Annotated in this window: 43 protein-coding genes, 1 other RNA gene and 2 pseudogenes; 22 read left to right on the top strand and 24 right to left on the bottom strand. The window is 73.2% G+C overall.

Translation table 11 applies throughout. The annotated features are described in order from the left end of the window. Positions 1-350: pseudogene (locus ABD317_RS05455) on the bottom strand (acyl-CoA synthetase); the annotation flags it as partial. A gap of 162 nt (positions 351-512) precedes the next feature. Between ABD317_RS05455 and murA the strand changes: the two are divergent. Continuing rightward, positions 513-1,874: a UDP-N-acetylglucosamine 1-carboxyvinyltransferase gene (gene murA, locus ABD317_RS05450; RefSeq protein WP_027754357.1), complete on the top strand. Its 1,362-nt coding sequence runs from the start codon at positions 513-515 to the stop codon at positions 1,872-1,874. Between the two features lie 145 nt (positions 1,875-2,019). Here the strand turns inward: murA and ABD317_RS05445 are convergent, their stop codons facing one another. The 8 genes from ABD317_RS05445 to ABD317_RS05410 form a co-directional block, all read right to left on the bottom strand. Next, the gene (locus ABD317_RS05445) at positions 2,020-2,301 is read right to left on the bottom strand and encodes an HU family DNA-binding protein (protein WP_027741684.1); all 282 of its coding nucleotides are present in this window, start codon (positions 2,299-2,301) and stop codon (positions 2,020-2,022) included. Between the two features lie 269 nt (positions 2,302-2,570). Beyond that, on the bottom strand, positions 2,571-4,004 hold the full coding sequence (locus tag ABD317_RS05440; protein WP_344288356.1) for an NAD-dependent malic enzyme: 1,434 nt from the start codon (positions 4,002-4,004) through the stop codon (positions 2,571-2,573). Positions 4,005-4,466: 462 nt separating this feature from the next. After that, complete coding sequence (locus ABD317_RS05435) at positions 4,467-6,791, bottom strand: HelD family protein (RefSeq protein ID WP_344288354.1); 2,325 nt, start codon at positions 6,789-6,791, stop codon at positions 4,467-4,469. A 127-nt stretch (positions 6,792-6,918) separates the two neighbouring features. Then, a complete protein-coding gene (locus tag ABD317_RS05430) occupies positions 6,919-7,644 on the bottom strand; it encodes a zf-HC2 domain-containing protein (protein WP_344288352.1) in 726 nt (241 codons plus the stop codon). Further along, positions 7,641-8,189 carry a sigma-70 family RNA polymerase sigma factor gene (locus ABD317_RS05425; RefSeq protein ID WP_027754361.1) on the bottom strand — a complete coding sequence of 183 codons (549 nt, stop codon included), beginning with the start codon at positions 8,187-8,189 and terminating at the stop codon, positions 7,641-7,643. The genes ABD317_RS05430 and ABD317_RS05425 overlap by 4 nt, the downstream gene beginning before the upstream one ends. A 45-nt stretch (positions 8,190-8,234) precedes the next feature. Continuing rightward, positions 8,235-9,377: a uroporphyrinogen-III synthase gene (locus ABD317_RS05420; protein ID WP_344288350.1), complete on the bottom strand. Its 1,143-nt coding sequence runs from the start codon at positions 9,375-9,377 to the stop codon at positions 8,235-8,237. 78 nt (positions 9,378-9,455) lie between these two features. Next, positions 9,456-10,844: a nitrate/nitrite transporter gene (locus tag ABD317_RS05415; RefSeq protein ID WP_344288348.1), complete on the bottom strand. Its 1,389-nt coding sequence runs from the start codon at positions 10,842-10,844 to the stop codon at positions 9,456-9,458. Positions 10,845-11,155: 311 nt separating this feature from the next. After that, positions 11,156-11,608, bottom strand: coding sequence for a winged helix-turn-helix transcriptional regulator (locus ABD317_RS05410; protein WP_344288346.1), 453 nt, complete (start codon positions 11,606-11,608; stop codon positions 11,156-11,158). A gap of 83 nt (positions 11,609-11,691) precedes the next feature. Between ABD317_RS05410 and ABD317_RS05405 the strand changes: the two genes are divergently transcribed. The 3 genes from ABD317_RS05405 to ABD317_RS05395 all read left to right on the top strand — a co-directional run bounded on the left by ABD317_RS05405 (position 11,692) and on the right by ABD317_RS05395 (position 14,415). Further along, a complete protein-coding gene (locus tag ABD317_RS05405; protein WP_344288344.1) occupies positions 11,692-12,972 on the top strand; it encodes an MFS transporter in 1,281 nt (426 codons plus the stop codon). After that, positions 12,969-13,337, top strand: coding sequence for a MerR family transcriptional regulator (locus tag ABD317_RS05400; protein ID WP_344288342.1), 369 nt, complete (start codon positions 12,969-12,971; stop codon positions 13,335-13,337). The genes ABD317_RS05405 and ABD317_RS05400 overlap by 4 nt, the downstream gene beginning before the upstream one ends. Before the next feature lie 79 nt (positions 13,338-13,416). Next, positions 13,417-14,415 carry a zinc-binding dehydrogenase gene (locus ABD317_RS05395; protein ID WP_344288339.1) on the top strand — a complete coding sequence of 333 codons (999 nt, stop codon included), beginning with the start codon at positions 13,417-13,419 and terminating at the stop codon, positions 14,413-14,415. 46 nt (positions 14,416-14,461) lie between these two features. Here the strand turns inward: ABD317_RS05395 and ABD317_RS05390 are convergent, their stop codons facing one another. Continuing rightward, entirely contained in the window at positions 14,462-15,238 is a 777-nt protein-coding gene (locus tag ABD317_RS05390) for an SDR family oxidoreductase (RefSeq protein ID WP_344288337.1), read from the bottom strand. Positions 15,239-15,427: 189 nt separating this feature from the next. On the opposite strand from ABD317_RS05390, the gene ABD317_RS05385 reads away from it, so the two are divergent. Then, a complete protein-coding gene (locus tag ABD317_RS05385) occupies positions 15,428-16,291 on the top strand; it encodes a helix-turn-helix domain-containing protein (RefSeq protein WP_344288335.1) in 864 nt (287 codons plus the stop codon). Here ABD317_RS05385 and ABD317_RS05380 read toward each other — a convergent pair. Next, the gene (locus tag ABD317_RS05380) at positions 16,198-17,331 is read right to left on the bottom strand and encodes a LysR family transcriptional regulator (RefSeq protein WP_344288333.1); all 1,134 of its coding nucleotides are present in this window, start codon (positions 17,329-17,331) and stop codon (positions 16,198-16,200) included. The two genes, ABD317_RS05385 and ABD317_RS05380, sit on opposite strands and share 94 nt — an antisense overlap. 84 nt (positions 17,332-17,415) lie before the next feature. Between ABD317_RS05380 and ABD317_RS05375 the strand changes: the two genes are divergently transcribed. Further along, the gene (locus tag ABD317_RS05375; protein WP_344288331.1) at positions 17,416-18,726 is read left to right on the top strand and encodes an MFS transporter; all 1,311 of its coding nucleotides are present in this window, start codon (positions 17,416-17,418) and stop codon (positions 18,724-18,726) included. Positions 18,727-18,773: 47 nt separating this feature from the next. Here the strand turns inward: ABD317_RS05375 and ABD317_RS05370 are convergent, their stop codons facing one another. Both ABD317_RS05370 and ABD317_RS05365 read right to left on the bottom strand, forming a co-directional pair. Next, on the bottom strand, positions 18,774-19,235 hold the full coding sequence (locus tag ABD317_RS05370; RefSeq protein ID WP_344288329.1) for an ATP-binding protein: 462 nt from the start codon (positions 19,233-19,235) through the stop codon (positions 18,774-18,776). A gap of 149 nt (positions 19,236-19,384) precedes the next feature. After that, positions 19,385-19,615, bottom strand: a complete 231-nt coding sequence (locus tag ABD317_RS05365; RefSeq protein WP_344288327.1) for a hypothetical protein — start codon at positions 19,613-19,615, stop codon at positions 19,385-19,387. Between ABD317_RS05365 and ABD317_RS05360 the strand changes: the two genes are divergently transcribed. After that, positions 19,529-20,731, top strand: coding sequence for an NsdA family TPR-like regulatory protein (locus ABD317_RS05360; RefSeq protein ID WP_486389000.1), 1,203 nt, complete (start codon positions 19,529-19,531; stop codon positions 20,729-20,731). The genes ABD317_RS05365 and ABD317_RS05360 overlap by 87 nt on opposite strands. A gap of 1 nt (position 20,732) precedes the next feature. Here ABD317_RS05360 and cutA read toward each other — a convergent pair whose 3' ends face one another. Beyond that, the gene (cutA, locus tag ABD317_RS05355; RefSeq protein ID WP_344288323.1) at positions 20,733-21,074 is read right to left on the bottom strand and encodes a divalent-cation tolerance protein CutA; all 342 of its coding nucleotides are present in this window, start codon (positions 21,072-21,074) and stop codon (positions 20,733-20,735) included. Between the two features lie 151 nt (positions 21,075-21,225). After that, the gene (locus tag ABD317_RS05350; protein WP_344288321.1) at positions 21,226-21,426 is read right to left on the bottom strand and encodes a hypothetical protein; all 201 of its coding nucleotides are present in this window, start codon (positions 21,424-21,426) and stop codon (positions 21,226-21,228) included. Positions 21,427-21,528: 102 nt separating this feature from the next. Here ABD317_RS05350 and ABD317_RS05345 point away from each other — a divergent pair, with 102 nt between their 5' ends. From ABD317_RS05345 to ABD317_RS05300, 10 genes and pseudogenes are all read left to right on the top strand, one after another. Further along, entirely contained in the window at positions 21,529-22,842 is a 1,314-nt protein-coding gene (locus ABD317_RS05345; RefSeq protein ID WP_344288319.1) for an RNA-guided endonuclease InsQ/TnpB family protein, read from the top strand. Continuing rightward, a pseudogene (locus ABD317_RS05340) lies at positions 22,815-22,979 on the top strand (BBE domain-containing protein); the annotation flags it as partial. The gene ABD317_RS05345 and the pseudogene ABD317_RS05340, both read left to right, overlap by 28 nt. 137 nt (positions 22,980-23,116) lie before the next feature. Beyond that, positions 23,117-24,388, top strand: a complete 1,272-nt coding sequence (locus tag ABD317_RS05335) for a lactonase family protein (RefSeq protein WP_344288318.1) — start codon at positions 23,117-23,119, stop codon at positions 24,386-24,388. Between the two features lie 246 nt (positions 24,389-24,634). Beyond that, positions 24,635-25,939: an ABC transporter substrate-binding protein gene (locus ABD317_RS05330; RefSeq protein ID WP_344288317.1), complete on the top strand. Its 1,305-nt coding sequence runs from the start codon at positions 24,635-24,637 to the stop codon at positions 25,937-25,939. Next, entirely contained in the window at positions 25,936-26,937 is a 1,002-nt protein-coding gene (locus ABD317_RS05325) for an ABC transporter permease subunit (RefSeq protein WP_027754371.1), read from the top strand. Before ABD317_RS05330 ends, ABD317_RS05325 begins: the two co-directional genes overlap by 4 nt. Next, entirely contained in the window at positions 26,934-27,755 is an 822-nt protein-coding gene (locus ABD317_RS05320) for an ABC transporter permease subunit (protein WP_027754372.1), read from the top strand. The genes ABD317_RS05325 and ABD317_RS05320 overlap by 4 nt, the downstream gene beginning before the upstream one ends. A 28-nt stretch (positions 27,756-27,783) precedes the next feature. Further along, positions 27,784-30,075, top strand: a complete 2,292-nt coding sequence (yicI, locus tag ABD317_RS05315) for an alpha-xylosidase (protein WP_344288316.1) — start codon at positions 27,784-27,786, stop codon at positions 30,073-30,075. A gap of 52 nt (positions 30,076-30,127) precedes the next feature. Then, positions 30,128-31,135: a LacI family DNA-binding transcriptional regulator gene (locus ABD317_RS05310; protein WP_344288315.1), complete on the top strand. Its 1,008-nt coding sequence runs from the start codon at positions 30,128-30,130 to the stop codon at positions 31,133-31,135. A gap of 100 nt (positions 31,136-31,235) precedes the next feature. Further along, complete coding sequence (locus tag ABD317_RS05305; protein ID WP_344288313.1) at positions 31,236-34,139, top strand: glycoside hydrolase family 3 protein; 2,904 nt, start codon at positions 31,236-31,238, stop codon at positions 34,137-34,139. A gap of 79 nt (positions 34,140-34,218) precedes the next feature. Then, positions 34,219-37,110: a beta-galactosidase gene (locus tag ABD317_RS05300; protein WP_344288311.1), complete on the top strand. Its 2,892-nt coding sequence runs from the start codon at positions 34,219-34,221 to the stop codon at positions 37,108-37,110. Between the two features lie 95 nt (positions 37,111-37,205). Here ABD317_RS05300 and ABD317_RS05295 read toward each other — a convergent pair whose 3' ends face one another. Beyond that, positions 37,206-37,976, bottom strand: a complete 771-nt coding sequence (locus ABD317_RS05295; protein WP_344288309.1) for an extracellular solute-binding protein — start codon at positions 37,974-37,976, stop codon at positions 37,206-37,208. Here ABD317_RS05295 and ABD317_RS05290 point away from each other — a divergent pair. Together ABD317_RS05290 and ABD317_RS05285 are read left to right on the top strand one after the other, a co-directional pair. Next, positions 37,882-38,220 carry a family 20 glycosylhydrolase gene (locus ABD317_RS05290; RefSeq protein WP_425582275.1) on the top strand — a complete coding sequence of 113 codons (339 nt, stop codon included), beginning with the start codon at positions 37,882-37,884 and terminating at the stop codon, positions 38,218-38,220. The genes ABD317_RS05295 and ABD317_RS05290 overlap by 95 nt on opposite strands. A gap of 232 nt (positions 38,221-38,452) precedes the next feature. Further along, positions 38,453-39,589 (top strand): MFS transporter, encoded by a 1,137-nt coding sequence (locus ABD317_RS05285; protein ID WP_344288376.1) that lies wholly within the window; start codon positions 38,453-38,455, stop codon positions 39,587-39,589. Positions 39,590-39,623: 34 nt separating this feature from the next. Here the strand turns inward: ABD317_RS05285 and ABD317_RS05280 are convergent, their stop codons facing one another. After that, positions 39,624-39,884: a YciI family protein gene (locus ABD317_RS05280; protein WP_027754382.1), complete on the bottom strand. Its 261-nt coding sequence runs from the start codon at positions 39,882-39,884 to the stop codon at positions 39,624-39,626. A gap of 24 nt (positions 39,885-39,908) precedes the next feature. Here ABD317_RS05280 and ABD317_RS05275 point away from each other — a divergent pair, with 24 nt between their 5' ends. Both ABD317_RS05275 and ABD317_RS05270 read left to right on the top strand, forming a co-directional pair. After that, positions 39,909-40,670 (top strand): Crp/Fnr family transcriptional regulator, encoded by a 762-nt coding sequence (locus ABD317_RS05275; protein WP_344288307.1) that lies wholly within the window; start codon positions 39,909-39,911, stop codon positions 40,668-40,670. A 130-nt stretch (positions 40,671-40,800) separates the two neighbouring features. After that, entirely contained in the window at positions 40,801-41,949 is a 1,149-nt protein-coding gene (locus ABD317_RS05270; protein ID WP_344288305.1) for a PP2C family protein-serine/threonine phosphatase, read from the top strand. A 139-nt stretch (positions 41,950-42,088) separates the two neighbouring features. Here the strand turns inward: ABD317_RS05270 and ssrA are convergent. The 5 genes from ssrA to ftsE form a co-directional block, all read right to left on the bottom strand. Further along, positions 42,089-42,459, bottom strand: a transfer-messenger RNA (tmRNA) gene (gene ssrA, locus ABD317_RS05265). Between the two features lie 114 nt (positions 42,460-42,573). Next, positions 42,574-43,053 (bottom strand): SsrA-binding protein SmpB, encoded by a 480-nt coding sequence (smpB, locus tag ABD317_RS05260; protein ID WP_027754384.1) that lies wholly within the window; start codon positions 43,051-43,053, stop codon positions 42,574-42,576. 17 nt (positions 43,054-43,070) lie between these two features. Next, the gene (locus tag ABD317_RS05255; RefSeq protein WP_344288374.1) at positions 43,071-44,189 is read right to left on the bottom strand and encodes a S41 family peptidase; all 1,119 of its coding nucleotides are present in this window, start codon (positions 44,187-44,189) and stop codon (positions 43,071-43,073) included. Between the two features lie 153 nt (positions 44,190-44,342). Next, positions 44,343-45,254: a permease-like cell division protein FtsX gene (gene ftsX / locus ABD317_RS05250; RefSeq protein ID WP_344288302.1), complete on the bottom strand. Its 912-nt coding sequence runs from the start codon at positions 45,252-45,254 to the stop codon at positions 44,343-44,345. Positions 45,255-45,287: 33 nt separating this feature from the next. Further along, a complete protein-coding gene (ftsE, locus tag ABD317_RS05245) occupies positions 45,288-45,977 on the bottom strand; it encodes a cell division ATP-binding protein FtsE (RefSeq protein WP_027754387.1) in 690 nt (229 codons plus the stop codon). A 235-nt stretch (positions 45,978-46,212) separates the two neighbouring features. Between ftsE and ABD317_RS05240 the strand changes: the two genes are divergently transcribed. After that, a complete protein-coding gene (locus ABD317_RS05240; protein ID WP_344288298.1) occupies positions 46,213-46,410 on the top strand; it encodes a hypothetical protein in 198 nt (65 codons plus the stop codon). Between the two features lie 164 nt (positions 46,411-46,574). Here the strand turns inward: ABD317_RS05240 and ABD317_RS05235 are convergent, their stop codons facing one another. Together ABD317_RS05235 and prfB are read right to left on the bottom strand one after the other, a co-directional pair. Then, positions 46,575-47,378 carry a hypothetical protein gene (locus ABD317_RS05235; protein ID WP_344288296.1) on the bottom strand — a complete coding sequence of 268 codons (804 nt, stop codon included), beginning with the start codon at positions 47,376-47,378 and terminating at the stop codon, positions 46,575-46,577. 292 nt (positions 47,379-47,670) lie between these two features. Then, positions 47,671-48,792 carry a peptide chain release factor 2 gene (gene prfB / locus ABD317_RS05230; protein WP_344288294.1) on the bottom strand — a complete coding sequence of 374 codons (1,122 nt, stop codon included), beginning with the start codon at positions 48,790-48,792 and terminating at the stop codon, positions 47,671-47,673. Positions 48,793-49,169: the final 377 nt, after the last annotated feature.

Genomic DNA, 49,169 nt, shown 5'->3' with positions numbered 1-49,169 from the left:
CCGCCGCCCGCGGCGGCACCACCCGCTCCGGCGCCGGCACCGGCGCCCGCCGCCGCGCCCAGCAGCTCCGCGTGGGCGGCCGCCGCGCCCGCCGGGTCCAGGTCGTCGTACTCCGGCACCCGCCCCGGGTCCGCCGCGCGCCGGCGCCACTGGGCGTGCCGTACCGCCTGCGCCAGGGCCCGCGCCGCCCGCTCCCCCGCCGGGTACGCGGGGATGCCGTCCGGCGGGGCCGCCAGGGCCTCCGGCAGGCCCTCGATCTCCAGGTGGACGACGGCCACCGGCTTCGTCGGGCCGGCCCCGCCCTCCTCACCCGCGCCGCCGCAGCCCCGCCCCTCCGGCGCGCCCGTCACCCTGCGCACCCTCGCGTCGCACGCAGAGTCCCCCGGTGGCGGTTCCGTCCGTTCTGTAGCGAACTCATGACGTTCCCGGGCCCACCCGGACCCGGGGGAACGGTGTCCGCGGGGCATTAGCATTTCTGTCTGTCCCAGCCCGTCTCCAGGATCGCGAGACTCATGACAGCTCCTGACAGCGCCGATGTCCTTCTCGTCCACGGCGGTACGCCCCTGCGGGGCGAGATCCACGTCCGCGGGGCCAAGAATCTCGTGCCCAAGGCGATGGTCGCCGCGCTGCTCGGCAGCTCCCCCAGCCGGCTGCGCAACGTGCCGGACATCCGCGACGTGCGGGTGGTCCGCGGCCTGCTGCAGCTGCACGGCGTGACCGTGGGGCCGGGCGACGAGCCCGGTGAGCTGGTGCTCGACCCGACGCACGTGGAGAGCGCGCACGTCGCGGACATCGACGCGCACGCCGGCTCGTCCCGTATCCCGATCCTCTTCTGCGGGCCGCTGCTGCACCGCCTCGGCCACGCCTTCATCCCCGGGCTCGGCGGCTGCGACATCGGCGGGCGGCCCATCGACTTCCACTTCGACGTGCTGCGGCAGTTCGGCGCCCGGATCGACAAGCGCGCGGACGGGCAGTATCTGGAGGCGCCGCAGCGGCTGCGGGGGACGAAGATCCGGCTGCCGTACCCGTCGGTCGGGGCCACCGAGCAGGTGCTGCTGACGGCCGTGCTGGCGGAGGGCGTCACCGAGCTGTCCAACGCGGCCGTGGAGCCGGAGATCGAGGACCTCATCTGCGTGCTGCAGAAGATGGGCGCGATCATCGCGATGGACACCGACCGGGCCATCCGCATCACCGGCGTGGACCAGCTCGGCGGCTACACCCACCGCGCCCTGCCGGACCGGCTGGAGGCCGCCTCCTGGGCGTCCGCGGCGCTGGCCACCGAGGGCGACGTGTTCGTCCGCGGCGCGCTGCAGCGCTCGATGATGACGTTCCTGAACACCTTCCGGAAGGTCGGCGGCGCCTTCGAGATCGGCGACGACGGTATCCGGTTCTGGCATCCCGGCGGGCCGCTCAACGCGATCGCGCTGGAGACCGACGTCCACCCCGGCTTCCAGACCGACTGGCAGCAGCCGCTGGTCGTCGCGCTCACCCAGGCGTCGGGGCTGTCGATCGTGCACGAGACGGTGTACGAGTCCCGTCTCGGCTTCACCTCCGCGCTCAACCAGATGGGCGCGCACATCCAGCTCTACCGCGAGTGCCTGGGCGGCACGCCCTGCCGCTTCGGGCAGCGTAACTTCCTGCACTCCGCGGTCGTGTCCGGGCCGACGAAGCTGGAGGGCGCCGACCTGGTCATCCCGGACCTGCGCGGCGGCTTCTCGTACCTCATCGCGGCGCTGGCGGCGCAGGGCACCTCGCGGGTGCACGGCATCGACCTGATCAACCGCGGCTACGAGAACTTCCTGCAGAAGCTCGCGGACCTCGGCGCCCGCGCCGAGCTGCCGGACGTCCCGGTGGCCGCCGCCGCGGCCGGCTGAGGCGCACGGACGCGGCGGAGGCGGCGATCGCGGCGGAGGCAGCGTAGGCGCGCGGGCGGCGGGGACGGACGGCTGCCCCCGCGGAGACGGGCGGAGGGCGGCCGCCCCCGCCGGGTCCGGCCGCCCTCCTTCTCGGCTGCGGGCCTTACTTGCCCTTCGCCGCCTCCTTCAGCTTCGAACCGGCCGTGACCTTCACGCTGTAACCAGCGGGGATCTGGATCGGCTCGCCGGTCTGCGGGTTGCGGGCGGAGCGCGCCTTGCGGTGCGTGCGCTCGAAGGTCAGGAAGCCGGGGATCGTGATCCTCTCGTCGCCCTTGCTGACGACCTCCCCGGCGACCTCGGCGAGGGCGGCCACCACGGCGTCGGCGTCCTTACGGGTCACCTCGGCGCGTTCTGCGATCGCGGCCACCAGCTCACTGCGGTTCATATCTGTCTCCCGTGTGTTCTTGCCATTGAGGCGTGAGATCAAAGCCGATGCTGCCAGGACCCGCTGACAGTCCCCGTAACCGGGTCCCGTGACAGCGCCTCGCGCCCGACTACGCATCCTGCCCTCACCTGCGGCGGAAACGCCAATCCGGCGCCCTGGCGCGTCGTACACCGCAGCCCGTCCATCCGCACACTTATGACGTACGCGCGCCCCGAAAGCCAGGCGACTCGCCGGGGCCCGGCCCGTTCCCACGCGGGGTGAACGGGCGGTTACACGCCCCCGGTGGGCGGCTGCGTCACGCCCGCGGCCTGTGCGGCGTCGCGGACGGCGTCGGCGACGGCGGGGGCCACCCGGTCGTTGAAGACGCTGGGGATGATGTAGTTCGGGTTCAGCTCGTCGCCGTGGACGACGTCGGCGATGGCGCGGGCCGCGGCGATCATCATCTCGGAGTTGACGGTGTGCGAGTGCGCGTCGAGCAGCCCGCGGAAGACGCCGGGGAAGACGAGCACGTTGTTGATCTGGTTCGGGAAGTCGCTGCGCCCGGTGGCGACGACGGCGGCGTGCTCGCGGGCGGCGGCGGGGTCGACCTCGGGGTCGGGGTTGGCCAGCGCGAAGACGATCGCGTCGGGCGCCATGGTGGCGACGTCGGCGCCGTCGATGACGTCGGGGGCGGAGACCCCGATGAAGACGTCCGCGCCGTGCACGGCGTCCTTCAGCGTGCCGGTGAGACCGTCGCGATTGGTGTTCTCGGCGATCCAGCGCAGCGCCGTGCCGGGCGGGACGTCGGCCAGGTCGGCGCGGCCGGAGTGGACCACGCCGTTGATGTCGGCGACGACGGTGTGCTTGACGCCGGCGTCGATCAGCAGCTTGAGGATCGCGGTGCCCGCGGCGCCCGCGCCGGACATCACCACGCGCACGTCCCCCAGTTCCTTGCCGACGACCCGCAGCGCGTTGGTCAGCGCGGCGAGCACGACGATGGCGGTGCCGTGCTGGTCGTCGTGGAAGACCGGGATGTCCAGCGCCTCGCGCAGCCGCGCCTCGATCTCGAAGCAGCGGGGCGCGGAGATGTCCTCCAGGTTGATGCCGGCGAAGCCGGGGGCGATGGCCTTGACGATCTCCACGATCGTGTCGGTGTCCTGGGTGTCCAGGCACAGCGGCCAGGCGTCGATGGCGGCGAAGCGCTTGAACAGGGCCGCCTTGCCCTCCATCACCGGCAGCGCGGCCTTGGGCCCGATGTTGCCCAGGCCCAGGACGGCGGAGCCGTCGGTGACCACGGCGACGCTGTTGCGCTTGATGGTCAGCCGGCGGGCGTCCTCGGGGTTCTCGGCGATCTGCATGCAGACGCGGGCGACGCCGGGGGTGTAGATCATCGACAGGTCGTCGCGGTTGCGGATCGGGTGCTTGGACTGCATCTCGATCTTGCCGCCGAGGTGCATGAGGAACGTACGGTCGGACACCTTGCCGACGATGACGCCCTCGATGCCGCGGAGCTTCTCGACGATGGAGCGCGCGTGGTCCGTGGAGGCGGCGGCGATGGTGACGTCGATCCGCAGCCGCTCGTGGCCGGAGGCGGTGACGTCGAGGCCGGTGACGCTGCCGCCGGAGGCCTCCACGGCGGAGGTGAGCTGGCTGACGGCGTTGCCGCCGGCGGGCACCTCCAGCCGGACCGTGTTCGAGTAGGAGACGCTTGGCGCCGTTGCCATGGCCGTGTGTTCCCTCGTGTGTGCTGGTGTGGTGAAGCCACGGGGCGCGCGATACGCCCCGTTGCGGATCGGGTCGATAGTCGCACCTACTGTGCGGTATCCGGTAACCCCGGAGCGCGGAATCACTTTTCCACAGGAGGTGACCGGCGGCAACGCATCCGGGCGGCGGGGGAGACGACGGGAGGGACGGGTGGGAAAGACGGGTGGGAAAGACGTCGGGCCGGGTGCGCGGCGTCTCCGCCGCACGCCCGGCCCGTTGCAGCCTGGCGGCACCGACCCGCCAGCTCGCCTCGCGGCAAGTGGGCGCTCGAAGCGCCTATGGTTGGGCCCGGGGGCATGGATCGGGCCGGTGCCACTTGCCAGGCTAACAAACCGTCCCCGTAAGGCCATTCCCGTCCCGGCGGCCTCCGCCGCCCCCGCGGCCCGGCCGGTCCGCCCGGCCCGCTCGACCCGCGAAGGGGGTTACGGCCGCAGCAGGTCCGGGACGCCGGCGGCGTCCGGAAGGTCCGCGGGCGTGGCGACGACCGTCAGCCGCTGCGTCGCGCGGGTCAGCGCCACGTACAGCACCCGCAGGCCCGCCGGCGACTCGTCCGCCATCTCCGCCGGCGAGAGCACCACCGTCGCGTCGTACTCCAGCCCCTTGGCCTCCAGGCTGCCCAGCACCACCACCCGCTCCCCCAGCCCCGCCAGCCGGCCGCGGGCCTCGTCGCGCCGGCCCATCGGCACCACCACGCCCACCGTGCCGTCGACGTCCGCCAGCAGCCGCCCGACCTCCGCGCGCACCGTGTCGTACGGATCCGCCCCCGCCGTCCGGAACGCCGGCTCCGCCCCCGTGGACCGCACCGCCTCCGGCGGCCGGGTGCCGGGCATGGCCAGCGCCAGGACCCGGGACGCCACGTCGGCGATCTCCGCCGGGTTGCGGTAGTTGACGGTGAGGGTGAAGCGGCGCCGTGGGCGGGTGCCCAGCGCCTCCGTACGGGCCGCGGCGGCCTCCTCCGGGTCCGGCCACGAACTCTGCGCGGGGTCGCCGACGACCGTCCAGGTGGCGTGCCGCCCGCGGCGGCCCACCATCCGCCACTGCATCGGCGTGAGGTCCTGCGCCTCGTCGACGATGACGTGCGCGTACTCCTGCCGTTCGGTGTCCCGCCGGCGCGGCGCGGGCGCGGTGCGCTCCGCGTACGTCGTCAGCTCCTCCAGGCCCGTCAGCGTCTCCAGCGGGTCCAGCTCCCGCGGCCTGGCCGGCTTCGCGGGCGCGCCGAGGAGCACCTGCAACTCGTCCAGCAGCGCCACGTCGTGCACGGTCAGCCCGTCCCGGGCCAGCGAGCGGGCGACGCCGCGGACCTCGGCGGGGGTCAGCACGCGCCGCGCGAAGCCCGCGAGCCGCCGCTCGTCGGCGAGCGCCGCGAGCACCCCGCGCGGCGTCAGCTCCGGCCACCAGGCGTCGAGGAAGCCGGTGAAGTCGTCCTCGGTGGAGATGTCCTCGTCGAACGCCGCCCGCGCCTCCGCGGCCAGCTCCGGGTCGTCGTAGCGCGGCCGGGCGCCGGACTTCTGCCACAGCGCGTCCAGCAGGAACCGGCGGGCCCGGGCCCGCAGCAGGTTCACCGGCGCCGTGCCGCCGAGCACCGCCTGCCGGACGCGGCGCAGCTCCCGCGCGTCCAGCTCCACCCGGGCGCCGAACGCGACGACCCGCAGCCGCTGCGGCACGTCGCCCAGCGAAAGCGCGCCGCGCGCCGCCCGGCGCAGCACCCCCGTCATGCGCGCGGAGCCCTTGACCCGGGCCACCGCCGGCTCGTCGTACAGCGTCACCGCCCCGTCGTCGACACCGTCGACCAGCGACCCCACCGCCCGGATCGCGACCTGCCCCTCCTCCCCCAGCGACGGCAGCACGCCCTCGGTGTACGCCACGAGCAGCGGCGTCGGGCTGACGACCAGGATCCCGCCGGCGTACCTGCGCCGGTCCTGGTACAGCAGGTACGCGGCGCGGTGCAGCGCCACCGCCGTCTTGCCGGTGCCGGGGCCGCCCTCGACCTCGGTGACGGAGGCGGCCGGGGCCCGGATGACGGTGTCCTGCTCGGCCTGGATGGAGGAGACGATGTCGCGCATCGCGTGCGTACGCGCCCGGCCCAGCGCCGCCATCAGCGCGCCGTCGCCGACCACCGGCAGCGCGGCGCCGTCGAGCGTCACGGACAGCTCGGGCCGCAGCAGGTCGTCCTCGACGCCGAGCACCCGGCGGCCCCGGGAGCGGATCACGCGCCGCCGCACGACCCGGCCGGGGGCGACGGGGGTGGCGCGGTAGAAGGGCGCGGCGGCGGGGGCGCGCCAGTCGATGACCAGCGGGGCGTAGTCGGCGTCGAGGACGCCGAGGCGGCCGATGTGCAGGGTCTCGGCGATCCGCGCGCGCTGCTCGCCGCCGGCGGCGTCACCGTCGCCCCCGCCGTCGCCCCCGCCGGTCTCCACGGCGTCGTCGGCGGGTTCGACGGAGGTGTACGCGCCGTCGGGGCCGCGGACGCCGTCCTTGCCGGGGAGCAGGTCGATGCGGCCGAAGAGGAAGTCCTCGAACTCGCTGTTCAGCCGGTTGAGGTGGACGCCGGCGCGGAAGACCTGCGCGTCGCGCTCGGCGAGCGCGCCGGGGGTGCCGACCTGGCCGCGCTTGGCGGCGTCGCTCATGAGGAACTCCGCCTCGTGGATCTTCTCCTCCAGGCGGTCGTACACGCGGTCCAGATGGTCCTGCTCGGCCTGGATCTCGCGATCCCGGACGGAGTCCGGGGCGGTGATGTGCGCGGTCACCCGCGGGCCCCCTTCGTACGGACAAGGCAGCCGTTCATCCTACCTCTCGCGGGCGGGTGCGCGGAGGTCGGCCCAGGTCGGCGCGGGGGTGGGGGCGGGGCGGGACGGAGCAGCGGAGGGGGTGCCGTCAGCCGGCGTCCGCGGGAACCGACACCAGCCGGTCGCCCTCCGAGGTGACCACCTCGAAGTGGTCGATGTCGTCCGGCGACATGCTCGTCCCCCCGGAGGTCCGCAGGCTGTTCCCGCCGCCGTAGCCGCTGGCGCCCGCGTTCCCGCCGGTCCCGGCGCCGTAGCCGTCCGCGGGCACCCCCCAGCTGGTCACCGTCTCGTGCGCGCCGTCCTTGCCCACGGCCTGCAGGTCGCAGCGGCGCGGGCCCTTCACCCCGCGCAGGTCCAGGTACACGCTCGTGCCCCAGGTCACCGGGCGCATGCTGATCCTGGCCTCCACGCCCGTCTCCGGGTCCACGGCCCTGATCCGCTGGCCCTGCCCGGCGACGTCCTCGCGCCGCTGCTCCGGCGGCGCCTCGTCCCCGGCCAGCATCACCGCCGTCACCACCGGCGCCGCGACGGCCACCACGGCCGCCGCCGCCACCGCGACGAGCAGCCGCCGGCGCACCAGCCGCTGCCGGGCCCGTACCGCCGACAACTCCGCCAGCAGCCGGTCGAGTGCGCCCGGCGGCGGCTCCTCCGGCGGCGGCACGTCCGCCAGCATGTCGGCGACCGGCATCAGCTCCGCCAGCGCGTCGGCGCACCGCGCGCACCCGGCGAGATGTTCCTCGAACCGCTCGGCCTCGTCCTGTTCCAGCGCGCCGATCGCGTACGCGCCGACGTCCGGATGCCGTTGCTCTGTCACGGCACCACTCCCCGTTCCTCCAGCGACAGCCGCAGCGAGCGCAGCGCGTAGAACACCCGCGAGCGCACGGTCCCCGCCGGCACGCCCAGCACCTCGGCCGCCTCGTTGGCCGTCCGACCCTTGAAGTACGTCTCCACCAGCGCGGCGCGGTGGGCGGGCGTCAGGTCGCCGAGCGCGTCGGAGAGGGTCATCAGCCGCAGCACCCGGTCGGTGTCGTCGGCGGCCGGGACGCTCTCCAGCGGCGCGGGGTCGGTCTCGTGCGGGCGCGCCTGCCGGCTGCGGTGTCCGTCGATCACAATGCGGCGGGCCACGGTGACCAGCCAGGGCCGCACGGAGCCGTCGGCCGCCGCCAGCTCGTCGGCGTGCCGCCAGGCACGCAGCAGCGTCTCCTGTACGACGTCCTCCGCCCGGTGCCGGTCGCCGGCGACCAGGCGCAGCACGAAGCCGAACAGCGGTCCCGCGTGTTCGCGGTAGAGGATCCGCATCAACTCCTCGTCGGGAGTCGGTTTCGAGCGCTGCGCGGCCACCACGGCATCGTCCCGCATCCCTCACCTCCGGGTCGAGTGATACGGGAACGGACGCCGGGGCGTTCAGGGGGTGGCGTACTTCGTGTCCGCGGAGGGGTCCAGGGACAGCCGGTAGCCGCGCTTGACGACGGTCTGGATGAGCTTCGGCACGCCCAGCGCCGTACGCACCCGGGTCATCGCCGTCTCCACCGCGTGCTCGTCGCTGCCCGCGCCCGGCAGCGCGCGCAGCAGGTCGGCGCGGGAGACGACCCAGCCGGGGCGGTGGGCCAGGGCGCGCAGCAGCGCCATGCCGGCCGGCGGTACGGGGCGCAGCTCGCCGTCGATGACGACGGCGTGGCCGCGGATCTCCACGCGGTGGCCGGCGACCGGCAGCGGCCGTACGCGGCCGGGGAGTTCGAGGGCGACGAGCTGCACGAGCGGCCCGAGGCGGTAGCGCTCCGGCTGGAACGTCGGCACGTCGTGCCGGTCCAGCGGCAGCGCCGTGAGCGGCCCCACGCAGGCGGGCAGCACGGTGTGGCGCAGGGCGTCCAGGACCTCGTCGAGGCGGTGCCGGGCCGCCGCCCGGTCCAGGAAGCTGGCGGCGGCCGGGGCGCTGGTGAACGTCACCGCGTCCACGCCGTGGCTGAGGACCGCGTCGAGCAGCCGGTCCAGCGGCGCCGGGTCCTCCGGGGCCATCCACCGGTACACCGGCACCACGACGACGACCGCCCCCGCGGCCCGCAGCGCCTCCACGAACCCCGGCAGCGGCTCGCCGTGCTGCTGCAGCGCCACCCGCCGCCCCTCGGCGCCCTCGGCGAGCAGCCGGTCCAGCACCTCTGCCATCGACTCCGAGGCCGGCGACCACGCTTCGGTCAGCCCCGCCGCCCGGATCGCGCCGCGCACCTTCGGCCCGCGCGCCAGCAGCTCCACCCCGGCCAGCCGGTCGAGCAGCGCGTCGCCGAGGCCCCAGCCGTCGGCGGCCTCGACCCAGCCGCGGAAGCCGATGGCGGTGGTGGCGACGACGACGTCCGGGGGGTCGCCGATGAGCTGCTTGGTGGTGTTCAGCAGCTCGTCGTCGTCGTGCAGGGGGACGATCCGCAGCGCGGGCGCGCGGTGCACGACCGCGCCGCGCCGCTCCAGCAGGGTGCTCAGCTCGTCCGCGCGACGGGCGGCCGTCACCCCGACGGAGAAGCCCTCCAGGGGTTTGACCTCGGCGGGTACGGTCATGTCTCGCTGCTCCCCGGTCGGTGCCGTCTGTGCTGGTCGTGCTGGTCGTGCCGTGCTGCGCCGTCCGTGGTGCTCCGCTCACACCCCCGCGTACGCGTGCTGCCGCGGCCCCGGGCCGTCCGCGCCGTCGTCGGCGCCCGGCGCGGGCGTGCGCGGGCCGCGCAGGTACACGACCCAGGTCACCACGAAACACACAGCGTAGAAGACGAGGAAGGCCACGCAGGCGGCCGTGCCGCTGCCGTTGGAAAGGAAGGACTGCCGGAACGCGAGGTTGATGCCGAGGCCGCCGAGCGTACCGACCGCGCCGATGAGCCCGATCGCGGCGCCGGACAGCCGCCGCGCGTAGGCGCCGGCCTCCTCGCCCCGCAGCCCCAGGGCGGACGCCTTGGCCTGGTAGATGCCGGGGATCATCTTGTACGTGGAGCCGTTGCCGAGCCCGGAGAAGAGGAACAGCGCGATGAAGCCGAACAGGTAGACGGGCAGCGACTCGCGTACGGAGGCGAAGACGACGACGGCCGTCGCGCCGCCCATCGCGGCGAAGTTCCACAGCGTGATCCGCGCCCCGCCGTGCCGGTCGGCCAGCCACCCGCCGAGCGGCCGGATCACCGAGCCGAGCAGCGGCCCGATGAACGTCACGGCCGCGGCCTGCAGCGGCGTGCGGTCGAACTGGGTCTGCAGCACGAGCCCGAAGGCGAAGCTGTAGCCGATGAACGAGCCGAAGGTGCCGATGTACAGGAACGACATGATCCACGTGTGCGCGTCCCGGACGGACTCCTTCGCCGCCCCGGTGTCGTTCCGTACCGGCGCCAGGTTGTCCATCCGCAGCCACGAGAGGGTGGCGGCGACGACGATCAGCGGTATGTAGATGGCGAGCAGCACCCGCGGCCGGCCGTCCCCGGCGACGGCGATGACCAGCAGCGTGACGAGCTGGATGACGGCCACCCCGACGTTGCCGCCGCCGGCGTTGAGGCCGAGGGCCCAGCCCTTGCGGTGCAGCGGGAAGAAGGCGTTGATGTTCGTCATCGACGAGGCGAAGTTGCCGCCGCCCACCCCGGCGAGCGCGGCGACCAGCAAGAAAGTGCCATACGACGTCCCCGGCTCCATCACGATGAACGCGGCGGACGTCGGCAGCAGGAGCATCAGCGCGCTGAACACCGTCCAGTTGCGCCCGCCGAAGCGGGCGACGGCGAAGGTGTACGGCACGCGCACGCAGGCGCCGACGAGGGTCGCGACGGAGACGAGAAAGAACTTCCCGGCGGCGTCGATGCCGTACTCGTCGCCCATGAAGAGGACGAGGACGGAGAAGAGAGTCCAGATGGAGAAGCCGATGTGCTCGGAGAAGACGGAGTAGAGGAGGTTGCGGTTGGCGGTCTTCTCGCCCCGCTCCGCCCAGAACACCTCGTCCTCGGGATCCCACTCCTCGATCCAGCGCTTCCCCCTGCGCGCGGTCTGCCCGGAGCCGGTCATCGCAGCCGTCCTGCCCTTCGTCGGCGGGCCGCCGCCCACGGGCGGGCGGCGGAATCTGGTTCAGGGTGACCGTAGGGACGGCGGGTTTCCACCCTGTGCCGACAGGTGACGCATGCGCAACCTTGCCCTCACGCGAGGGGGTCTTGACATGTGAGGGCGGAGCGGTCCGCCCCGCGGATAGGGCGGTCCGCGGCGCCTTCCCGGGCGCGGGAACAGGCGTTTCGCCGCACTTCACACGGCCGTAACAGGGGCGTGGCGGCTGCCGTCAGGACCCGGGGCGGCGAGGCGGCCGGGGGCCGGCGCGGCTGCGCTCAGGCGGTCTTCCGGACGTGCGACGCCTCGACGGAGAGCGGGGCGCCGCCCTGGCCGAGGGGGCGGAGTTCGGGAAGCTCCCGCCCGTGGTCGTCCACGAGAACGGAGTGCGGTTCGTCCGGGGCGAAGGCGTGGCGCTCGCCCCACTGGCGGAGGGCGACGACGGCGGCGAAGAGGTCCTTCCCCGCGGGGGTGAGGCGGTACGTGTGCCTTCTTCCGTCGGTGTCCGCGCCCTTGTCGAGGATGCCGTGTTCGACAAGCCTGCGGAGCCGGTCGGTGAGGATGTTGCGCGCGATCCCCAGCCGCTGGCGGAACTCGGTGAAGCTCGTCGCCCCGTCCATGGCGTCGCGGATGATCAGCAGGCTCCACCTGTCCCCGATGAGATCGACGGTCCGTGCGACCGGGCAGGCCGGGTCGGTCCAGGTGCCGCCCGCGGCGAGTGAGACGTCCACTGCCCCTCCAAGGTGAGTTGCAATCTGAAACCAGTATGCCCTAACGTCAGATCGGTTTCATTTTGAAACTCATAGGAGGTGGCATGCCGCAGGAACTGACCGGGAGGCAGCGGGGCCTGCTCGCGCTGATATGCGCGGTGGCGGTGTCGACCGTCTACGGCATCCAGCCGATCCTCGAAGCCGCCGGCGAGGACCTCGGGCTGCCCGAGGAAAGGCTGGGCTGGCTGGTCGCCGCCGGCCAGATCGGCTACCTCGCGGGGCTGGTGCTGCTCGTACCGCTGGGTGACCTGTTCAACCGCCGCGGGCTCATCACGGTGCACCTGCTGCTCACCGCCGCGGGCGCGGCGGTGACCGCCGCCGCGCCCGGCGGCGGCCTCGCGATCGCGGGCCTGGCCCTGGCCGGGCTGTTCGCCGTGGTCGTCCAGATCACCGTGGCGTACGTCGCCGCCGTCTCCCCGGCCCACGACCGCGGCCGCAACATCGGCGCCGTCACCGCGGGCGTGGTCACCGGGATCCTCGGAGTGCGGGTGATCGCCGGCGCCCTCGGCGAGCTGGCCGACTGGCGCGCGGTCTACCTCGTCATCGCCGGGCTGTGCGCGACGCTCGCCGTCGCCGCCCGTCTCACCCTCGCCCCCGACGTGCGCCGCCGCCCCCGCGTCCGGTACGGGCAGCTGCTGTCCTCGCTGGGACGGCTGGCCGTCGGCGACCGGCTCCTCCTCAGCAGGGGACTGATCGCGTTCTTCCTCTTCGCCTCCTTCGGCACGCTCTGGAGCGGACTGGCGCTCCCGCTCGGCGACGCGCCGTGGCACCTCGGCACCACCGAGACCGGGCTGTTCGGACTCGTCGGCCTCGTCGGGACGCTGGGCGCCGGCCGGGCCGGCCGCTGGGCCGACCGCGGTCTGGCGCCCCCGGTCACCCGCTGGTCGCTGGCACTGCTCACCGCCTCGTGGCTGCTCATCGCGCAGGCCGGGTCGTCGCTGTGGCTGTTGGTCCTCGGCGTCGCCGTCCTGGACTTCGCCGTGCAGGCCGTCCACGTCAGCAGCCAGCACCTGCTCGTCACCGCCCGCCCCGACCGGAGCAGCAGCGTCATCGGCGCCTACATGGGCTTCTACTCCCTCGGCTCCGCGCTCGGCGCGGTCACCACCACCTGGGCCTACCACGCCGAGGGATGGCCGGCCGCAAGCCTGCTCGGCGCCGCCTACGCCGCCCTCGGCCTCCTCATCGCCGCCTCGACCCGGCGCCTCACCGACCCGCCCCGAGCGGACGAGGCGCGTGCACCCGGCGACGTCGTCCACCGCCCCCGGCGGCGCGGGCGGGCCGGGCGGGAAGACCGCGGTGCCCCCGGGCGTTGCCTCGGGGCATGAGGATCGGTGAGGCCGCCAGCGTCAGCGGGGTGAGCGCCCGGTCGCTGCGGCACTACGAGGACGAGGGCCTGATCGTCCCCGGCCGGTTCGGCAACGGGTTCCGCGACTACTGCCCGGCCACGATCGACCGGGTGCTCGTCATCCGCTCGCTGCTGGAGTCCGGGCTGCCCGTGCGGCTGATCAGGGAACTCCTGCCCGGCGTCACCGGCGAAGCCGGCGCCGGGGCGGACGCGGGGTGCGCGGAGTTCCTGCGCGAGGTGGAGGACTACCGCGACCGGCTCGCGGCCCGCATCGCCGTTCTCAGCGACCGGCAGGCGGCGCTCGACGCGTACCTCCGCGAGGCCCGCCGCGGCGGAGGCCGCTGACCGCCGCCTGATAGCCGCTTGATCGCCAGCTGATCGCCGCTTGACCCTGACACAAGTGTCAGGCTCCTACGTTCGCCGCATGGAGAACGACGAGCAGACGGTACGGGCACTCATCCAGCGGTCCCACCGGGGACCCGAGGACCTGACCCTCACCACCGGCCACCCCCGCCCCGCCCCCGGACCCGGCGACTACCTGGTCCGCGTCGGCGCCGCCGGGGTCAACTTCGCCGACGTCATGCAGGCCCGCGGCACGTACGGGGGCGGCCCGCGGGCGCCGTACGTGGCAGGCTTCGAGGGCGCCGGCGAGATCGTCGGCGCCGGCCCGGACGTCGCGCGCCCGCTGCCGCCCGGCACCCACGTCGTCGGGACCGGGCCGGGCGCCTTCGCGCAGTACATGACGATGCCGGCCGCGGGCGTGCTGCCCGTACCGTCCGGCTGGAGCGACGCCGCGGCGCTCGGGCTCGTACTGAACTGGGCCACCGCCCTGGCGGCGCTGAAGCCGCTCGGCGAGGTCCGGGCGGGCGAGACGGTCCTCGTGCACGCGGCGGCCGGAGGCGTGGGGCAGGCGGCCGTCCGCCTCGCCCGCCACTACGGCGCGCGCGTGATCGCCACGGCGTCGCCGGCGAAGCACGACGCCGTCGAGGCCCTCGGCGCCGACGCGGTCCTGGACGCCCGGCGCCCCGATCTGGCCGCGGAGGTCACCCGCCTGACCGGCGGGGTCGACCTGGTCCTGGAGTCGGTGGGGCGGGCCACGTTCCGGGCCAGCCTGTCGGTCGCCAGGCCCTTCACCGGACGGGTCGTGGTGTTCGGCGCCGCCTCGGGCGACGCCTCCCTGACCACCCACGACCTGGTCTTCACCCACCAGGTGCAGGTCAAGGGCCTGCACATCGGTGCGCTGGCGGCCGCGGCCCCGGACCGCTACCGGTCGCTGCTCGCCGAGATCGAGGACCTCGTCGCCCGCGGCGTCTACCCGCCCGGCACGCCCCGGGTGCGCCCCCTGGCCGAAGGTCCGGCGGTGCTGCGGCAGCTCGCCGCCGGCCTGACCCGGGGCAAGCACGCCCTCGACCCCTGGCGCTAGGTACGGCGGACTACGGACTTCACGAGCCCGCCGCACCGCGTGCCGGTCAGGTGGGCTGGCCCGTGGGCATCAGCGTGACCTGCTGGAGGTTCGCCCGCGGCGGCAGCGCGGCCAGGAAGCCGACGGTGTCGGCGACGTCCTGCGGGGTGAGCCACTCCATGGCCTCCTTCGAGCCGGCCAACCACTCCCGCGCGCCCTCGTCGGTGACGTGGCTCTGCAGCTCGGTGCCCACGATGCCCGGCTCGATCGCCGCCACCCGCACGTTCTTCGGGCCCAGCTCGGTGCGCAGATGGCGGGAGAAGTGCGTGACGTACGCCTTGGTGGCGGAGTAGACGGCGAAGGCCGGGAAGATGTTCTGCGCCGCGATCGACGACGTGTTGACGAGGTCGGCGACGCCGCGCTCCGCCGCGGCCGCCACCAGCTGCGGGAGGAACGCGCCGGTCACGTGCGTCAGGGCGGTGACGTTCAGGTCGATCTGCTGCTGCCACTGGCCGGCGGCCAGCTCCTCCATGGGGGCGGGGAGCATGACGCCGGCGTTGTTGCACAGCAGGTCCGCGCCGCCCAGCTCGGCGGCCACCTGCCGGGCCGCCGCCCGGACGGCCGCACGGTCCGTGACGTCCGCGGTGAGCGCGAGCGCACGGCCGCCGTCCTTGGCGATCCGGGCCGCCAGCTCCTCCAGCCGCTCGGCGCGGCGGGCCAGCAGGACCACGTGGGCGCCCAGGCCGGCGAGCTTCTCGGCGGTCGCCTCACCGATGCCGCTGGAGGCTCCGGTGACGACCGCGACGCGGCCCTGCAGCGGGCCGGCGGTGTTCTGCACAGACATGGTGGAACTGCCTTCCGTGGGAAGTGGGCGGGGTAAGGGCCGGTGCCGTCGGGCTGCTCCCGGGCACAGCTCAAGCACACCAGCCGGGCGCCCTCGCCGGGGCGCCCGAAGAGGCCCTGACCAGGCAGGTACTGCCGGGGCCACCCTGGCGCGGGCACGTGTGGCGCCCGGCGCTCCACACTGGAGGCCATGGACCGCAGCAAAGAGACCGCCGACTTCCTGCGCGGCCGGCGCGCCGCGCTCAGCCCGGAACGTGCCGGGCTGCCCGCCGACGGGCGGGTCCGCCGGGTCCCGGGCCTGCGCCGGGACGAGGTCGCGCGCCTTGCGGGCGTCAGCACCGAGTACTACACCCGCCTGGAACAGGGCCGGGGCGGCAACCCGTCCGCCGAGGTCGTCGAGGCCCTGGCCCGGGCGCTGCGGCTCGACGCGTCCGAGCGCGAGCACCTCGCCGACCTCCTGCTGCCCGCGCCGCACACGGCACGCCGCGCCCCCCAGCCGCCCCAGCGGGTCAGGACCGGCCTGTATCTGATGCTGGAGACGCTCGGCCACGTGCCGGCGTTCATCCTCGGCCGCCGCACCGACGTGCTGGCCGCCAACCACCTCGCCCGGGCCGTCCTCACCGACTTCGACGCCCTCCCGGCCACCCGGCGCAACCTCGCCCGCTACTACCTCCTGGACCCGGAGGCCCGCGAGCGCGTCGGTGACTGGGAGACGATCGCCGCCGAGACGGTGGCCATGCTGCGGCTGGAGGCCGGCCGCCACCCGCGCGACCGGCGCCTGGCCGATCTCGTCGGCGAACTCACCGTCGGCTGCCCGGAGTTCCCGGTCTGGTGGAACGACCACAAGGTGCTGCGCCGCACCCACGGCGCCAAGCACTACGTCCACCCGCTCGTGGGCGAACTCCACTTCGCGTACGAGTCGTTCCAGGTCCCCGGCGACGCCGAGCAGACCCTGTGCGTCTACAACGTGGAACCCGGCTCCGACACCGCGCGCTCACTCCCGCTGCTGGCCGGCTGGGCCACGTCAGAGCTGGCCGCCCCGCCCCCGGCCTGAGGGGCGGCGGCCTGAGCCGCGCCGGCTTGAGCGGCGCCGGCCTGTGCGGCCCCGGCCTGTGCGGCCCCGGCGCCGGTGGCGTGCAGGGCGCGGTCGGCTTCCGGGAGCCAGGCGGCCCGGGGGCGGTGCAGCCAGTCGTGTGCGCGGGCCAGCCGCAGGGCCGCCGCGCGCAGCGCGCCCAGGCCCGGGTGGGACAGGCCGCGGCGCCAGGCGAGGGAGACCGGGGACAGCGGCACCGGGTCGGTCAGGGGGCGCAGGGTCATGCCGGGGATGTCCGCGAACTCCGTCGTCGCCAGCACCGACCAGCCGTGCCGGTGCACCAGCCGGACGAACTCCGCCTCGCCGTCGATCTCCGGGAACGGCGCCGCGAGGCGGATGCCGCGGCCGGCGAACAGCTCCCGCGCCAGGTCCGTCCACTCCGCCGTCGCCGCGTTGCCGTCGGCCGCGTACAGCGTCTCGCCGGCCAGCGCCGCCAGCGGCACCGCCGCGCGGGCGGCCAGCGGGTGCGCCGACGGCAGCAGCACCGCCATCGGCTCCAGCCGGACCAGTTCGTGCCGCAGCCCCGCCCGCGTCCCCGGCGCCAGCCCCGCCACCCGGCCGAACGACACGTCCAGCCGCCCCGCGCCGATCTCCGCCGCCGCGCCGGTCAGCCCGCTGTGGAAGCGGGCCACCAGCTCCAGGTCCGGGGCCGCGGCGCGGGCGGCGTCCAGGACCCGCTGCCCGGTGCTGTAGCGGGCGCCGACGTCGACGAGCAGCGGCCGGGAACGCGGGTCGGCGGCGCCGGCCAGGTCGTCGTACGCGGCGAGCACCCGGCGGGCGTACGGCAGCAGCCGCTCGCCCTCCCCGGTCAGCCGCACCTGGCGCGTGGTGCGTACGAACAGCTCCGCGCCCAGCTCGCGTTCGAGCCGGCGGATGTCGCGGCTCAGCGCCTGCTGGGCGACGTAGAGGCGGCCCGCGGCGCGGGTGAAGTGCAGGGTCTCGGCGACGGCCGCGAAGGCACGCAGCAGCCGCGGCTCGACGTCCCTCGGTGCGGTGGCCATCCGGCCATTTGACAACGTACGCGCGTGAATGGCCAGCGATCAGGTGTTGGACCGCCGCGACCACGCCCGGCCAGCCTGTTCCCCATGCCCCGCCCGCTCACCGCCGCGCTCGACCCCTACCGCCGGCTCTTCGCCGTCCCCGGCGCCCGCGCCTTCACCGCGGGCAACCTCGTCGCCCGGCTGCCCATGGGCATGTTCTCCGTCAGCGCCGTCATCATGATCGCCGAGCGCTACGGCTCGTACGCTCTCGCCGGCGCCGTCCCCGCCGCCGGGCTCGCGGCCACCGCCGTCGTCGGCCCGCTCACCGCCCGCCTCGTCGACCGGCGCGGCCAGGCCCGGATCGCCGTCCCCGCGGCGGCGATCGCCGCGCTCGGCTCGCTGACGCTGGCGCTCTGCGTCCACGTGCGCGCCCCGGCGTGGACGCTCTTCACCGCCTACGTCCTCACCGCCACCACCCCCAACACCGGCGGCATGTCCCGCGCCCGCTGGGCCTACGCCTTCCGCGGCCCCGGCGCGGACAACGCCGCCGCCCTGCACACCGCCAACTCCTTCGAGCAGGCCGCCGACGAGCTGTGCTTCATGACCGGCCCCGTCCTCGCCGCCCTGCTCTGCACCGGCGCCTTCCCCGAGGCCGGCACGGTCACCGGCGCGGTGCTGCTGACCGGCGGCATCCTGCTGTTCGCCGCGCAGCGCGCCACCGAGCCCCCGCCCCGGCCGCCCGCGCCGGGCGAGCGGACGCGGTCGCCGCTGCGGCACCGCGGGTTTCCGTCGCTGCTGGCGGCGTTCTGCTGCGCGGGGGCGGTGTTCGGGTCGATGGAGGTGGTCACGATCGCGTACGCGGACCGCCTCGGGCGGCCGGGCGCGGCGGGCGGCATTCTCGCGCTGCTGGCCGCCGGTTCGTGCCTGGCGGGCCTCGCCTACGGCACGCGGCGCCCCGCGGATGCCGCGGGGCCCGGGGAGCCCGGGGAGCCCGGGGAGCCCGGGGAGCCTGCGGGGCCCGGGGAGACCAGAGAGCCCGCGGAGACCGCGCAGGCCGCCCGCTTCCTCCGCTGTGTCGCCGCCATGGCCGCCCTCATGCTGCTCCCCCTCCTCGCCGCCGCCACCGGCCGCCTCACGCTCCTCGCCCCCGCCCTCCTCCTCGCCGGCATGGCCACCGCGCCGACGATGATCACCGGCATGTCCCTCGTCCAGGCCCACACCCCCGCCGGCCGCCTCAACGAGGGCATGACCCTCGCCGTCACCGCCCTCCTCGCCGGCATCGCCGCCGGCTCCGCCACCGGCGGCTGGACCGCAGAAAACTGGACCGCCAACACCCCCGCCACCGCCTACACCGTCCCCCTCGCCGCAGCCGCGGCGGCGGCCCTCGCCGCCACGGCGCAACGCCGCGCGGCGTGAGCCGTCCGGTCGAGACGCTTCAGGGACGTCCTGCCATGGCACGACCATCAGCCCGTGCCGCACGCCGCATCGCCCCCGCCCTCCCCGGGCTCCCCCCGCACGCGCTCCGGGTCGATCACCACGGCCCACACGATCTTGCCGATCGCACGTTCCGCCACCCCCCACCGGTCAGCGAACTCCTCGACCAGGAGCAGCCCGAAGCCACCGCTGCCATCCGGCGCACGCGGCACCGGCCGCACGTCGGAGGCGTCATGCACCTCGATACGCACCCCACCGTCCAGCCGCACGAACCGCGTCAGGACCTCCCGTCCCCGCACCCGCGCATGCACCACCGCGTTCGTCACCAACTCCGAGACCACCAGCACAGCCCGTTCCTCGACCCCGGCCAGCCCCCACCCCGCCACCGCCTTACGCACCTGCGACCGCGCCAACGCCACACACCGCGGATGCCGCCGCCACTGCCACGCCATCACCGCGTGTTCTTCCGTATCCCGCTGCTGAAGCCGCATGACCGACAGGATCGGAGAAGAGATGCCGATCTCGATTCCCAGCGATAGGGATACCCATGATGGGTACACTCCGGGCACGGATCAGCTGACGGTCCCGTAGCGACAGATGGCGGGGAATCCGCATGTCAGACCACATGTCGCCGGCAGCTTTACCTGCGCACGTCCTCAACCGCGCCGATGTGCGGGCCGCGCTGCGGTGCCATGAATTCGGCAAGGTGTTCAAGCTGGCTCGGTAATGGGGCGGAATCAGCTTCGTAAAGATCGCCGATGCCTGCGACATCAAGCCCGAACGGGTGGGGAAGCTGGCCCGAGGCGAGGGCGCAATCACCACCTACGAGAAGATCACGCGCATCGCGGACGCACTGGCCGTTCCCGGTCACCTCGTCGGCTTGGCGCCACGCCCATGGGAACAGGCGCAACCGGACGGGGCACCGAGCGGCCAAGGAAGTCGCCCGCTGCTTCTGTCTGAGCGTTCAAGGGCCTCGGGTGCCCTCAGGGCTGGCAGAGCGGCAACAGCCGATCAAGGAGGAGACGACGTGCAACGCAGGAGGTTCCTCGCGGCTACGGGACTCGCAGGAGTCGGCGGGATGCTCCCCGAGAACGGGGCGGGGTCCCGTCTCGGGCAGCGTGACGTCGAGCACCTGCGGTTACGTTCCTCCCGGCTCCGCCGCTTGGACGACGTTCTCGGCGGGGCGGACACACGCCACGTCTACCGCGCCGAGCTGGACGGCACGGTGCACCTGATGCGTCGCGCCAGTTACTCGGAGGCAACCGGAAGGCAGTTGCTCGCCGTTGTCGCCGAACAGGCGCAGCAGGCGGGTTGGGCCGCATTCGATGCCGGAGACCAGCGGGAGGCATCCGCCCTCTACCGGCGAGCGCACGAGGCCGCCAGAGAGGCGAAGGACACGGCCCTTGAGGGCAACGCCCTTGCCTTCCTCGCGTACCAGCAGGTCAGCAGCGCAGCGTCGGGAGTGGCCACCGCAGTCGCAGCGTGCCATGCCGCGGGGCCCGATGTGCCGCCCACCGTCCGAAGCCTGCTGTACGAACGCCGCGCCTGGGCTCACGCGCGGGCCGGGGAAGCGACAGAGACGGAGCGTGCGCTTGCCCGAGCAGAGGAGGCCCTGAGCGACAGCGCCGACGAGCCGGGGCCGGACTGGGCATCGTGGGTCGACGGGCGTGAGTTGCAGATCATGAAGGGCCGCTGCTGGACGGAGTTGCGCCGCCCGCTGCGTGCCGTCCCCGCGCTTGAGGCCGCGCTTGCCGATTTCGATGACGCGCATGCCCGGGACAAGGCGCTCTACCTCTCCTGGCTCGCTCACGCCTGTCTGGACGCCGGGGAAGTCGAGCAGTCCGCGAAAGTGATCGGCAGGGCCCTCGATCTCTCGGGCGGAGTCGGCTCCGTCCGCCCCCGGCAGCGCGCCCGCACTTTCCTGACCCGCTTGCACCCTCACCGGTCGTGTGAGGCGGTCGCCGAGGTGTTGCGCCGAGCCGCATGACTCAGGCCGGTTCGCCGCCGAGTTCCTCCGCCACGGTCCGACGTACCCAGTCCAGATAGCCCCGCGCGCCGTCCGTGATCGGGACGGCCGTGATCTCCGGGTTGTGCCACGGATGGTGCTCCAGCAGGTGCGTTTCCAGCTCCCCGTAGCGGTCCGCGGTGGTCTTGAAGATCACCTGCCATTCCTCGCCCTCACCGAACTCCCCCAGGTGCCAGAACAACGAGACCACAGGGCCAACCACCTGCACCCCGGCCGCCAACCGCGCCTGCGTCGCGCTCCGGCCGAGCGCCACGGCCGCCTCCCGGGTTTCGGTCGCCGTGTAGACCTGTACGAACTTGCTCATGCCCTGAGGCTAGCGACTCGTTGTGAGGTGTCGACGCGGTGTTCGGTGCGGGGTCCGGCTGTTCCGAACCGCGCTCCGGGCCGGTCAGCCTCCGGAATTTGCGCTGCCCATTTTCCTCTGCGCCGACGGGAGTTACTTCATCGACAATGTCTCACGCCGGAAAGTGCTTCTCTCCAGCGCGGCCGTGGGCGGGTGCCGCCGCGACCATCACGCCTGCCGACGCCCGGTATCCCGACTTCGCCTCCGGCAGCAACGGCCGCTGGCGCGCCGATCCCGAGGCGATCCGGGTGGCGACGACCACCGAGCAGGTGGTGGCCGCCGTGGCGTTGGCCGTGCGCGGCGGAAAGCGCATCTTCGTGCGCAGCGGCGGCCACTGCTACATCACGAAAGCACAGTGCCGACCAGTTCTGATCTCCTGTATTTCCGCCAGACTCGAGTATGTATCGTGCCGGGTATGCAACTTCGGTACAGCTTCCGCCTGTACCCGGACACCGGCCAACGTATCGCGCTGGCGAGGGCGTTCGGGTGCGCCCGCGTCGTGTTCAACGACGCCGTGCGTGCCCGCGAGGAGGCCCGCAGGGCCGGTGCGCCGTTCCCGAAAGCCGCCGAGCTATCGAAGAAGCTGATCACCCAGGCCAAGCAGACCGCGGACCGCTCCTGGATGGGTGAGGTGTCCTCAGTCGTCCTCCAGCAGTCCCTGCGGGACGTCGAGAGTGCCTACAAGAACTTCTTCGCTTCCCTCAAGGGCACCCGCAAGGGCTCGAAACTGGGGCCGCCCCGCTTCAAGTCCCGCAAGGATGCCCGGCAGTCGATCCGCTTCACCGCGAACGCCCGCTGGAGCATCACCGGCGCCGGGCAGCTGAACCTCCCCAAGATCGGGGCGGTGAAGGTCACGTGGTCGCGCGCCCTGCCCACCACACCTACCTCGGTCACCGTCATCAAGGACAGCGCGGGCAGGTTCTTCGCCTCGTTCGTCATCAATACCGACCCCGCCGCCGATGCCGCCCGCATGCCGGAGACCGACCGGAGTATCGGTATCGACCTCGGACTCACCCACTTCGCGATCCTGTCCACCGGCGAGAAGATCGGCTCTCCCCGGTTTCTGCGCCGCGCGGAGAAGAAACTCAAGAAGGAACAGAGGAACCTGTCCCGCAAGCAGAAGGGAAGCAAGAACCGTGCCAAGGCCCGCCTCAAGGTCGCCCGCGCGCACGCGAAGGTGACCGACGCCCGCCACGAGTTCCACCACCAACTCTCCACCCGCCTGATCCGCGAGAACCAAGCGATCGGCGTGGAAGACTTGGCGGTCAAGGCCCTGGCGCGCACCACGATGGCCAAGTCCGTCCACGACGCGGGCTGGTCGAAATTCGTCGGCATGCTCCAGTACAAAGCGGAAAGATACGGCCGCGCCCTCATCAAGATCGGCCGGTTCGAAGCGACCTCCCAGACCTGCTCGGCCTGCGGACACCGGGACGGGCCCAAGCCTCTCGGCGTCCGGGAATGGACCTGCCCCAACTGCCGCACCGTCCACGACCGCGACATCAACGCCGCCATCAACGTGAAGAAGGCCGCCGGACTCGGCGGTGACAGCCTGCGGAGCGTAGGTAAGACCGGGACACCACGTCCGGCGCCACGTGCAGAAACAGGAAGCCAAGGACTCCCGAATCGACGACTGTGCCGCGTAGCAGCACGGAAACGACCGGGAAGGCCAGAATCCCCGCCCTTCAGCGCGGGGATGCAAGTCAAGTCAACTACCCGGACATCGACCTGAGCGACCCGCGGTGGAACACCTCCGGCACCCCCTGGCACGACCTGTACTACAAGGCCGGCTACGCGCGGTTGCAGCAGGTCAAGCGCATGTACGACCCGGGTGACGTCTTCCGCCACGCCCAGTCGGTCCGGCTGCCCGAGGCGGGCTTGCGGCGCGGCGCCCCGCGGTCTCCGGACGCGCCCGTGAACTCCGGGCCGCGGGGCGCCGTATCCATCTCCGGCTCCACCGGCGGCCGCCACCGCCGCCGTCCCCCCGCCACGAGAGGAGCACGGCCTTGAACGGATCCGCCCCGTCCCCGTCCCCCGGCCCCGAGCACCCCGCAGGCCCCGACGCCCCCGACGCCCCCGCCGGCCCGAGCCGGCGCCAGATGCTGCCGGTCTTCGGCGCCGCGGCGCTGGCCGTCGTCGTCCCCGCGCTGGGCGGCGCCGCCGCGCCCGCGTCGGCCGCGGCACCCGCCGCCGCGGTGGACCGCGGCCCCCGCGCCGTGTACGTCGGCGGCTACGCCGGCGGCCCCGGCGCCCCCGCCGGGCCCGCGGTGTTCCGCATGGCCGGCGCCGGGCGCCTCACCCCGGTCCAGGAGGTGCCCGGCGTCCCCAACCCGTCGTGGCTCGCGGTGCATCCGCGGCTGCCCGTGCTGTACGCCGTCTGCGAGGTGAGCACCTGGAACGGGCAGCAGGGCGGCGGCGTCGTCTCGTACGCCGTCGACACTGCCACCGGCGAGCTGACCCGCACCGGCGACCAGCCCGTGCCGGGGGTCCCCGCGCACGGCGCGCTCGACGAGCGCGGCGAGCACCTGGTCGTCGCCAACTACGGCGGCGGCACCTTCGCCGTCGTCCCGCTGCGCGCGGACGGCACGCCGGCCCCCGTGTCGGACACCGTCACCGCCACCGGCACGGGCCCCGACCCGCAGCGCCAGGCCGGCCCGCACCCGCACCAGGTCGTCTTCGACCCGGCGTACGGGTACGTCTTCGGCGCCGACCTGGGCACCGACCGGGTCTGGGCCTGGCGGCTGGACGCGGCGGCCGGGAAGCTGGCGCCGAACCCGCTGCCGTTCCTGCAGGTCGCCTCCGGCTCCGGCGCCCGCCACCTGGCGTTCCACCCGACGGGCCGGTTCGTGTACGTGGTGAACGAGCTGACGTCGTCGGTGACGGCGTTCTCGTACGACGCCGGCCGCGGCACATTCAGCTGGCTGCAGACCGTCAGCACGCTCCCCCGCGGCTTCACGGGCGAGAGCTACTGCGCGGAGGTCGCGGTGCACCCGGACGGCGGGACGGTGTACGTGTCCAACCGCGGGCACGACAGCATCGCCCGGTTCGCCGTGGCCGCCGACGGCCGGCTCGACCTGCGCGAGACCACCCCGACCGGCGGCGCGTGGCCGCGGCACTTCGCCCTCGCCCCGGGCGGCGACGTGCTGCTGGTGGCGAACCAGAACAGCGACGACGTGGTGGCGTTCCGCGTCGGCCGTTCCGGCGCGCTGCGCCGCACCGGCGCCACGGCCGCCGCGCCGAGCCCGGCGTGCGTGGCCTTCGGGAGCGTACTGCCGTAGCCGGCACCCGCACGAGCACGAGCGGGAGCGGGAGCGACAAGCTGACCGACAGGCACGACCACAGCACACACGGCAACGGGACGGGTGCCCACCGGGCACCCGTCCCTCTTGTCCGGCACCCTTTCCCGAAACCTTTTGTCAACACCATTGACATACCACCGGGCTCTCTCTACGTTCCTCCGTCGAAACGCTTCGACATTTCTCATCGAAACGATTCGACGAGGACGAACTCTCCCGGAGGCAGTGATGTTGAAGGCACGGAGAAGGGCGCGCCTGCTGGCTGCCGCCCTGGCGGGAGCCCTGTCGCTGAGCACGCTGGCCGCGTGCGGCGACTCCGACGACGGCGGCTCGGGCGACGGAAAGACCCTCCGGCTCTGGCACTACGAGGGCCCCGACAGCGCCATGGGCAAAGCCTGGGCCGAGGCCATCAAGGAGTTCGAGGACAGCCACCCGGGGGTGAAGGTCGAGTTCGAGGAGAAGGGCTTCGAGCAGATCCAGAAGACCGCTCCCCAGGTCCTCAACTCCGACCAGGCGCCCGACCTCATGGAGTACAACAAGGGCAACGCCACCACCGGCCAGCTCTCCCGCCAGGGCCTGCTGACCGACCTCACCGAGGAGGCGGAGAAGCGCGGCTGGGCCGACGCCGTGCCGCCCACGGTGGCCACCACCAGCCGCTACGACGAGAGCGGCGTCATGGGCGACGGCGCCTGGTACGGCATACCCAACTACGCCGAGTACACGATGGTCTACTACAACAAGGACCTCTTCGCGGAGCACGGCGTCGAGGTCCCGACCACGTTCGCGGAGCTGGAGGAGGCGCTCGCGACGTTCGCGGACGCCGGGATCACGCCGTTCGCCAACGCCGGCGCCGAGTACATGGCGCAGCAGTACCTCTACCAGCTGGCCCTCAGCCAGGCCGACAAGGCGTGGGTCGACTCCTTCCAGATGGGGGGCGAGACCGACTTCTCCGACGCCGCCTGGACCTACGCCGCCGAGACCTTCGCCGACTGGGTCGACAAGGGCTACATCGCCGAGAACTCCTCGGGCACCAAGGCCGAGGACGCCGGGGTCTCCTTCATCCAGGGCAAGCACCCGATGCTGTTCTCCGGCAGCTGGTGGTTCGGCCGCTTCCAGGCGGAGGTGCAGAAGTTCGACTGGGACACCTTCCTGTGGCCGGGGAGCGACCTGACGCTCGGCTCCGGCGGCAACCTGTGGGTGGTCCCGGAGGGCGCCGACAACAAGGAGCTGGCGTACGACTTCATCGACATCACGATGAAGAAGGGCATCCAGAACATCCTCGGCGACAACGGCGGCGTCCCGGTCGCGGCCGACCCCGCCGCGATCAGCGACCCGCAGTCGCAGGCCCTGATCAAGGACTACACGACGCTCGCCGACGGCGACGGCCTCGCCTACTACCCGGACTGGCCGGCGAACGGCTTCTACGACTCGATGACCTCCGAGACGCAGAAGCTCATCACCGGCAGCGCCGAGCCGGGCGACGTGCTGAAGTCGCTGCAGTCCGAGTACGACGAGAACGTGCTGCAGGAATGAGCGCCCCGGTCACAGGGGCCGCCAAGGACGCGGCCCGCGCCGCCGGCGGGAGCGGAGCCCCCTCCCGCCGGCGGTGGCGCAAGAGCCGGGCCGGCCGGCCGCGCCCGACGTCCACCGAGGGCTCGTACGCGCTCTACCTGCTGCCCGGCGCGCTGGCGTTCCTCGTCGTCATCATCGTGCCGTTCGTGATGAACACCGGGATCAGCTTCACCGAGTGGAGCGGCGTCGGCACGCCGGAGTTCACCGGTCTTGAGAACTACGACCGGCTCGTCGGCGACGAGGACTTCTGGGAGTCGTTCCGGCACAGCCTGGCGATGGTCGCGGCGATGGCGCTGGTGCCGACGGCGGTCGGCCTGGTGCTGGCGTCGGCGCTGTTCGACTTCGTCGGCCGGCACGCCGGCAGCCGGTGGGTGGCGGTGCTGCGCGCCTGCTTCTACCTGCCGCAGGTGCTGCCGATCGCGGTCGCCGGCATCGTGTGGAGCTGGATCCTGGCGCCGGAGAGCGGCTCGCTGAACGAGCTGCTGGGCGCCGTGGGGCTGGACGCGCTGCAGCAGGACTGGCTGGGCGATCCGGACCTGGCGCTGTACAGCGTGATGGCCGTGATGGTGTGGGTGCAGATCGGCTTCCCGCTGGTGATCTTCATGTCCGGGCTGCAGCGCGTCGACCCGGCGCTGCACGAGGCGGCGGAGCTGGACGGCGCGGGCTGGTGGCGGCGGTTCTGGCACGTGACGCTGCCGCAGCTGCGGCCGGAGATCGCGGTGGTGCTGCTGTGGTGCACGATCGCGGCGCTGAAGGTCTTCGGCATGGTGTACGTCCTCACCGGCGGCGGGCCGGGCGGGGCGACGAACGTGCCGTCGTACTTCGCGTACCAGAACTTCTTCGAGAACTTCCAGGCCGGCTACGGCGCCGCGATCTCCACCGTCCTCACGGCGCTGATCCTGGTGCTGGCGGTCGTCGCCCTGAAGATGCAGACGCGGGCGGAGGACGAGAACGGATGACCGCGGTCAGGAAGTACCCCGTGCTCGCGGCCCTGGTGCTGGGCGCGGCGTTCATGGTGCTGCCGTTCGTCGTGGTGCTGATGAACGCGGTGAAGTCGCCGGAGGAGTACTCCAGCGACGGGCCGCTGAGCATGCCGGACGGCGTGTACCTCGACGGGCTCACGGACTTCTGGGAGCGCGTCGACTTCGGGCAGAAGCTGTGGAACTCGGTGCTGATCTCGGGTTCGGTGGCGCTGCTCGCCGTGGTGCTGTCGGTGCTCAGCGCGTACGCCATCGGCATCGGGCGGATCCGCGGGCGGCCGTACGTGCTGGCGTTCTTCGTGCTGGCGAACATGCTGCCGCAGGAGTCGCTGGTCTACCCGATCTACTACCTGTCGAAGGAGGCCGGCCTCTACGACACCCGGCTGAGCGTGGTGATCGTCTTCACCGTGGTGCAGTCCGCCTTCGGCACGTACCTGCTGTCCTCGGTGCTCGGCGGCTTCCCGCGCGAGGTGATCGAGGCGGCGCGGATCGACGGCGCGACCAAGTGGCAGGTGCTGTGGCGGGTCGTGGTGCCCGTCAGCCGGCCCACGATCGGCGTGCTGATGGTGCTGTTCTTCATCTGGACGTGGAACGAGTTCCTGCTGCCGCTGGTCATGCTCGTCTCGGACGACAACCAGACCGTGTCCGTCGCCCTCGGCGTGCTGCAGGGCCAGCGGGACATGGACGCCACGATGACCAACGCCGCCGCGCTGCTGGGCGTGCTGCCGGCGATCGCGTTCTTCCTCATCTTCCAGCGGACCCTGACCCGCGGCATCGCCGTGGGTGCGGTCAAGTGACCTCCGCCCTGACCCCGAAAGGCAACGCATGAAGTTCACCGACGGCTACTGGATGCTGCGTGCGGGCGTCCGCGCCGCGTACCCCGTCGAGGTGCTCGACGTCACCGCCGAGGACGGCACGCTGGACGTCCACGCACCCACACAGCCCATCCGGCACCGCGGCGATCTGCTGAAGGGCCCGGTCATGACGGTCTCGTGCCACTCCCCCATGCCCGACGTGATCGGGGTGACGCTCACCCACTTCGACGGCGGCACCGACCCCGGGCCCCGCTTCCAGCTCGCGGACTCCGGGTCGCACGCGCACGTGTCGTACGACGACGAGCACGCCCTGCTCACCGCCGGCAGCCTCGCCCTGCGGGTGGCCCGCGGCGGCCCGTTCCAGCTGGACTTCCGCACCGCCGACGGGCTGAAGCCGCTGACGTCGTCCGGGCCCAGGGGCATGGGGATCATGGAGACCGACACCGGCGACGGCGGCAAGCCCCGGCACTACCTGCGCGAGCAGCTCGGGCTCACCGTCGGCACCCACGTGTACGGGCTCGGCGAGCGCTTCGGGCCGCTGGTGAAGAACGGCCAGGTCGTCGACATCTGGAACGCCGACGGCGGCACCGCCACCGAGCAGGCGTACAAGAACGTGCCGTTCTACCTCACCGACGCGGGCTACGGCGTCTTCGTCGACCACCCCGGGCGGGTGTCGCTGGAGGTGGGCTCGGAGGCGGTGTCGCGGGTGCAGTTCAGCGTCGAGGGGCAGGAGCTGACGTACTACGTCATCCACGGGCCGACGCCGAAGGAGATCCTGCGCAAGTACACGGCGCTGACCGGCCGCCCGGCGCTGCCGCCGGCCTGGTCGTACGGGCTGTGGCTGTCGACGTCGTTCACGACCTCGTACGACGAGGAGACCGTCACCTCCTTCATCGACGGGATGGCCGAGCGCGACCTGCCGCTGTCGGTCTTCCACTTCGACTGCTTCTGGATGCGCGAGTTCCACTGGTGCGACTTCGAGTGGGACCCGCGGGTCTTCCCCGACCCGGCGGGCATGCTGCGGCGGCTGAAGGAGCGCGGCCTGAAGATCTGCGTGTGGATCAACCCGTACATCGCGCAGCGCTCCCCGCTCTTCGCCGAGGGCCGCGAGGCCGGCTACCTGCTGCGCAAGCCGGACGGCGGGGTGTGGCAGTGGGACCTGTGGCAGCCGGGGATGGCGCTGGTGGACTTCACCAACCCGGACGCGCGCGCCTGGTACGCGGGCAAGCTGGCGGCGCTGCTCGACATGGGCGTGGACTGCTTCAAGACCGACTTCGGCGAGCGGGTGCCCACGGACGTCGTGTACTTCGACGGCTCCGACCCGGAGCGGATGCACAACTACTACACGTACCTGTACAACGAGACGGTCTTCGACGTGCTGAAGAAGCACCGCGGCGAGGGCGAGGCGGTGGTCTTCGCCCGCTCGGCGACGGCCGGCAGCCAGCAGTTCCCGGTGCACTGGGGCGGCGACTGCGAGTCGACGTACGAGGCGATGGCCGAGTCGCTGCGCGGCGGCCTGTCGCTGGGGATGTCGGGCTTCGGCTACTGGAGCCACGACATCGGCGGCTTCGAGGGCACGCCGTCGCCCGCGCTGTTCAAGCGGTGGATCGCCTTCGGGCTGCTGTCGTCGCACAGCAGGCTGCACGGCTCGTCGTCGTACCGGGTGCCGTGGCTGTTCGACGAGGAGGCCGTCGACGTGCTGCGGGTGTTCACCAAGCTGAAGCTGCGGCTGATGCCGTATCTGGACGCGGTGGCGCGCGAGGCGCACGAGCAGGGCGTGCCGATGATGCGGCCGATGGCGCTGGAGTTCCCGGACGACCGGGCGTGCACCCATCTGGAGCGGCAGTACATGCTCGGCCCGGACCTGCTGGTGGCGCCGGTGTTCAACGACGAGGGGGAGGTGTCGTACTACGTCCCCGAGGGCACGTGGACGCATCTGCTGAGCGGCGCCGAGGTACAGGGGCCGCGGTGGGTGCGCGAGCAGCACGGGTTCGACAGCGCGCCGGTGCTGGTGCGGCCGGGCGCGGTCCTGCCGGTGGGCGCGGTCGACGACCGGCCGGACTACGACTACGCGGACGGGGTGACGCTGCGCGCGTACGGGCTGCGGCCCGGGCAGCGCGTGGACGTGCCGGTCGGGGGGACGGTGTTCTCCGTCGTCTGCGAGGGCGACACGGTACGGGCCTCCGCGGGCGGCGCCGCGCCCGAGCCCGGTGCCGGGAAGCCGTGGGCGCTGGAGGTGGTCGGCGGCCCCACCGTACGAGCGGAAGCGGGCCGCGGGGTCGTCGTGGCGGAGCTGGGCTAGGGTCCGGCTGTCCGGCATGTCGAACGGCGGGCCGGTCGGGAAGGGGGAGTCGATGGTCAAGATCACCGATGTGGCCCGGCACGCCGGGGTGTCGCCGAGCACCGTCTCGTACGCCCTCAGCGGCAAGCGCCCGATATCCGAGGACACCCGGCAGCGCATCGAGGCCAGCATCCGCGAGCTGGGCTACCGCCCGCACGCCGGCGCCCGGGCGCTGGCCAGCAGCCGGTCCAACGTGCTGGCGCTGGTGATCCCGTTCCGCACCGGGATCCACGTGCCGGTCGTCATGCAGTTCGCGGTGTCGGTGGTGACCAGCGCCCGGCAGCACGACCACGACGTGCTGCTGCTCACCCAGGAGGAGGGCGAGGAGGGGCTGCGGCGGGTGGCCGACACGGCGCTCGTCGACGCCCTCATCGTCATGGACGTGCAGCTGCGCGACGCCCGGCTGCCGCTGCTGCGCACCCTGGACCGGCCCTCGGTGCTCATCGGCTTCCCCGCCGAGGCGGCCGGGCTGACCTGCATCGACCTCGACTTCGCGGCGGCCGGCGGCGCGTGCGTGACGCATCTGGCGGAGCTGGGCCACCGGTGCGTGGCCCTCGTCGGCTCGCCGCCGGCCGTCTACCTGCGCCAGACGGGCTTCGCGCAGCGCGTCACGCAGGGCTTCACCGCGGCGGCCGACGAGCGCGGGCTGACGTCGACCGTGCACCCCTGCGAGGCCACCCCGGCGGCGGCGCAGGCGATGGCGGAGCGGCTGCTGCGCGAACACCCGGAGCTGACCGGGGTCGTGGTGCACAACGAGCCGGTGGTGCAGCCGCTGATCGAGGCGTTCCGGCGGCTCGGGCTGCGGGTGCCGGAGGACCTGTCGGTGGTGGCGATCTGCCCGGACGAGCTGGCGGAGCAGGCGCCGACGCCGATCTCGTCGGTCGCCGTGCCGTCCGCGGAGGTCGGCACGCGGGCGGTGGAGCTGCTGATGCGCAAGCTGGACCGGCTGGACGTGCCCGAGGCGACGCTGCTGCCGCCGCGGCTCACCAGGCGGGCGACGACGGCACCCCGCGGCGGCTGAGACCGCCCCCGGGGGGCCGAGCACGAACGGAACGGAGCAACTCATCGCGTAGTCGAATCGTAGTCGAAGCGATTCGACAAGATCATAAGGAGTCGCGCACGTGAAACGAAGAACAGTTCTCGCCGCACCCTTGGCCGTCCCCTTCGCCTCGGCCCTCGTCGGCGCGGCGGCGGGACCGGCCACCGCCGCGCCGGCCGCCGGCACCAGGGCCGCCACGGGCAAAGTCGTCCGCGAGCTGCTGGCCAAGCTCACCCTGGACGAGAAGATATCCCTGCTCCACCAGTGGCAGCCGGCCATCCCCCGGCTGCGGATGAAGGCGTTCCGCACCGGCACCGAGGCGCTCCACGGCCTCGCCTGGCTCGGACCCGCCACGGTCTTCCCGCAGGCCATCGGCCTCGCCTCCACCTGGGACCCCGACCTGATCCGCAAGGTCGGCGACGCCGTCGGCGACGAGGTGCGCGGCCTGCAGCAGGAGCGCCCGGCGGGCTGGGGCCTGAACGTGTGGGCACCGGTGGTGAACCTGCTGCGCGACCCGCGCTGGGGCCGCAACGAGGAGGGCTACTCCGAGGACCCGTACCTGACCGGCGTCGTCTCCACGGCCTACGCGGGCGGGCTCACCGGCGGCGACCCCGACAATCTCAAGACGGCACCGCTCGTCAAGCACTACCTGGCCAACAACAACGAGGTGCGGCGCGACCAGACCTCCTCGGACCTGCGCCCGCGGGTGCTCAAGGAGTTCGAGGAGCCGGCCTACCGGGCGGCGATCTCCGCCGACGCCGCGTGCGGCGTGATGACCGCGTACAACCTGGTCAACGGCCGCCCCTGCACGGTCACCGACCTCAACGACTCGGTACGCACCTGGACCGACCGCACCCTGCTCAACGTCACCGACGCCTGGGCGCCCAACAACCTCACGGCCACCGGCTCGCAGAAGTACTACGGCACCCTCGCCGAGGCCGACGCCGCCATCCTCAAGGCCGGTCTCGACAGCTTCACCACCGACGGCGAAAACAGCGAGCCGACAATCACGGCCGTCACGGAGGCGTTGGCGCAGGGCCTGCTCACCGAGCGGGACATCGACACCGCCGTACGGCACATCCTCGACATCCGCGCCCGCCTCGGCGACTTCGACGAGGACGGCGGCCCGTACGGACACCTCGACAAGTCCGTCATCGACAGCCCCGCCCACCGCAGGCTGGCCCGCCGCACCGCCGCCGAGGCGGTCGTGCTGCTGAAGAACGACGGCGCACTGCCGCTCGACGCCGGGGCGCTGCGCAAGGTCGCCGTCGTGGGCCCGCTGGCCGACACCCTCTACACCGACTGGTACTCGGGCGAACTGCCCTACGCCATCACCCCGCTGAAGGGCATCACCGACCGCCTCGGCGCCGGCGCCGAGGTGGCCACGAGCGAGGGCGTCGACCGGATCGCGCTGAAGAACGCCGCGACCGGCCGCTACGTCACCGCCGGCACCGGCGACGCGGGCGCGGCGCTGGCGGAGGACGCCGCGGCGGCCGGCGAGACCGAGCAGTTCGACCTCTTCGGCTGGGGCGAGGGCGTCGTCACGCTGCGGGCCGTCGCCAACGGCAAGGTCGTCGGCCTGCGCGACGGCCAGTTCTACAACGACCAGGACCAGCCCAACGGCTGGTTCGTCTCCCAGCTGTTCCGGCCGGAGGAGCAGGACGACGGCACGGTGGTGCTGCGGTACGCGGGCTACGAGGACTGGTTCGGCGATGCCGTCTACGTCCGCGCGCGCGAGGACGGCGCGCTCGTCCTCGGCACCGTGGCCGAAGCCTCCCGCTACACGCTGGAGACGCTGCGCGACGGTGTCGAGGAGGCCGTGGCCGCGGCGCGGGCCGCGGACACCGCGGTCGTCGTGGTCGGCTCGATGCCGTTCATCAACGCCCGCGAGACCGACGACCGGGAGGACATGGGCCTGGGCGCAAGCCAGTCGGCGCTGGTGCGGGCGGTGCGGGCGGCCAACCCGAAGACCGTCGTGGTGGTGGAGAACAGCTACCCCACCACGCTGACCTGGGAGCAGGAGCACGTCCCCGCCCTGGTGTGGACGACGCACGCGGGCCAGGAGACCGGCCGCGCGCTCGCGGACGTGCTGTTCGGCGACGTGAACCCGGCGGGCCGGCTCACCCAGACCTGGTACCGCTCCACGGACGACCTGCCGTCGATCCTGGAGTACGACAACATCAAGTACGAGCGCACGTACCAGTACTTCACCGGCGACGTGCTCTACCCCTTCGGCCACGGCCTGTCGTACACCACGTTCCGCTACGGCCGCCCGCGGCTGCGGCGCGGCGGTGTGGCGGTGTCGATCACCAACACCGGCCGGCGGGCGGGCGCGGAGGTCGTGCAGCTGTACACGCGGCAGCGCAGCTCGCGGGTGAAGCAGCCGCTGAAGAAGCTGCAGGGCTTCAGGAAGGTGTGGCTCAAGCCGGGCGAGACGCGGACGGTGACGCTGCCGCTGACCCGCCGGGCGCTGGCGCACTGGGACGTGACCCGGGATCGCTGGGTGGTGGAGCGCAGCACGTACGACGTGCTGGTCGGCGCCTCGTCCGGGGACATCCGGGGCCGGACGGAGCTGGACGTCCACGGCGAGACGGTGCCGCCGCGGAACCTGCGCCGGCCGACGCGGGCGGAGAACTTCGACGACTACGCGGGCGTGCGGCTGGTCGACGAGGCGAAGCCGCGGGGCACGGCCGTGGGCGCGGAGTCGGAGGGTGCGTGGCTGCTGTTCGCCGACGCGGAACTCCTGCGCCGCGGGGCACGGCGGCTGACCGCCCGGGTGGCGAAGGAATCGCCGGGCGCGGGCACGGTGGAGGTGCGCCTGGGCGCCCCGGACGGCCGCCTGGCGGGCACCGTCCAGGTCGAGAGCACCGGTTCGCGGTACGCGTACACGGAGGTCACGGCGGCGCTGAAGGGCGCCTGGCGCCGGCAGGACGTGTACCTGGTCCTGTCCGAGGGCCTGCGCCTGGCCGACTTCTCACTGCGCTGACCCGCTACGGCCCCGGGCTCGCGGGCACCTGACGCCCGCGAGCCCGGGGCACTCCGCCCTTCGCACGGAAGGAAGCGTCATGCACCCACACGCCACCCGCCGCCGCGCGCGGCCGCGCCGCCTGCTCGCGACGTTACTCGCGCTCGCCGCGGCGGCCTGCCTCGGGCTGGCGCCCGGCGGCCCGTCGCCGGACGCCGCGCCGGCGCCCGCCGCCCGCGCCGACACCGGCACCGGCACCGGACCCGGCGCCGGCCCCGGACACACCGTCTCCTACGACCGCTACTCGCTGCTCATCGACGGCGAGCGGACCCTCCTCCAGGGCGCCGAGTTCCACTACTTCCGGCTGCCGTCGCCGGACACCTGGCGGGACGTGCTGGAGAAGTACAAGGCCGCCGGGTTCAACACCGTGTCCCTGTACTTCCACTGGGGCTACCACTCCCCCAAGCGCGGCGTCTACGACTTCACCGGCGTCCGCGACGTCGACCGGCTGCTCGACGTCGTCGAGGACGTCGGGCTGTACGCCGTCGTCCGCCCCGGGCCGTACATCAACGCCGAGACCAGCGGCGGCGGGCTGCCCGCCTGGCTGAAGAACGTCGAGGGGCGGGCCCGCTCTTCGGACGCCGGGTACACTGCCGCGTACCGGGAGTGGCTGACCGAGATCAACCGGATCATCGTGCCGCACCAGCTCACCCGCGGCGGCCCGGTCGTCCTCTACAACGTCGAGAACGAGTACGCGCAGAACACCGACGCGCAGTACATGCAGGACCTCCAGGACCTCGCGCACGCGCAGGGTGTCGACGTGCCCATCACCCACAACCAGTGCTGCCAGGCGTCCTGGACGCCGACCTGGGCGGAGGGCTTGGGCGCCGTCGACATCCCCGGCCTGGACGACTACCCGCAGTCCTTCGAGTGCCAGGACGCGGACACCGTCTGGGGCCCGTGGAGCGACGGCATCACCCGGCGGCTGAAGGACGACGCGCCGGTGTACGCCGCCGAGTACCAGGGCGGGGCGATCGACCTCAACAACGCCGGCTACGAGGCGTGCCGGCAGCTGACCGGCCCCGCGTACATGAAGTACTTCTACAAATCCAACCTGATCAAGAGCGGCGCCACCCTCTTCAGTTACTACATGGGCTTCGGCGGCACCAACTGGGGCTATCTGGCGCAGCCGAACGACGTCTACACCTCGTACGACTACGGGGCGATGATCACCGAGGACCGGCAGCTGACGGGGAAGTACGACGAGTTCAAGCTCCAGTCGCACTTCCTGCGGGCGGCGTCCGGGCACCTGACCGAGACGGACGCGGCGGCGCCCGCGGAGGTTCCCGCCCCGGACAACCCGGCGCTGGAGACCGCGAGCCGCGTCAACCCCCGTACCGGCGCCCGCTTCACCCTGCTGCGCCACGCCGACCCGCCCGCGACCACCGACGACTCCGCCGTCCTCGACTACGGCGACGGGCGGAGGCTGCCGGTGCGCGTCGACGGCCGGGACGCCAAGGTGCTGCTCTCCGACTACCCCTTCGGCGGGCAGCGGCTGGCGCTCTCCAGCTCCGAGCTGATGACGCACACGCGGACGGGCGGCCGGGACGTCGCGCTGCTGTACGGGCGCGCGGGCGAGGCCGGACGGACGGTGCTGGAGTACGGCTCGCGGCCGAAGGCCGAGGTCCTCGCCGGTGACGCGGACGTCTCGTACGCCCGCGGGCGGGGAGAGCTGACGCTCGACTACGTGCACGAGGGCCTGACCCGGGTGCGGATCACCGGCGGCGGCCGGCCGCCGCTGCTGCTCCTGCTCGGCACCGACGCCACCGCGGCGGAGTTCTGGCAGAGCGCGGACGGCGTCCTGGTGCGCGGCACGGACCTGCTGCGGGACGCCCGCGTACGCGGCCGCACCGCGCGGCTGCGCGCGGACACCGGGGAGCCCGGCCGCGTGGAGGTGTTCACCGACGCCCGCCGGATGACGGTGAACGGCGCGCCGGTGCGCGCCCGGCGCACCGCGAGCGGCTCGCTGACCGCGTTCCTGCCGGGGCCGCGGCCCGTGCGACTGCCGGAGCTGTCGGAGCCGGCGAGGTGGCGGCAGGCGGCCGGCGCGCCGGAGGTGGCCCCCCGCTTCGACGACTCCGGGTGGAAGGACGCGGACTCGACGCTGCACGCCGACGACCACGGCTTCCACCACGGCAGCCTGTGGTACCGCGGCCGGTTCACCGCCACCGGGGACGAGACCGAGCTGAAGCTGAACGCGATCACCGGCCGGCGCGGGATCTACCAGGTGTGGGCCGACGGCCGCTACCTCGGCTCGGCGCAGGGCGGCGTCCAGGCGGACTCCGACCCGCCGGTCAACGAGGACCCCGGCCCCGGCACGTTCACGCTGCCGGACGCCGCCCCGGGCGAGGAGGTGGTCGTCTCCGTGCTCGTGCAGAACATGGGCCACAACGACGACTGGATCGCCGACGACACCCGCTTCAAGCAGCCACGCGGCCTGGTGCGGGCCGAGCTGCCCGGCTCGGGCGCGGACATCTCCTGGAAGATCCAGGGCGCCCGCGGCGGCGAGGACCTAGCCGACCGGAAGCGCGGTCCGCTCAACACCGGCGGTCTGTACGGCGAGCGGCACGGCTGGCACCTGCCGCGGCCGCCCGCGTCCGGCGACTGGCGCCGGGCCGGTCCGGACGTCGCGGCCGGCACCGTCTCCTGGTACCGGACGTCGTTCCGCCCGGGCCTGCCCCGGGGCCAGGACACCGCCCTCGCCCTGCGGTTCGGCGAGCCGCCCGCCGGGCACCGGCTGCTGATGTACCTCAACGGCTGGAACGTCGGTCAGTACGGCGCGGGGGTGGGCCCGCAGCGGGACTTCACCCTCCCGGCGGGGCTGCTCCGCGCCGACGGGCGCAACACCCTGGCGCTCGCCGTGGTCGCCGAGGACGACTCGGTAGTGCGGCTGCCGTCGCTGGTGGTGAAGGGCAACCACCGCACGGGCTGAGCGCGGTGGTGTCCGGGGCGGGCGGGAGGACGGCCGCCCGCCGCGGACGATCTGCACGGGGCCGGTTCGGGAGGGGGCCGGCCCCGGGTCCGCCGTCAGCCGCCGGAGACGGCGATGGCCTGGAACTCGCGGAGCACCTTCGCCAGCGGCTCGTTCTGGCTGACGGCCTTGCCCAGGTCGTTGCCCATCACCCCGAGCAGCTCGGCCCAGACCGGCCGCGTGGTGGGGTCGAACCGGGCCCGGCCGGTCATCCCCACGTACCGGCCGACCCGCCGGTCGTCCTTCAGCACGTCGACCGCGGACCGCGTCGTCGGCAGCAGGCCCTCGGTCTTCAGGTACGGCACGTAGTTCTCGGGCCGGTAGAAGAAGCTGAGGAAGTCGCGGACCAGCTCGCGGTTCCCGGACTTCCGGAACGCCATCAGATAGTCCTGGATGCCGTGCGCGACGGGTTCGGCGCCGTGGCTGACCGGGTGCACGGCGAGCCCGTAGTCGACGTCGCCCTCCTCGATCAGGTCCAGGAACGCCCGCGCGCCGAAGGCGCCGTAGACCATCGCCGCCCTGCCCTGCGCGAAGAGCGGCCAGGTGCCGTCGGGGCGGTTGGTCTGGCCGGGGTTGGGCTGGGTGTAGCCGCGGCGGGCGAGGTCCTGCAGGAAGCCGAGGGTCTCGACGTTGCGCTCGCTGTCGATGGCCCACCTGCCGTCCGCGGTCCAGCCGCCGCCGGCGCGGGCCCAGGTGCCGAACTCGTAGTGCCCGGACTCCCCGGACGAACCGGTGCCGGTGGGCACGGTGCTGCCGGTGGAAGAGGTCCACGCCTTCGAACCGGTGCCGGCGGAGCTGGCCGGCACGCCGGCGGCGGACCTGGTCATCGGCGCGCAGTGCGGGCTGTGGACGGAGGCGATCGACAACGTCCGGGCGCTGGACTACCAGGCGTTCCCGCGGCTGAGCGCGTTCGCCGAGACGGTGTGGTGCGCGGCGGAGCGGGACCGGCGGACTTCGCGGAGCGGCTGGCGCACCACCTGCGGCGGCTGGAGGCGCTGGGCGTGGAGTACCGGCGGCCGGAGGGCCCGCGGCCGTGGCAGCGGTGGCCGGGGGTGCGGGGGCGGCCGGTGACGATGGCGGAGTACCTGGCGGAGGTGGAGGCGGACACGCGGAACATCAGGTAGGTCGTACGGGGCCGGGGCGGACCCGCGGCGCGGGCCGGTCGCCGGGGGGCGGACAGGTGCGGGTGGCGGGCTTGTTCTCCGCCGTCCGGCCGGGCATGGCTGAAGACATGACACGAGTCGACGAGCGGTCCGGGTACGCGCCCACGCCGGGGCACCCCCCGCGCGGCGGCTGGCCCGCGGTGGCGACCGTGGCGGCCGGCACGTTCACCGTGGTCACGTCCGAGATGCTGCCGGTCGGACTGCTCACGCCGGTCCGCGGTTCGCTGGACGTCAGCGAAGGCACGGCCGGGCTGACGCTGACCGTCACCGGGCTCGTCGCCGCGCTGTCCGCGCCGCTGGTCACCGCGGCCGTGGGCCGGATCGACCGGCGCACGGTCCTGTGCGGGCTGCTGGTGCTCCTGACCGCGGCCAACGTGCTTGCCGCCTGGTCACCGGACTTCGCGGTCATGACGGCGGCCCGCGTGCTGGTCGGCGTCGGGCTGGGCGGGGTCTGGTCGCTGGCCGGCGGGCTGGCGGTGCGGCTGGTCCCGGCCGGGTCGGTCGGGCCGGCGACCTCGCTGATCTTCAGCGGCGTCGCCGTCGCCTCGGTCGTGGGCGTGCCGTCCGGTGCGTACCTCGGTGAACTGGCCGGCTGGCGCACCGCGTTCCTCGCCGTCGGCGTGCTGGCGCTGCTCGTGGCCGCGGCCATGGCCGTGCTGCTGCCGCCGCTGCCCGCCGAGCCGGTGGCGCTCGGCGGTGTGCTGCGGCTGTGGGGCAACGCCCGGGTGGCCACCGGGCTCGCGGTGGTGTTCCTGCTGGTGACGGGCCACTTCGCCGCGTTCACGTACGTGCGGCCGATCCTGGAGGACGTCTCGGGCGTCGGGGCGTCGCTGATCGGCGCCCTCCTGCTGGCGTACGGGATCGCCGGCATCGCCGGAACCTTCGCGGCCGGCGCCCGAGCGGGCAGGTCGCTGCGCGGCACCGTGCTGGCGATCGGCGCCACGCTGGCCGCCTCCCTGCTGCTCGTGCCGCTGCTGGGGCTGTCGGTGGCGGGGGCGGCGGTCCTGCTGGTCGTCTGGGGCCTGGCCTACGGCGGCGTGTCGGTGAGCACCCAGACCTGGCTGGGGCTGGCCGCCCCGCGGGCGCGGGAGGGCGCGACCTCCCTGTTCGTGGCCGTGTTCAACGGGGCCATCGCGCTGGGGGCCTTCGCGGGCGGCCGGCTGGTGGACGGCTTCGGCACCCGGTCGGTGCTGTGGCTGGGCGGTGCGCTGGCGCTGGCCGCCCTCGCGGCGACCCTGCTCGGCCGCGTCCCCCCGGCGGCGGCCGGAGCCGCGTAGCACCGCCGCGCCGGGGGGGGCGGGGGCGCCGCCGTCAGGGAGCGATGACGGGGGTCCACTCCCGTACGCCCACGACCCGCACGCCGGGGGTGCGGTAGTAGGGGTCGTCGGCCACGATCGCGTCGAGCCGGTCGCGGGTGGTGTCGAAGACGAGCAGGGCCCCGGAGTCGTCGGCCCAGGGGCCGGCGGCGCGGAGGATCCCGTCGCGGTGCAGGCGGGCGAGCCGCTCGCGGTGGGCGGGCCGGGCGGCGAGGCGGTCGGGGGCGGCGGTGAAGTGCAGTTCGAGTACGAGCATGGAGGCGACGGTACGGTCGGGGGTGTGAGGGGAGATGTATCGCCCGATACACGGGACGCGAGGGCTGCGGCGACAGGCGCGGAGCCCGGCGCGACGGCCGGTGCCGGCCCCCCGCCGCCCGCCGTCCTCCGCGCCGTCCCGCTGCTGCGCGACCTGACCGCCGAGCGGCTGCACGCCGTCTGGCACGGCTCCGTCCCCCGGCGCTACGCCGCCGGGGAGGTCCTGCGCGCCGCCGGGGAACCGGCCGGGCGGCTGCTCCTGCTGCTCGACGGCCGGGTCGCCGCGACCGTCGTCTCCGCGGCCGGGCGGGTGGTACGGATCGGGGCGTGGCCGGGGCCGTGTGCGCTGGACAAGGTCGCGGTGATCGACGGCCGCGGCCACACCGCGACGTTCACCGCCCTCACCCCCTGCACCGTGCGCAGCCTGCCCCGGGCCGACTTCCTCGCCCTCGTCGACGACACCGCGGCCGTACGCGCGCACGTCCTGCGCACCCTCGCCGCCCAGGCCCGCGACCAGCAGACCCGCTTCGCTCGGGCGGCGACCCTCCCCACGGCGGCCCGGCTGGCCGCCTGGCTGCTGGCCGAGGCCGCCCGCCTCCGCTCCCGCCGCGTGCCCCTCCCCGGCGGCCAGCAGGCGCTGGCCGACCAGCTCGGCGTCACCCGGGTCACCCTCAACCGCGCGCTGTCCGGCCTGCGCCGCGAGGGCGTGGTGACGTACGCCCGCGGCACGGTGGAGATCGCCGCGCCCGAGCTGCTGGCGCTGCGCGCCGCGCCCGGGGCCCGCTGACCGCACGCGACCGGCCCCGATCGGGTCGCGTGGCCGCGTCATCTCCCCTGCCGTGCCCTATCCTCGAAAAGTCAGAATATAAGCCTCAGAAGCAGACAAACTTCACAAGCAAGCTAAGGACGCCATCGCCATGCGACTCCCGCCGCGCGGCGGCCACCGCCGCGATGTCGGAGGCGCCGAGACCCCCGCTCCGCACGGCACGTCCCCCGTCCCCCACGTCCTGTACCCGCTGCTGATCCTCGCCGCCGTCGTGATCGCCGACCTCGCCACCCCCGCCGGGCCGCCGGCCGCGCCGCTGCTGGCCGCCGCGCCCGTCGTGGCCGCGGCGACCGTCTCCGTCCGCGCCACCGCCGCGGTCGCCGTCGCCGCGGGCGCGCTGGCCGCGGGGCTCAACCTGTACCACGGCGTGTGGGGCGACAAGAGTTCGAACATGACCCTCGCGTCCCTGACCGCCGTGGGCGTGGCCAGCGTCGTGGCGTCCGTCATCCGGGAGCGGCGCGAGTCCGAGCTGAAGCAGGTCAGGTCCGTGGCCGAGACCGCGCAGCTCGCGCTGCTGCGGCCGCCGCCCCCGCGCATCGACCGCCTCGCCGTGCGCAGCGTCTACCTCGCCGCCGAGGCCGAGGCGCAGATCGGCGGGGACCTGTACGAGGTGCTGCAGACCCCGCACGGCGCCCGGGTGCTCATCGGCGACGTACGGGGCAAGGGACTGCCCGCCGTCGGGGTCTCCGCCGTGCTGACCGGGTGCTTCCGGGAGGCCGCGTACCGGGAGCCCACGATCGGCGAGGTCGCCGGGCGCATGGAGGAGACGGCCGTGCGGGAGATCGACCGGGACGACCCGGCGGAGGACTACAGCGAACGCTTCACCACCGCCCTGCTCGTGGAGATCCCCGCGGACGAGCCCGTCGCCCGCATCGTGCACCTGGGCCACCCGGAGCCGCTGCTCATCGGCGGCGGCCTCGTCACCACGCACCCGCCCGAGCGGCCCGGCGTCCCGATCGGGCTCGGCGGGCTGGTGGGCACCCTGCCCGTCCCCCAGACCATCGACTTCCGCCCCGGCGAGCGGCTGCTGCTCTACACGGACGGGTTCATCGAGGCCCGGGACGAGAACGGCGTCTACTTCCCCCTCGCCGAGAGCGCCGCCCGGCACGCCGAGCGCGGCCTGGACGACCTGGTCGCGGCCCTGCGCGCCGACCTGCTCCGGCACGCCGGCCGCCAGCTGCCCGACGACGCCGCCCTCCTCGCCATCGAACGCCTCCCCGACCCCCCGCCTTCGCTCTGACCGGCTCCGCTGCACGGGCGCGGGCCCACCCCGCCCACGGGGTGCGGGTGGCGAGGCCCCCGCTCCGCGCGGCGAAGCCGCGCAGAAACGACGAAGGCGACGGGCCCGCGCTTTCCGCGGGCACACGTCGCCTTCGTCTTCGTGGAGATGGCGGGAATCGAACCCGCGTCCAACGGTGCAGGGACAGGACTTCTCCGAGCGCAGTCCGCTTCGCTTTTCTCGGCCCCGGAGATCACGCGGACAAGTCTCCGACGGGCTCAGTCACTGTGGTGTGTCCTGCTACGCCCCGTGACCGGGTTTAGCAGTGGAGTTCCCTAGCTGATGCCAGGATCCGGGTCGGGAACAGCCCCGGGCTGACACTTCGCGAAGTCGCTGCTCAGGCAGCGAGGGCGAAGGAATCGCGCTTGGTGTTGGCGATTATTTGTTTCGGCCTGTGGTTAACGAGATCATGGCCGCTTCCTCGGCTCGCTTCCCCTGTTCCGACAGCCGCTGTCGAAACCGATCATCCCCATGTGGTGTTTTCAAGGTGCGCGGCCCGCCGCGGGGCCCGCTGGTGCCATCGTAGTGGAGGAACGCCCCCGGATGCCACCGTATTCCACCGCCGGACGCCCACGTCCGCGCAGGTCAGCCGCGGAACTTGCGGCGGGCCGCGGAGATCGCCCGCTGCGCCTCGCGCTGGTCCTGCTTCTCGCGCAGCGTCTGCCGCTTGTCGTACTCCCGCTTGCCGCGCGCCAGCGCGATCTCGACCTTCGCCCGGCCGTCCTTGAAGTACAGCGCCAGCGGGACGATCGTCAGCCCGCTCTCCTGCGTCTTGCCGATGAGCTTGTCGATCTCGGCGCGGTGCAGCAGCAGCTTGCGCTTGCGGCGCGCGGTGTGGTTCGTCCACGTGCCCTGGGAGTACTCCGGGATGTGCACGTTGTGCAGCCAGATCTCGCCGCCGTCGAGGTGCGCGAAGCCGTCGGCGAGCGAAGCCCGCCCCTGCCGGAGCGACTTGACCTCGGTGCCCGTCAGCACCAGCCCCGCCTCGTACGTGTCGAGGATGAGGTAGTCATGCCGCGCCTTCTTGTTCTGCGCGATCAGCTTGCGACCCGTGTCTTTACCCATAGCCGGGCCATTGTCGCCTAGACGCCGCTCCCGAGGCCACTCAAAACCGTACGGGCCTCCTCCTCGGCGTCCCGGTCGGCGTCGGTGACGGCGAGGTCGAGGTCCGGGGTGACCCCGACGCCCTCCAGGCTGCGCCCGCCGGGGGTGCGGTACTCGCCGACCGTCAGCTCCGCGACCGACCCGTCGGGCAGGGCCTTCGGCAGCTGCACCGAGCCCTTGCCGAAGGTGCTGGTGCCGACGACGACGGCGCGGCCGCGGTCCTGCAGCGCCCCGGCGAGCAGCTCGGCGCTGCTCATCGTGCCGCCGTCGACGAGGACGACCAGCGGGGTCCCGGTGTCGCCGCCGGGGTCCGCGTACAGCGCCTGCTGGCGGCCGTCCAGGTCGTACGTCGCGACCACGCCGTCGTCCAGGAAGGCCGACGCGGCCTCGACGGCCTCGACGACCAGGCCGCCGGAGTTGCCCCGCAGGTCGAGGATGAGGCCGTCGCTGCCGCGGGCCGCGGCGGCGGCCCGGCGGACCTCGGCGCCGCTGCCGCGGGTGAAGCTCTCCACCCGGATCACGGCGGCGGTGACGCCGTCGTCCGCGGGTTCCTCCCGGCGTACGGTCACGGGCTCGGTCTCCAGCTCCACCCGGCGCACGGGCCGCGCCCAGCGGCGCTCGCCGCGCTGCAGCGCGAGCACCGTCGTGCTTCCGCGCGCCCCCTCGCCCAGCTCGTCGCCACGCAGCAGCGCGACGACCTCGGTGACGGGACGGCCGGCGACCGGCGTGCCGTCGACGGCGCGCAGGGTGTCCCCGGTGCGGATGCCGGCGGCGGCGGCCGGGCTGTCCGGGCCGACCTGGGCGATCTCCACCCGGCCGGCCGCGTCGGTCTTGATCCACAGCCCGACGCCGACGTACTTGCCCGCCAGCATCCGCTGCAGCGACGCGTACTCGCGCGCGCTGTACGCCGTCGACCAGCGGTCTCCGCTGCGGCTGACCAGGTCGCCGGCGGAGTCGGCGGTACCGCTCTCGTCGTCCCGCGGCCCGTGGACCGGGTCCTCGGCGACGTGGCCGGTGAGCACCTTGGGCGCGCGGGGGTTCTCGCCGGGCCAGGACCCGGTGGCGGCGCCGGTGGCCAGCACGCTGACGAAGACCAACGTCAGGGAGGCCCCGCGGCGGAAGGCGCTGCGGGGCCTGGCGCTGTCAGACGAGCCCGACATGCCGCTGAGTGTAGGACAGCGGCGGGTGCCGTACGGGGAGTTGGCCCCGGCACGGCACACACGTGGCCTACGCCACACCCACCCTGATTGTCAGACCTTGAGGTACTTGCGCAGCGCGAAGAACGCGGCGATGCCCGGCATGAGCAGGCCGATCGCGACGACGAGCGGCAGCACCCGGATCACTTCGTCCCAGCCGATGAAGTTGATCAACAGGATCTTGTCCGCGAGCCAGTTGTCGATCAGGAAGTGCTTGCCGCCCACCAGCAGCACCGCGGCGAAGCCCGCGCCGATCAGGCCGGCGACGGCGGCCTCGACGATGAACGGCAGCTGGATGTAGACGCTGGACGCGCCCACCAGCCGCATGATCCCGGTCTCCCGGCGCCTGCTGAACGCGGACACCCGTACGGTGTTGACGATCAGCATGATCGCCACCAGGAGCATCAGCGCCATCACGCCGACCGCCGCGTACGTCATGCCGTTGAGCAGGTTGAACAGACTCTCCAGCACGTTGCGCTGGTCCTGCACCTCCTGCACGCCCGGTCTGTCGGCGAAGGCGCTGGTGATGACCTCGTACTTCTCCGGGTCCGTCAGCTTGACGCGGAACGACTCCTGCATCTGGTCCGGCGTGAGGGAGGAGGCCAGCGGGGAGTCGCCGAACTGCTCCTTGTAGTGCTTGTACGCCTCTTCGCTGGACTCGTAGTGGACGCTCTCGACGATGTCCAGGGCGTCCAGGTCGTTCCGGATCTCCTTCTTCTGCTCCGCCGTGACCGCGCCCTTGTCGCAGTTGTCCGAGGTCTCGGCGTCCACTTCGTTGCAGAAGAAGATGGAGACGTTGACCTTGTCGTACCAGTAGCCCTTCATGGTGTCGACCTGCTTGCCCATGAGCCAGGAGGCTCCGAACAGGGCCAGCGACAGGGCCACGGAGACGATCACCGCGAAGGTCATCGTCAGGTTGCGGCGGAGACCGACACCGATCTCCGAGAAGACGAACTGGGCGCGCATGCCCGTCCTTTCAGCTCCGGGGGCGGCAGCAGCTCAGTGCTGGTAGCCGTACACACCGCGCGACTGGTCGCGCACCAGCCGCCCCAACTCGAGTTCAATGACGCGCCGGCGCATCTGGTCGACGATCTGCTGATCATGTGTGGCCATGATCACGGTGGTACCGGTCCTGTTGATGCGGTCGAGCAGCTTCATGATGCCGACCGAGGTCTGCGGGTCGAGGTTGCCCGTGGGCTCGTCCGCGATGAGCAGCATGGGCCGGTTGACGAAGGCCCGGGCGACGGCGACGCGCTGCTGCTCACCGCCGGACAGCTCGCCGGGCATGCGGTCGCCCTTGCCGGACAGGCCCACGAGGTCGAGCACCTCGGGAACCGTCTTGCGGATCTGGCCGCGGGGCTTGCCGATCACTTCCAGGGCGAACGCGACGTTCTCCGCGACGGTCTTGTTCGGCAGCAGCCGGAAGTCCTGGAAGACGGTGCCCAGCTGGCGGCGCATGTGCGGCACCTTCCAGTTGGACAGCCGGGCGAGGTCCTTGCCGAGCACGTGCACCTGGCCGTGCGTGGTCCGCTCCTCACGCAGGATGAGCCGCAGGAACGTGGACTTGCCGGAGCCGGACGACCCCACGAGGAACACGAACTCACCGCGCTCGACCTCCAGCGAGACGTCCTGGAGCGCGGGTCGGTTCTGCTTGGGGTACATCTTCGTGACGTTGTCGAATCGGATCACGCTGGGCTCCCTGTCGCGGTCGGAGGTGACCTTACGCGACTGCGCCGGGAGCGCGCAGTCGACGTGGGCGGTTGGTGCGTTTCGTCACGGACAAACCACCCGGTGTCCGGGCGGGCATCCGGTGACCCGCGCCGAATCGGTCCGGACCTGGCACAGTGGTAGGAGGAGGAGTGGAGCCGGCGGGGCGCCAAGCGGCACTGCGAGGTACCGAGAGCGAAGCGGGAGGAGGAAGCACATGACACGCGACTGGCTGGTCTGCGCGAACTGTGCGGGACCCGTGAGCGAAGGCCGCTGTCCCGTCTGCCGGGCGAGCAGGGAGCGCATGCGCCAGGAAGGCGGCTGGCACGGCGTGCCGCCGACCGCGGTGTGGATACTGGTGGCGCTGCTGGCGGCCGTGGCCGCGGTGCTGTTCCTGCAGCAGCGGACGGCGTAGCCGCGGGCCCGCGGAGCCCGCGCGGCCCGCTTTTGATGTGAGACGTATCACATTCTGGTGATCGAACGTTTGGCGAAAAGCGACGAAGCACGCGGAAGGGCCCGGAGCGAATCGCTCCGGGCCCTTCCTCCGTCTCGCCGTACGGCGCGGGTGTGCCCTGCGGGTCAGGCAGCCGTCTCGTTGCGGGTCATCAGCCGCGGCAGCAGCCGGAAGCCGACGCCACCCGCGATGATGCTGGCCGCACCCACGAGCAGGTACGTGGTGCCGCTGGAACCGGTGTCCGCCAGCTGCTCCTCCGGCGTGCTGTCGCCGGCCGGGGAGGGCTCGCTGCCGCCGGAGGTCGACTCCGTCTCGCAGATCACGCTGTCGTCGTCCAGCTCACAGCCGGTGTCGCCGCCGGTGCCACCGGTGGTCTGCTGGCCGCCGGTGGTCTGCTGACCGCCGTCGTCGCCGGCACCGCCGTCGTCGGCACCGCCGTTGGTGGTGCCGTTGCTGGTGCCGCCGTCGTCGGTGGTGCCGCCGTCGTCGGTGGTCCCACCGTCGTCGGTGGTCCCACCGTCGTCGGTGGTCCCACCGTCGTCGGTCGTGCCGCCGTCGTCCGTGGTGCCGCCGTCGTCGGTCGTACCGCCGTCATCGGTGGTCCCACCGTCATCGGTGGTCCCACCGTCGTCGGTCGTGCCACCGTCGTCCGTGGTGCCGCCGTCGTCGGTCGTACCGCCGTCGTCCGTGGTCCCACCGTCGTCGACACCGCCGACCCCGGCGACCTCGCCGCCGTCGGTGTCGCCGCCGTCGGTGTCCTCGCCACCGCCGCCGATGGCGTTGATCTCAAGTCCGATGCCCTGGCGACCGCTGTCGCCACCGTCATCGCCGGTGGCCTGCGCGGCACCGGCGGCGGCAAGCGAGGCGCCCCCGGCGATCAGCGCGCTGGCGGCGACTCGCGCCACCCGTACGCGCACTTTGTTCGTCATTGCTCGCTACCCCCAGTAGCCGTACTCGTCAGTGGGTTGGCGTCGGTACGGGGCCTGTTCGCGGCGGGCTTGCCCCCCTGAGTCACACGAACCCCACACACCTACAAAGCTCGGCCGTCAGCCTCTCCGTTATTCGGGGGAGCGTCAAGCGAGTTGAGACGGGGTTGTACCTTTTTCCGGCCATTGTCCGGGGTAAGTGGTGCACGACTGTGACACTCGCAATGCCCGCGGTCAGCCGTGGAATTGAAACGGACCGACCGGGTCCGCGCACACCGCCGGACAGCGGTGTGCATCAGCCGTCGGCGTCCGCCTGCTCCTGCTGCTTGCGCCAGCGGATGCCCGCCTCCAGGAAGCCGTCGATCTCGCCGTCGAGCACGGCGTGCGGGTTGCCCACCTCGTGCTCCGTGCGCAGGTCCTTGACCATCTGGTACGGCTGGAGCACGTACGACCGCATCTGGTTGCCCCAGGAGCCGGCGCTGTCGCCCTTGAGCGCGTTCAGCTTCGCCTGCTCCTCCTCCTTGCGCTTGGCGAGCAGCCGGGCCTGCAGCACGCGCATGGCGGCGGCGCGGTTCTGGATCTGCGACTTCTCGTTCTGGCAGGAGACGACGATGCCGGTCGGCAGGTGCGTGATCCGGATCGCGGAGTCCGTGGTGTTGACGGACTGGCCGCCGGGCCCGGAGGAGCGGAAGACATCGATCCGGATCTCGTTCTCCGGGATGTCGATGTGGTCGGTCTGCTCCACGACGGGCAGCACCTCGACGCCGGCGAACGACGTCTGGCGGCGGCCCTGGTTGTCGTACGGGGAGATCCGCACCATGCGGTGCGTCCCCTGCTCGACGGAGAGCGTGCCGTACGCGTACGGCGCCTTGACGGCGAAGGTCGTCGACTTGATGCCGGCCTCCTCCGCGTACGAGGTGTCCAGCACCTCCGTCGGATAGCCCTTGTGCTCGGCCCAGCGCAGATACATGCGCTGCAGCTGCTCCGCGAAGTCCGCGGCGTCCACGCCGCCCGCCTCCGCGCGGATGTTGACCATCGCCTCGCGCTGGTCGTACTCCCCGGAGAGCAGCGTGCGCACCTCCAGCTCCTCCACCGCGCGCCGGACGTCGGACAGCTCGTCCTCGGCCTCGCGCTGCGCGTCGGCGTCGCCCTCGCTCTCGGCCAGCTCGAAGAGGACCTCCAGGTCGTCGATCCGCCCGCGCAGCTCCTCGGTCTTGCGCAACTGGCCCTGCAGGAAGGAGAGCCGGCTGGTCACCTGCTGCGCGTTCTCGGGGGCGTCCCAGAGGGTGGGGGCCGCGGCCTCCTCTTCGAGCACGGCGACGTTGGCCCTCAGCTTGTCGAGGTCGAGTACGGCCTCGATGGAGTCCATGGTGGAACTGAGTGCCTTGAGCGATTCGGATACATCAGGTGCTGCCACCCCACCAGCGTACCGCTGTATACGCCAGCCATCCGTGGCGCGTGGGCGCGGGATGCCGGATCCCGGGTGCGAACCGGGTACGGGGCGCACGTGACCGGGGATACGGGCGGGACGGAACCCGGCGGCGGAGCCCGGCGGCCCCGGGGCGGAACCCTGCCGGGGGCCCGGGGCGGAACCCCGGGCGGGGCCCTACGGCTCCGAGGCTCCTACGGCTCCGAGGCCCTACGGCTCCGAGGTGGTGGAGCGGTCGCCGCCTCCGCCGCCGTCCCCGCCGCCGCCGTCGCCCGAGACGACCAGCCAGCCGCCGACGCCCGCGACGGCGATGACCGCCGTCGCCACCGTGATCTTCAGCCGCCCGCCGCGCCCGGGGAGCGCGG

The organism is Streptomyces synnematoformans, assembly GCF_039531005.1.
GTDB lineage: Bacteria > Actinomycetota > Actinomycetes > Streptomycetales > Streptomycetaceae > Streptomyces > Streptomyces synnematoformans.
Note: the sequence above shows the minus strand (reverse complement) of the source record. Positions and strands in the feature narration are given on the sequence as shown.

What these genes read in the sequence shown, in the direction of transcription:
- murA (WP_027754357.1), top strand. Translation starts at nt 513, where the DNA reads ATGACAGCTCCTGACAGCGCCGATGTCCTTCTCGTCCACGGCGGTACG.
- ABD317_RS05445 (WP_027741684.1), bottom strand. Translation starts at nt 2,301, where the DNA reads ATGAACCGCAGTGAGCTGGTGGCCGCGATCGCAGAACGCGCCGAGGTG.
- ABD317_RS05440 (WP_344288356.1), bottom strand. Translation starts at nt 4,004, where the DNA reads ATGGCAACGGCGCCAAGCGTCTCCTACTCGAACACGGTCCGGCTGGAG.
- ABD317_RS05425 (WP_027754361.1), bottom strand. Translation starts at nt 8,189, where the DNA reads ATGCGGGACGATGCCGTGGTGGCCGCGCAGCGCTCGAAACCGACTCCC.
- ABD317_RS05420 (WP_344288350.1), bottom strand. Translation starts at nt 9,377, where the DNA reads ATGACCGTACCCGCCGAGGTCAAACCCCTGGAGGGCTTCTCCGTCGGG.
- ABD317_RS05415 (WP_344288348.1), bottom strand. Translation starts at nt 10,844, where the DNA reads ATGACCGGCTCCGGGCAGACCGCGCGCAGGGGGAAGCGCTGGATCGAG.
- ABD317_RS05405 (WP_344288344.1), top strand. Translation starts at nt 11,692, where the DNA reads ATGCCGCAGGAACTGACCGGGAGGCAGCGGGGCCTGCTCGCGCTGATA.
- ABD317_RS05400 (WP_344288342.1), top strand. Translation starts at nt 12,969, where the DNA reads ATGAGGATCGGTGAGGCCGCCAGCGTCAGCGGGGTGAGCGCCCGGTCG.
- ABD317_RS05395 (WP_344288339.1), top strand. Translation starts at nt 13,417, where the DNA reads ATGGAGAACGACGAGCAGACGGTACGGGCACTCATCCAGCGGTCCCAC.
- ABD317_RS05390 (WP_344288337.1), bottom strand. Translation starts at nt 15,238, where the DNA reads ATGTCTGTGCAGAACACCGCCGGCCCGCTGCAGGGCCGCGTCGCGGTC.
- ABD317_RS05385 (WP_344288335.1), top strand. Translation starts at nt 15,428, where the DNA reads ATGGACCGCAGCAAAGAGACCGCCGACTTCCTGCGCGGCCGGCGCGCC.
- ABD317_RS05380 (WP_344288333.1), bottom strand. Translation starts at nt 17,331, where the DNA reads ATGGCCACCGCACCGAGGGACGTCGAGCCGCGGCTGCTGCGTGCCTTC.
- ABD317_RS05375 (WP_344288331.1), top strand. Translation starts at nt 17,416, where the DNA reads ATGCCCCGCCCGCTCACCGCCGCGCTCGACCCCTACCGCCGGCTCTTC.
- ABD317_RS05370 (WP_344288329.1), bottom strand. Translation starts at nt 19,235, where the DNA reads ATGCGGCTTCAGCAGCGGGATACGGAAGAACACGCGGTGATGGCGTGG.
- cutA (WP_344288323.1), bottom strand. Translation starts at nt 21,074, where the DNA reads ATGAGCAAGTTCGTACAGGTCTACACGGCGACCGAAACCCGGGAGGCG.
- ABD317_RS05350 (WP_344288321.1), bottom strand. Translation starts at nt 21,426, where the DNA reads ATGCGCTTTCCGCCGCGCACGGCCAACGCCACGGCGGCCACCACCTGC.
- ABD317_RS05345 (WP_344288319.1), top strand. Translation starts at nt 21,529, where the DNA reads ATGCAACTTCGGTACAGCTTCCGCCTGTACCCGGACACCGGCCAACGT.
- ABD317_RS05330 (WP_344288317.1), top strand. Translation starts at nt 24,635, where the DNA reads ATGTTGAAGGCACGGAGAAGGGCGCGCCTGCTGGCTGCCGCCCTGGCG.
- ABD317_RS05325 (WP_027754371.1), top strand. Translation starts at nt 25,936, where the DNA reads ATGAGCGCCCCGGTCACAGGGGCCGCCAAGGACGCGGCCCGCGCCGCC.
- ABD317_RS05320 (WP_027754372.1), top strand. Translation starts at nt 26,934, where the DNA reads ATGACCGCGGTCAGGAAGTACCCCGTGCTCGCGGCCCTGGTGCTGGGC.
- yicI (WP_344288316.1), top strand. Translation starts at nt 27,784, where the DNA reads ATGAAGTTCACCGACGGCTACTGGATGCTGCGTGCGGGCGTCCGCGCC.
- ABD317_RS05310 (WP_344288315.1), top strand. Translation starts at nt 30,128, where the DNA reads ATGGTCAAGATCACCGATGTGGCCCGGCACGCCGGGGTGTCGCCGAGC.
- ABD317_RS05300 (WP_344288311.1), top strand. Translation starts at nt 34,219, where the DNA reads ATGCACCCACACGCCACCCGCCGCCGCGCGCGGCCGCGCCGCCTGCTC.
- ABD317_RS05295 (WP_344288309.1), bottom strand. Translation starts at nt 37,976, where the DNA reads ATGACCAGGTCCGCCGCCGGCGTGCCGGCCAGCTCCGCCGGCACCGGT.
- ABD317_RS05280 (WP_027754382.1), bottom strand. Translation starts at nt 39,884, where the DNA reads ATGCTCGTACTCGAACTGCACTTCACCGCCGCCCCCGACCGCCTCGCC.
- ABD317_RS05270 (WP_344288305.1), top strand. Translation starts at nt 40,801, where the DNA reads ATGCGACTCCCGCCGCGCGGCGGCCACCGCCGCGATGTCGGAGGCGCC.
- smpB (WP_027754384.1), bottom strand. Translation starts at nt 43,053, where the DNA reads ATGGGTAAAGACACGGGTCGCAAGCTGATCGCGCAGAACAAGAAGGCG.
- ftsX (WP_344288302.1), bottom strand. Translation starts at nt 45,254, where the DNA reads ATGCGCGCCCAGTTCGTCTTCTCGGAGATCGGTGTCGGTCTCCGCCGC.
- ABD317_RS05240 (WP_344288298.1), top strand. Translation starts at nt 46,213, where the DNA reads ATGACACGCGACTGGCTGGTCTGCGCGAACTGTGCGGGACCCGTGAGC.
- ABD317_RS05235 (WP_344288296.1), bottom strand. Translation starts at nt 47,378, where the DNA reads ATGACGAACAAAGTGCGCGTACGGGTGGCGCGAGTCGCCGCCAGCGCG.